The following is a 57,671-nucleotide window of genomic DNA, read 5'->3' as shown; positions in this document are numbered from 1 at the left end:
ACCATTCCAACGCTTGTGTGATGCGATCTTTTTCTGGCTTATGTCCCAATATCTTGCATGCCTCTTCGTAATTTGGTTTAACAAGATCGGGTCGCAGGCAGTTATATTTGTAATAGTCTTTGCTGTCTACTGCTATAATTTTAGGATTTTTCTGCTGCTCCTGATAAAGTAACTGAATCAGCTCATCCGTAATGTTACCTTTATCATAATCTGCTATAAAAATGATATCGATATGTTTGAGCACTCTTTTTACATCAGCGAGATATTGTCTTGAGAGGGTGGGAGTATATTCATAGATCTGGCCGATGTCATAGCGTAAGAGACATTGGTTTTCTCGGCGCAATCGAGTCTTGGTAAGGGTCTGGCAGTTAGCATTAAAAAGTATGTTGCTCGTATCAATTCCCTGTAACCGCAAATCCCGGGCAATCGTCTGGGCACTGTGATCGTCGCCCAGCATGGTAATGACAGAGACTTTGGCCCCCATATTGCAAAGATTGGTAATGGCATTTCCGGCTCCGCCAAGGCAGTACTGTACAGACTTTACGTCGAGGACAGGAACCGCAACATCGGGCGCTAGCCTACTACACTCACCGTCTAGATAAATATCCAACATGCAATCTCCTAAAACAAGAACGCTGGGGTTGTTAAATCCTTTTGCGACCAACTTATTTAATGTAATTTCATTCATAATATTCTTTTTCTAATGTGACAACCTGATTTAATTCATAAAAATCGTCGATAATGAAATCGGGTCTAAATTTCGGATCTGAAATTCGGTCCTTTTCGCGTTCCTCATGACTACGATCCACTAAAATAGTTTTACAGCCAGCGGCTCTGCCGGCTCCCATATCATTTAGAATGTCGCCGATCATCCACGATTTTTTTAAGTCGATATGGAGCTCCTCCGCTGCTTGAAATAACATTCCCGGTAAAGGCTTGCGACAACTACATTGAAACTCGTTCGCTATATCGCCATGTGGACAGTAATAAATGCCGTCCAGGTGGATACGCTCAGCCATGAGCTGTTTTCGAAGTTCAGAAAAAGCAATCGCCAAATCTTCTTCCGTAAAATAGCGACGCGCAATACCCGATTGGTTGCTGGCGACAATTAGCTTATATCCTCGCTTTTGTAAAAGGCGTAAGGGATTGAATATATCCGGGTAGCATGCAACCTTTTTGGGGTCCACATTGTAAGGCACATCTTTGATGAGCGTTCCATCCTTATCTAAAAATATTGCTTTTTCCATGGCCTACGCGATCAGTTTTTTTTGCACTAGGATACGCTTATTTCCGTCTGCTTGGGCGACCATTTGCTGTTCTACAAGTGCACAGAGCTGGTGGATTATATGGAGCTGTACTTCCTGAATGCGGGCTGTATTGTCAGATGGCACTATCAGGTTGTACTCACCGTACTGCGCCGCCTCGCCGCCGTCATGGCCCAATAGATTTGCACAGAAAATGCCTAATTTACTAGCTTCTTTTAGGGCATTGATAATATTTGCTGAATTTCCACTAGTACTGAGACATATCAGCATATCGCCAGATTGTCCAAGGGCCTGTACTTGCCTCGAAAATACCGTTTCGTAGCCAAAGTCGTTGGCCCAAGCGGTCATGACCGAAACGTCAGTATTGAGCGATATCACAGGATATCCGGGCCGATGGGGTATTTCAAAGCGGCCCACCAATTCAGCAGCAAAGTGCTGGCTCTCAGCAGCACTGCCGCCATTGCCACAGATCATGATTTTCCTGTTACTACGGAGTACTGAAACCATTTTAGATGACAGTCTAGCGATCCCGCCAGCCATAACTTCTGCTGCCTTCTCAAAGGTTCGTGAAGAGCCAATGAAACTCTGTTTTATCTGATTAATTGCTTCTTTTTCGCTTGTCTTTGGTAGGCATTGTTCATAAAGTCTGGCTATACTTTCAGTAATCGTTTTCCAGGTAAAAGATTTGACGTGGCGAAGTGCGTTGACAGAAAATTTTAGGCGTTTGCGGTCATTGCTTACTAATTCGATAATAGCCGAAGATAATTGTTGCGGCTGTTGTGGTGGTACCAGTATACCGTTTTCCTCATGGCGAACAGTGAACGATATTCCTCCGACATCGGCACCAATTACTGGTGTGCCACATGCCATCGATTCCAATGGTGTAATTCCGAAAGGCTCATACCAAGGCGTCGTAATAAATAATTCACTTGCAGCATAGAAGTATTTCAGCTTATCGCGATCTTTTTGTCCCGTAAAAATGACTTTATCTTCTATATTGAGTTCGGTACAAAGATGTTGCAAATATTCATATTCTTTGCGGTCATCGACCGAATCAAAGTTGCCGCCTACAACTAAAAGCCTAAGTTCAGGTAATGCATGTTGCGCGTGTGAGAAAGCCTCAATTACGTTGTCAATTCCTTTGCGTCTCACCATTCGGCCGAGCTGTAAAATATAAGTGAAGGAAGGGTCTAGGCCCAATTTATCCTTCGCTTCGGTACGGTCGATAGGATGAAAATCAGAAGGATTATAACCACAGGGGATAATCTCTATCTTGTCCTGCGGCGCCTGATAATGCTGAATAAGATCTTTTAGGTCGTTTGGACATTCTGCTATAATACGCTCTGCAGCCCAAATAATATCTTTTTCGATTTTTTCACGTACTTTCGGAAACTTATCTGAACAGCCCTGGTGCATCCTACGCACTGCGCCTAAGGCGTGGAAGGTAATAACAAAAGGGATTTTTAACTGCTTTTTTACCTCCATGGCCACTAGGCCAGAAAGCCAGAAATGAGCATGGACCAAATGATAATTCAATTGATTTTCCGTGATAAAATCGATCATATTCGTGCTGAACTCTTCCATATGACCATAGAGCTCTTCTTTGGGCAACTCTTTTATTGGCCCTGCTAGGATATGAACAACGCGGATATTGGGCTTCCAGTAGACGATCTGTTCTTGATACTGATTTTCTGCTCTCGTATAAATATCGATCTGGTAACCCATTAGAGCAAGTTGCGTGGCTACTTCAGCCACATACACATTTTGGCCACCACTATCTTTGCCGCCCAATGTTGCAAGCGGCGAGGCATGATCACTAATAAAAGCTAGTTGTTTTTTCATTATAAAATGTATTAGTTAATTTTTTTATTGATTAAGTATTCCCATTGTTGCGTAAAGCGGGTGATATCAAAAAGCTCCCGGGCTTTATGCTGTGCATGCGCACTTAATTGTTGCGCATGAATCGGATCGCATAGCAACCTATTCATCTCGATAATTAGCTCATCGACATCTAGTCCGATATAGCCGGTTTTTCCATTTTCGATAACAGTTGATAGTTCCGTCGTTGCTAATCCAATTATCGGGAGGCCAACCATCATTGCCTCGCAAATTGCTAAGCCAAGGCTCGTGTAACGTATTGGACTAAAAAAGAATCGATAGTCTTTAATGAAATCGGGCAATTGTGGATGCAGCACTTCGCGCTTGCCGTATGGCGCGTTATCCATACCGATGATATCAAGTGGTACCTGCTTCTGTACACGCTCAAAGATATCGCTGCCAAGCATACGTCCGCGGGAAGGAAGATTATTGATGACAACAATGCCTTTTTTTAGGCTACCATTATAGGTAACGCCGTGGGTATCTACTCCATGGCTGATTACACGAACATCTGGAATGTTTGTTTTCCACATTAGATTGTTAAAATGCGTAACATGGACCAATGTGACCGCTGGATTCGTTACAGGGTGGATTTCATCACAGGGATGATGCCATGGCGGGTCATGTTCGATATAAATCTTGGGCAATAGTTGCTGTAATTCTGACAAGATCATGTATTGATCTTCCAGGTAATTTTCATCACATTGAAATAAGATAAGATCGAACTCAAGATGACGTACTTCATTAGCAGGTACTTCGATGACATTTTCACCAAAAGGAAATGTGTCGCCTCTTCCAACGTATCGGGGTCCTCTTTCGGGCGTGTAAGGAATATACAGAGTATAATCTCCTTGTGACAAATAATATAAATAGGAGCCATGAATATGCCAGGTCAGGATACGGGGTTTTTGTGCCATAATTTTTTTTATTTAACATTCCCTCGTATGTCCATGTCGGTAACTGCCATAGATGGAGGTTATGCATTCTAAACCTTTGTTCGATGAACGGTTGCAAGAACAACTTGGTTTAATGGACTAATACCCAATTATATGTATGAAGTACTATATTCTTTGTATTAGTCCTATAAAGCTTATTTCATTGACAGATGATTATTGCGTCAGAAGAAAATGATATGGATTTTATCATTTAGTACTCCAGGAAATTGACAGGGGTCATCGGATCCCTGGTTAATCACTTCACTTTTCATCAACAGCTAAAGTAGATTGTAAACGTGATGCATCAATAAAATAAGTTGGTTTTATAGAGTTATTTATACGGTGCGTACTAGTACTGCTAGTGGCTGATTTTTACCCAAAATTTGCTGACGGACAACCTTTCCGTTTTTTGTACTGTTCAATCTTCGAATAGTTCGAAACTTAAACTCATTAGATATGAAAAAAATTAGTGTATTGATATTGGCAGTCCTCGGTCTTTGGGGATGTGGCAATAGTAGCAACAAAGGAAATGACGCAAATGGGAGCTATGACTCTTCCACGCATGTGGACGATGGGCAGTCAGGCGCGATGGCCAATGACTCTTTAGGCCGAGACAGTACAGATTCTTTACAGAGACAACCTTCGCCGGCTAAACCTGACTAAAGAATAAAGTTGTTAAAATAAAAAAAGAGAATGGTAAAAAGTATAAATTCAATCATTTGTTCAATGCTGAGGCTAAGCTGGATACTCCAACTTAGCCTCTTTTGTTCCCTTGTTTCTGGTCAAAAGATCGATTCACTGCCCGCAGCAGTCGATTCGGTAGGCGTGCGTGACTCACTGCCAGATAATCCGCTGGCCACCGCACGAACGTATCTTGAACAATGGCGCAGCCAAGTCGATCATTATTACACAGCATTTGACAGTGTAAAACGTGAGGTGGCCTGGCAGCGTAGAGAGGATAGAGGAGGGGTAACAGGTGTCCAAGGCTATATCCGGGAGGTTAAGCCTGCTGTACTGTTGTTACGTGGCAAAGTAGATGTGCTAAGGAAGCAAACGGTGCCACAAGACTCAACTGCATCCTCCTGGAGCGCTGTCCAGGATAGTGTAGCGACCCTGCAACGAGATATTGAGTCACTGTTATTGGATATGGATGATCTAAGCACCAAAGCACAACAACAGCAAAAACTTGTTCAGGCGCCACAAACTGCAGCATCCTGGAGTTATTGGAAAAGCATCATACAAAAGAATCTGGAGCAGGACGGTTTGTCACAACGCTATTATGATAGTGCGTGGGACGGTCGTTTCCTTCTGCTGATATTGAGCCTTGCTTATTTCTATTGGCTTTATCAAATGCGAAAGCGCGAAATCGGATCGCAAGAACAGCTTCCTTTACATCGAAACAAACCTTGGTGGATCCCTATTCTAAAATTCGCCGTTTTTTTTCTCGTTCTTTTGCCACTCACCTCTTTTCGGGTTCCCGTAATTGTAATCGAATTGAGTTATTTATTGATTTTTGGCTTTTTGTACCTGCTCACTGCCGCACAGTTGTCAGATGCTAAAATAAGGATGATGCAATTTGTTTTCCTTTATTACGTCCTCTTGCTGACCGTAAATCTGGTGGTGGACATAGACTGGATTTCGAGGATCGCTTCGTTAATGGTCGGTGTGATCGGCATCTGGCTTGTTTGGGTGCTTGGGCGGAAAAAAAATGGCAAAGTCCCTTTCGATTCCTTGCGCCCTTTTGCCCGTTGGGGGCTTTTAGTAATCATGACGGCGGCTATACTATTTAATTTGTTCGGCTTCTTAAATTTAGCACGTACCTGCAGTATTGCTACTGGTGTGGGCTTACTCCAGGCTCTGTCGTTGCATGCTTTTCGGGATATGATGGCCCATGATCTGCTTAATTCCTATGAGAATGCTAAAGAAGGACATTTTATAAGCAGATTTGATAAGGAAAAGATGATTACCGCTTTACATCGTGTAATCGGACTTTTTTCTACGATATTGGTCATTATTATTTGGGCCAATACGTTGCATATAACCAGTGAGATCCGTAGACTTTTTGATCGTCTGCTGCACAGTAACCACTCCATAGGAAGCATCACTTACACCTATGGTGACGTGCTCTTAGCCTTTGCTGTTGTCTGGACGGCAAACTGGATCCAGAAGAATTTAAAGGATCTGCTTGATCAACCAGAGGCAAAGATAAATCAGCGGCGCACAGCCTTGCTACCGCTTGTCCGCGTGGTTATCTTTATTGCCGGCTTTTTGATAGGGATCCGTATTCTAGGTCTGGGAGTTGATAAGCTTACTGTTATTGTTGGAGCACTAAGTGTCGGAATCGGTTTAGGTCTTCAAAATATTATAAATAATTTTGTTTCCGGCGTTATTTTGGTGTTCGAACGTCCTTTTAAAGTTGGGGACTATGTGGAACTTGCCGACAAGAAGGGGCAGGTTCTGCAGGTGGGTATCCGTTCCAGCACTTTACTGACTGATCAGGGGGCGCAGGTAATTATTCCCAATGGAGATCTTCTTTCGGGACGTCTGGTCAACTGGACATTTGAGGAATCGGATATTCGCTTGAATCTTCAACTTACCATTGTAACGGGCCGCGATATTGAGGAATGGAAAAAATGGCTGGCGGAGAGTATTGTCGAATTTCAAGAAATTGATCATAGTCTTCCTATAAAGATTCTTACAAAAGATATTACAGCAGAAGCCTATGTTGTATCGATTCAAGTAGGTATACAGCATGTACAACAAATAGAAAATTTTCGAAGCAGCTTTCTTGAAAAGGTAAAAGCTGAAGCAATGCTTCATGATTCTAAAGTTTCTTCCGCCTAGCTCTTCGTCAAATTTCCTATGAAAGAAAATAGTTGAATCTAAAATCCAACCATTCGCAGACGAGCCATGTTATTTGCATAATAATGTAATTCCAATGGTAGTCAATGCTGGAAGATTACCTTAATAAGTGACACAGTAAATTTTAAAACTATGGGCTTAACGAAATACCGAGAAAAACGCGCTCCTGGAGAGACGCCGGAACCATTTGGAGGAAAACCCAACGGGAAGGAGCTCCGCTTTGTCATCCAGAAACACGATGCATCGCATCTCCATTATGATTTCCGTCTGGAGATGGACGGCGTTCTCAAAAGCTGGGCCGTACCAAAAGGTCCGTCCACAGATCCCGAAGTAAAGAGGCTGGCCATGATGGTCGAAGACCATCCTTATGATTACCGTAATTTTGAGGGAATTATTCCAAAAGGTCAGTATGGTGGCGGGACGGTTATCGTCTGGGATGAGGGAACCTATGAGCCAGTCGATGAAGAGGATACGGATATTTCAAAACAGGAGAAGAGTTTACTGCATCAGCTACATTCAGGAAAATTGAAGTTTAGACTGAATGGCAATAAGCTCAAAGGTGAATTTGCGCTTGTGAAGGCTCATGGAAGGGGAGATAACGGTTGGCTTCTTTTTAAGCTGGAAGATAAGTACGCCAATAAAAAGGATATTACATTAAAGGACAAATCGGTTATATCGGGCAAGAGTATTGCACAGATGGAAAAATCACCTGACAAGATATATGGAAAGAATATCATCAAAAAAGATACGACCGTAAAGGATAAAAAGGGTAAGGGTGCTAAGCAGGCCGCTGAAATTATTGAAGATCAGCTGCAGGCAGTGCCCACTGAAACCAAAACAGAAAGTAATGTGGCAGCTCTTCTGAAAAAGGCTCCCAAAAAGGCTTTCTATCAGACTTTGGAGCCTATGCTTGCCACATTGGTTGACAAAGCTTTTGACGATCAGGGCTGGGTCTATGAAGTAAAATGGGACGGCTACCGTGCTGTAGCCTTTAAGAAAGGCAGTAAGCTAGAACTAAAATCAAGAAACGGTAAGAGTTTCAGTGAAAAATTCTACCCGATCTATGATGCCCTAAAAAGTCTGGATGTGGACGCTGTACTGGACGGTGAGATCGTCGTGCTGGGTAAAAACGGTACGGCAAATTTTGGCTCACTTCAGAACTGGCGTAGCGAAGCGGATGGAGATCTTGTCTATTACGTATTTGATATCCTCTGGTATAAAGGAAAAGATCTCAAAGAACTGCCGCTTATAGACCGTAAGGAAATCCTGAAGGAAGTTTTACCACAAAGCAGCAACATCTTGATCAGCGAGCATTTTCATACTTCGGGCATTTCCTTTCTGGAAGAAGCCAGAAAGCTTGGACTGGAGGGTATAATGGCAAAAAGAGCCGACAGTCCATATTATGCAAAGGCCCGTTCAAAGGACTGGCTTAAAATAAAAGCCAACAAAAGACAGGAAGTTGTCATCGGCGGTTATACGCTGAATGATGATTCGAGCAAGCTTTTCAGCAGTATTCTTGTCGGAGTTTATGAGGGGAAAAAATTGATCTACACCGGAAAGGTCGGTACAGGATTCAATGAAAAATTACAGCATGAGATGATGGCCCTTTTTAAACCTTTAGTCATCAAAAAAGCACCATTTGCCGAGGAACCTGACGTCAACAAACCCTCGCGTTTCCGTCCCAATCCGCCGCATGCTTCGGTAACCTGGCTCAAGCCTGAGCTGGTCTGCGAAGTAAGCTTTACGGAAATTACAAGTGACGGTGTGATGCGGCACCCGTCATTTGATGGAATGCGCGAAGATAAATCAGCAAAAAAAGTGATAATGGAGGAGGAAACATCAACGGAATCAGTTGTTGCGGATAAAACCGCTTCGCTCGTCAAAGCTAGAGCAGACAAAGGAAGAAAAACCTTGCTGAACCCAAAAGATAAAATGCAGGTTCGGAAAGTAAACGGCCATGAACTAAAATTTACTAATCTGGATAAGGTGTTCTGGCCAGATGAGGGCTATACGAAGCGGGATCTGATCAATTACTATTATCAAGCTGCGCCCTTTATACTTCCTTATTTAAAAGATAGGCCGCAGAGCATGAACCGTTTTCCAAATGGAATCGAAGGGAAAGGATTTTATTTTAAAGACGTGACCGATACTGCTCCCGACTGGGCGGAAACATATCTTTACCACAGTGATACGGATGAAAAGGACAAACATTACCTGGTTGGAAAAGATGAAGCAACCTTACTTTATATGGCCAACCTGGGCTGCATCGAAATGAACCCCTGGAGCAGCACAGTCAAAAAGCCCGATCATCCAAGTTTCTGCATAATAGATCTTGACCCTGATAAAAATTCATTCGACCAGGTAATCGAAGCTGCCCAGGTAACAAAAAGTATACTTGATGATATGGGGGTGCCGTGCTACTGTAAAACCAGCGGTTCGACAGGTCTACATATTTATATCCCTTTCGGTGGGAAATATGATTACGAGCAGTCCAAGGAATTTGCGCGCGTGGTGGTTACCTTGCTGCACAATGAACTCCCGGATTATACGAGTCTTGAAAGGACAGTAAAAGACCGGAAAGGAAAAATGTACCTTGATTTTTTACAGAACAGACCCCACGCTACAATTGCTGCTGCGTATTCGGTAAGACCGAAACCTGGAGCTACAGTATCGATGCCGCTGCATTGGGATGAGGTGAAGAAGGGGCTTAAGATCAGTGATTTCAATATCCGGAACGCCATCGCAAGGATGAACGAAATGGGAGATATCTTTAAACCGGTACTTGGAAAAGGAATCGATCTGAAAAAAGCAATTGCTAAATTTTCAGAAAAATAGAAAAAGGCAATTCGCACGGGATTGACACATCAAAAAAGAATGAGTTTAGATAGCGGGGTTATGCTGACGAATTGCCTATATCGCTACAGATCAAAGTAAAAGGTTGATCCTTTACCTTTGGCACTTTGCACCTGTATTTCTGAGCCATGCTGGCGAAGTATTTCCGCAACCAGGTACAAGCCGATTCCAAAGCCGGAGATATTGGACGTATTTAAATTATCGACACGGTAGAACGATTTAAAAATATTCTGTTGATGTTTAAGGTCTATACCAATACCTTCATCCCGAACGTATATGCGTGTTGTATCTCCCGATTTATCGGTACCGACGGTGATCTTTCCTCCCGAAGGGGAGTATTTCACGGCATTGCTGACCAGATTGCTGATCACCTGATCGATCTTTGCCCTGTCGGCAAATAGGTACAGATCTGGATCACAGAAGATTTCAACAGGGTGTTTTTTTGAATCGAGATCATCCGTACAGTCCCTTATCAGTCTTTCCAGCTGGAAGTTGGTTTTCTGAAGCTGAAGCTTACCTTCTTCAGCTTGGGCAATACTTAAAAAGTCTGCGATCATCACCATCATCTTTTTAATCTGGGATTCGATCTTTACTGCCATCTGGGCACTTTTCTGCCCAAAGATATCTTCATGGAGCTGCATCATCTGAGCGCTCATCAGCACGGTAGTGAGGGGAGTTTTAAGTTCATGGCTGGCCATGGATATAAATACATTCTTCCGCTTTTCTTCCTGTTTTTTTTCGGTGATGTCCCGGGCAATTTTTGAAACACCGATAATCTCTCCATGCTCATTTTTTATGGGAGATATAGTCAGTGATAAGTCGATCAATTTTCCAGACTTTGTTTGGCGGACAGTCTCAAAATGTTTAATGGAATGTCCGAGGCGCATTTTGCCCAAAATATAATCCTCTTCAGCGTGTCTGTCGGGCGGAATTATTTTTAAGATCGGCTGTCCGATCATTTCATAGGAAGTATAACCGAAAAGAGTGGAAGCGGCATCATTCCAGCTGGTAATTATCCCCTCCAGCGTCTTTCCGATGATCGCATCGTAAGAAGAATTTACGATAGCTGCGAGTTCAGCACTTTTTTCCATGGATTTTTTCTGATCTGTGATATCCATAATAGTTCCTATGATCCTTCTTGATGTCTTTGGCCCACTGAAGTAGGCAAGACCTGTTATCTTAACATATCCAATGGTAAAGGTTTTCGGTTTAATGACCCGGCAGGTAAATTCAAAATGATCTTCGGCCCCGTTTTCACTGAGCCCCTTCATCTGCTGGTAGATGGCAAAACGATCCTCCGGATGAATAATTTCTATCACCGTATTTTTAGACTGGGCGGGGTAAGGCAATTCAAGTATTTGCTGTGCCCTTTCGGATAAATTGACAATTTCTTTCTGAGCGTTCCAGTCCCAGGTTCCCAGTCCCGTGGAAGCAAGGGCAAGGCGCAGACGTTCTTCCTTCTCGCGTAGTATTGCCGTCAGCTTATCTTTTCTTTGTTCAGCACGAACTGCTTCTGTCACGTCTTTTGTAAAGCACATGGAATGAACGAATTCATTATCTTTCATTAGCGCACTGGAATTTATGGTGACATGTTTTATGTCCCCATTTTTGCATTTTAGGGTCGCTGGATAATTTTCAATGCGCTCGTTGTTTAAGAGTTTCCTCAGGATAGAGGAAATTGTGTCCTGATCAGCATGAAATGACGCTATGCTGGTCCCAACATATTCCTTCTCAGTGTAGCCGAGCAAGTCAAGCTCCGCCTGATTGGCCCAGATGATAATGCCATCGCGATTTACCCAATGAAGGGCCAAAGAAGCTCTATCAATAAATTCTGAAAGTTCAGCTATTTTGTTTTTCAGTTCGATATTTTCAGTTGCCAATTGCTCAGCTGTAGTGGGACTGTTCATAGATATCTTAAGTTGATATTGATTCAGACAAAATTACATAATACAAGATACTTAAAGGAAAGTAAAAATACGTAGGGTAATAAGTAAATATTACAATATTTAAAATAGGAATATAAAATTATCCAGTTATGAAAAAATGGCAAGCAAATTGAGTGTAATTCCGCAAAACATACCATTTTTCTACTAAAGATGTATAAAATATTACTTGTCGACGATCACACCTTGGTCAGGAATGGCTTGCGACTAATATTGGAGTCACATAAGCAGTTATCCATTATTGGAGAGGTGGGAGACGGATTTCAGGCGCTGGAATTTCTGGATAAAAATGAATTGCCAGACCTTATACTTACTGATATTAAAATGGAAGAGATGGATGGCATTACAATGATCCATAAAGTGAAGGCCAAGTATCCTGATCTTGACATTGCTGTCTTATCGATGGTTGAGGATAATAGTACTGTTGCTGATGCATTTAGGGCCGGGGCAATTGGCTTTTTATCCAAAAACTCAGATTATGATGAGCTTGTAGCGGGTATAGTACAAATATCTCAAGGTAAAAGATATATTTCTGTGGAAATAGGTCTTTCGCTTCTCGATCATTTTCAATTCAACAAACCTATTAATATCGATAAAGAAGCTATTTATCATCGCTACGATATTTCTGAACGGGAATTAATTATTTTGGAACTGATCTCCCGTGGTTTTACAAACGCTGAAATAGCAGATCAGATATTTCTGAGCAAACGTACGGTTGAAGGCCATCGGCAGCAGCTGATTGATAAAACAAAAACAAAAAATACGGCTGATCTGGTGCGATTCGCCTTTCAGAACAAACTTCTTCAATAAAATGCTTTTATTGATCGAATGAGCAACTGCAAGGAAAACTCACTTCAAGTTCTCAGCAAAGCTGCTTATCTTGAAGCGAGTTTTCCCGGTTGCTCTTTCTTAGGGTTTTAATACTGCTTTAACGCAATCGTCTTCTTTCTCGTTGAAAATCTGATAACCGTGCGCAGCTTCAGCAAGTGGAATGCTGTGGGGCCCGTAATGTTTAAAGTTTGAATTCTCACAGGCGGGAGACGCTTCATGCGTACAGAAAAAACATTTTCCGCAAGCAATCGGAAAGGGGACAACTACACGGTCGCCTTTTTTAGATTTGTGATTTCTGAACCTACTTCCTCCACGATCCCCATAAATTCGTGCCCCATGATCATATTTTCCTTTTGCGGAACTGCACCGCTTAAAATATGTAGATCAGAGCCACATATTTTAAGCGGTGGCGGTCACTCTTAGAATTACATCCCGAGGATCAAGTATACTTGGATCAGGTACATGATCGACCCTGATGTCGCCGGGCTTATGGAATACTGCTGCTTTCATAATTTATATTTTAGCATTTGAATGCATTTAACCAATTATTAATCTGTGTTCTAGGGGAACTCATCCAAAGTAGATTTGGTTCGATAAATAATGGTGCGTAATTGTTCACATCTTGATTAAGGGTATTTCTCTCCTAAGATGAAGTATATGTAACATATCGATGTGCCAAACCTTTATGTTTTTGGTGCTGTTCAGGGTGAAAGGATGATTCATTGAATGCAGGTGATTGCCGGTAATAACTTGGTTTTGTGATTGAAAATTCAAATCAGGTTGTGATGGGCGGATAATAACTGACATTTAAATAGCGAGTTAAAGCGATTATCAAATTTTTTAAATGATCACCATGAAGAACAAAAAGCAAAGTTATTTCTATAGGAACAGCCTTTCCATTGTATTTATTATTTTATTTGTATCAGCACTAGGCGCTCAGGCATTTTTTGGATGGAAAGAAAACAATGAGAATCTGAAAGATCTGGGGGCTCCAGAACTCCTATTTTCTGCATATTTGAGAAGCGGTCATTTTTTCTCATCAACATTTGAAAATTTCCAAAGCGAATTTCTACAAATGGCACTTTATGTAATGCTGACAATTTCTTTGCGGCAAGTGGGGTCTGCAGAATCAAAAGATCCGGAAAAACCCGAAGAAGTTGATCGGCTTCCCGATCCAACCCGAAAAGATGCGCCGGGGCCGGTTAAGAAAGGGGGATGGCGTTTAATTCTTTATCAAAATTCGCTATCGATTGCCTTTGTTGTCCTGTTTCTTGTAAGTTGGGCAGGCCATCTCTACGGTAGTTTTAAAGATGCCAACCTGCAGGAAAGCTTGCAGGGAAAACCCGAAAAAAGTTTATTAGATTTTCTAGCAGAACCCCAGTTCTGGTTTGAAACTTTTCAGAATTGGCAAAGTGAATTTCTTTCGGTCGCTTCGATTGTGATATTAACAATCTTTCTCCGGCAAAAAGGATCTCCAGAATCGAAACCTGTGGATGCCGCTCATACTGAGACAGGTAAATAGATCTAACAAAATGGCCAAAACAAGTTGGTATACAGGTAAACCGTTAAAAAGAATGCCCAGATTTGCTGGATTTGCTCAATTTTTGTATCATTGGGGAGATCATAACCAATGCAGCAGCTTAAGTCTTTTTTATACGCGTATCTCGGCCTTTTTCTTTTCCTTTTTGTAGGTCAATCTCCGGCATGGAGCCAGGTCAATACCTATGCGTTTAAAACCTTAACTTCTGACCAAGGCTTGGTTCATAATCACGTCAACTGTGCCCTTAGGGATAAGAACAATTACCTGTGGTTTGGTACCGAGTCGGGCCTGAGCCGATTTGATGGGGTACAATTCACAAATTTCCGATATTCTGCCAGTAAGCACACAGGCCTGAGTGGAAATGTGATTTCAGCAATCTTCGAAGGACCGGAAGGCAATGTCTGGATCCGGACCAACAACGGGATGAATGTGTATGATCAGCGCTCAGGCATCATCCACCAGCACCTGGATTCTATACTGAACAGCTTGAAGCTGCCCGTCAAAGACGTACACAGCGTAAGGCCGCTGGAAGGGCAGACCTTTGCGCTATTGTATAGCGATCGTATGCTGGTCTTGTACGACGGCCAAACCAAAACGTACCGTACTGTGCCGCAACTGACCAAAAACAGCCGAATTGCGGATGTGATAGGGGGGCAAGGGCAAACGATCTGGGTAATCTACGAAAATGGCCTGCTGGGCCACATCGATACAAAGTCACTGCAACGTATCAAAACCAGCTTATTGCCGATCAGCAATAAACGAGTAAACTATAATCTATTTGCCGACCGGGAGGGGATCTTATGGATCTTTTCAAAGGATATTCCAATCGGTGTATACTGGCTTGACTCAAAAGATGGGGCAATCCGGCATATTCAAAAAGAACTGTCCAATCCCTTTGTAGGCAATATCGTGCAAGACGATAAAGGACTTCTCTGGCTGGGCACAGACCATGGTGGCATCAATGTCTACGATAAGAAAACGAAAAGTGTCGAAATCATCGGCAATGATAAATATGACTTACGAAGTCTGCCTTACAATAGTATAACGTGCTTATATCGGGATAAATCGGGCATTATATGGACGGGAACGTATAAAGGGGGCATCAGTTATTATCATCCCAATCTACTGTTATTCTCTTTAATCAGGAACTACCCGGGGCTTCCCAAATCGCTTCCTTTTGACGATGTCAATAAGTTTGTAGAGGATCGCAAAGGCAATCTCTGGATCGGGACAAACGGCGGTGGATTGCTCTATTACGATATCCGTCAGAAAACCTTTATGCAATATCTGCATGATCCTCACGATCCCAATAGTTTGAGCTCCAATGTGATTGTTTCTTTATTGCTGGATACGGAAGACAGGCTGTGGATCGGAACTTACCGGGGCGGTATGTGTCGATTCGACGGCAAAAGTTTTAAGGTTTTCCACCGTGACTCGGCTCCCGGAAAATTGAACGACGATAGCGTGTGGGAAATCTATGAAGATAGTCAGCATCGGTTTTGGATAGGAACGCTAAGTGCTGGCTTGTACCTGTTCGATAAAAAAACAGAACAGTTTTCGAAAACATATACACCGCAGGGCCAAACCATCAACAGCAATTATATCTCTGTCTTATTTGAGGATTCGAAAAAACGGCTCTGGATCGGCACAGCTACGGGGTTGGCGTTATTGGCTCCCGACGGTAGGATAAGCTATATCAATACATCCAGTTCGCCCATGAAACTCATGAATGATCTGATTTATGATATTAAGGAGGACAAGGCCGGTCGCATCTGGATAGCGACACAAGAGGGACTGCATGTAATCGACGGTACGAAAATAAGCTGTCTCACGCAGCATGATGGGCTCAGCGACGATGCGATCCTGGCACTACTGGTCGATAATCAGGGCGGGATATGGGCTTCAACAAACAAAGGTCTGTCGGCGATTGTCGGCAAGGGGCAGGCAGAAAAGTTTATCATTCGCAATTTTACGCAGGAACTGGGCCTTCAGGGGAATGTATTCAATGAAAATGCCGCTTTAAAAATGCGGGACGGAAGACTTGTTTTTGGTGGGCCAAAAGGGTTCAATTTTATCGACCCTACAAAAATTAGCCACGAAAGTGAACTGATCTTGCCGCTTTTGTCCAACCTCTATTTATTCAACAAACGGGTAGCTGTAGGTGAGGAATTTTCGGGTCGGGTCATTTATGATCAAGCCCTGAATAATCTCAAGGAACTGAGCCTTCCGTACAATCTAAATGCTCTTTCACTGGAGTTCTCTACCTTTGACTACCTACAGCAGCATAATGGACTCTACCAATATCAGCTTGCTGGTTTAAGTGATGAATGGTTTGATTTTGAACCGGGGACCATGCGTGCCAACTTCACCAATCTAGATACCCGCAGCTACAGCTTATATATTCGGCATGCCATCGATTCGAATAGCTGGTCGGAGGGCGTGCTGCTCCTGACAATCGATATACAGCCGCCTTTTTGGCGTTCTGCCTGGGCCTTCCTTTTCTATGCCTGCCTGATCGTGGTCGTCCTGTGGGCTTATTTTTATCTGACAAAACTGCGCGTCAAGACGCGCAATCAACTTTACCTCGCCCAGGAACAGGCGACACAGGCAAAGGAGCTGGATGCTTTAAAAACACGTTTCTTTACCAATATTAGTCATGAATTCAGGACTCCGATCAGCTTGATTCTGACCCCAGCACAGCAGCTGCTGGAGGAAGAACAACATCCAGAAAAAAAAGCTGACCTAAACCTGATCAAGAAGAATGCGGACCGCCTCCTCAAATTGGTTAACCAACTGCTGGACTTTAGGAAATTAGAGAAAAGTGAACTGGAACTGAGCGAGGAATATGGCGATCTTATGGGATTTATCCGCGAACAGCTTGACGCCTTTACTGGAATGGCTCAAAGCAATCAGATCTCCCTGCAGGTCAATATTGCCCAAGACACATACCCGGCGTGGTTCGACAAAAACAAACTGGAAAGTATTATTTTCAATCTGATGTCGAATGCGATCAAATTTAGTCCGATATCCGGCATTGTGACATTCAATGCCGAAATAAATGAACAAGAAGCAGGAAAGGTACTGCTTATTGAAGTTCAAAATCAGGGTACGGCGATTCCAGAAAATCTACAGTCCCGTGTTTTTGAACGTTACATACAGCTGGATGTGCCAAATGGAAAACTGAATCAGGGTACGGGCATCGGGCTCTCCATTGTCAAAGATTATGTCGAATTCCTGGGGGGAAATATCAGGCTGAACAGCAACGCGCAATGGACGACATTTTATGTTCAACTACCTTTAAATAAGGTCGCATCGAGCACTGATCCCGCCGAAAGCAATAAGCAGGATAAACCCGCTATTTTATTGGTCGAAGATGATATTGACTTTCTTTATTACCTGGAGCGGACCTTAAAGTTAACTTATGTAATCTACTCTGCAAAAGGTGTCAATGAGGCTAAATTAATTTTAAGCAAGCAGCAAGTTGATCTTGTTATCACCGATCTCAGCCTGCCCGGAGAGAGCGGGTTGGATTTTTGCCGCTATATAAAAACCCAGTCTAAGCTGGTCCATATCCCTGTGCTGATTGTAACGGCGATAGTCAATCAGAAAATTGAACTGGAAGCCTTGCAGGCGGGTGCTACAGATTATATCAACAAGCCTTTTAATATTGACCTGCTGCGTTCAAAATTAGCGCAGATACTCAATCAGCAGCAGACAATGGTAAAACGGTATAAAAAACAGATCAATGTCAATCTGGCGCAGCCCGATGTCGCATCTGCTGATGAACAGTTTATCCGTGCGCTGGTAAAGGAAATTGAAAAGGATCTCAGTGACTCTTCGCTTTCTGTCGAACTGCTTGCCAAAAGAATGAACATCACCCGCGTAGGCCTTTATAAAAAGGTTCTTGCCATCACGGGTTATTCGCCGATGGAATACATCCGGCATATCCGGCTCAAACGTGCCATGCATTTAGTTCAGAACTCGAAATTGTCGATAGCTGAAATTGCTTATGAAGTGGGATTCGGAAATCCAAAACAGTTCAGCAAATATTTTAAATCTGCATTTGGAAACCTACCGTCTTTTTATCGAAAAAACCTGTAATTCATAGGTTTAAAGCTGATTGTGCCTTCAAATAATTCCTTACATGTTAACAAAGTAACCCCCAAAAGTTAACAAAATATACCCCTTATACAACCGGTTGCATTCTATATTTGATCAGTTCTTTCAATAGAAAGGACGTATAATAACCAAGGGAATATAATAACCAATAAATCTTATTTAAATGCGCAACTTAACGTACGCTTTAAGTGGTCTGATGCTCTTCGCGATCGTGCAGCAGGGATTCAGCCAGACGAATAAAGCTCATTATGAAAAAACACCTACCGGTATTAAGGTTAGTTTCAAAAATTCGGAAACCTCCATTGATCAGGATGTCTATATGGATGTTGTGACCGATAAGATTGTGCGTGTCACCGCTGTTCCTACAGGGGCCGCTTTACCAAGCCAAACAAGTTTAGTCATCGTCGATTCACTGCGTCGACAAGTGAAATCTTTAGCAGTAAGCTCGACCGACTCCACCGTCAATTTAAAAACAGCCAATATGCAGGCTGTCGTTTCTTTGGAGAGTGGCAAAGTAGCGTTTTTTGATCTAAAGGGGCAATCCATCCTTAAAGAAGCAAAGCGAAATTCAAGTTCTTTCTTAGCCGATAGTTATCAGGGAGATGCATTTTATCACCTTAACCAAGACTTTATTGTCAATGCTGAGGAAGGGATCTATGGACTCGGCCAGCATCAGAATGCCGTGATGAACTATAACCGCGGAAAACAGGTTTCGCTGTTGCAGTACAATACAGAAATCGGAATCCCCTTTTTACTGTCCACCAACAACTACGGTATCTTATGGCACAATTATTCGATTACAAAAGCGGGCGATGTGAGACCATTATTGCCCTTAAATGCTTTTAAGCTGCAGTCTAAGGAAGGTGAACCTGGTTGGCTCACAGCAACCTATGTAAATCGAAACAAGGCCAACGAGGTCTATTTATCTCGGCCGGAATCGATTATTGATTATGGCTATCTAACGGATCAGCACAAGTTTCCAAAGGGAGTAAATCTGGCCGACAGTAAGGTTATCTATGAGGGAAATTTCTCGTCGCCCTACACGGGCAGGCATGTGCTGCATTTTAAATATTCGGGTTATATGAAAGTCTGGATTGATGGTGAAGAAGTCGCCGACCGCTGGCGGCAATCCTGGAATGCTGGTACTTTTGAAATAGAAAGGGACCTGCAGAAAGATAAGACGCACCAGATCCGAATGGAATGGATACCGGATGGGGGCGAATCCTATTTTACCTTAAACTGGCAAAGCCCTATTCCCGAAGCGCGTAAAAACCTTTTTTCCTTTAATTCGGAAGCCGGCGATGCCATTGATTATTACTTCGTTCAGGGGGAGTCAATGGATGAGGTCATTGCAGGTTACCGCTACTTATCCGGCAAGGCACCGATTATGCCGCTTTGGAGCTTTGGATTTTGGCAGAGCAGAGAGCGCTACAAGACGCAAGCGGAAATTGAAGAGGTCGCTGCTGAATTTCGCAAACGCAAGATTCCGATCGACAATATTGTGCAGGACTGGTCTTATTGGGCTGAAAATGACTGGGGCAGTCAGAAATTTGATTTAAAGCGTTTTCCAGATCCGCAGGCCATGGTGAAGAGGCTGCATGATCAGCACTTTAAGATCATGATTTCGGCCTGGCCCAAAATCAATGAGGAGTCTTCCGTATACCAAGAATTTAAAGCGAACAAATGGATATATCCCCGCAATATCTATGATGGCAGAAAAGACTGGATCGGAAAAGGTTATACTTCGACCTTTTATGATCCTTTCAACAAAGAAGCTCGCGATGGATTCTGGAAATTGTTGGACAACAACCTTTTCAAAATCGGGATCGATGCCTGGTGGATGGATGCCAGCGAACCTGATATTCACTCCAATATCGATCTGGATGAACGAAAGTCGGTTTTTCAGCCGAGTATAGGATCATCTGTTCGCTATTATAATGCGTTCCCTTTGCAAAATGCCAAGGGCATCTATGAGGGCCAGCGTGAAACGGATCCCAACAAACGGGTATTTATTCTGACGCGATCCTTTTTTGCGGGGCAGCAGCGCTATGCCGCGGCGGCCTGGAGTGGGGATATCGCTTCGAGATGGCATGACATGAAAGATCAGATTGCAGGGGGTATCAATTTCTCGATGTCCGGTACACCGTATTGGACAATGGATGCCGGTGGCTTTTTGGTTGAAAATAGGTTTCACAAACCCAATGCGGCAGATTTGGAGGAGTGGCGGGAGCTTAATAGCCGCTGGTATCAATACGGTACATTCTTGCCTTTGTTCAGGGCGCATGGACAATTCCCATATCGCGAGCCATACAATATTGCACCGGCAGATCATCCGGCCTATAAAAGTATGACTTATGCGATCGGCCTAAGGTATAAATTACTCGCCTACAACTACAGCCTGGCGGCAAAGACTTTTTTTGAAGACTATACGATGATACGTGGGCTTGCTATGGATTTCCCACAGGACAAAGATGGATTCAATAGCAATGACCAATATCTTTGGGGCCCATCCTTGCTCATCAATCCAGTTACAGAAAAAGGAGCGACCTCACGAAAGATACACTTCCCGAAAGGAGCCAGCTGGTATGATCTATACAGTGGCAAGATGATAGCAGGTGGACAGGATATGCTTGTGGCTGCACCCTACGAACGTATCCCTGTCTATGTGCGGGCCGGAGCTATATTACCCATTGGACCTGTCATGCAGTATACGACGGAGAAAAAGCCAGATGTACTGGATCTATATATCTATGCCGGAGCAAATGGTCAGTTTTCACTCTATGAAGATGAAGGGAGCAACTATAATTATGAAAAAGGAAAATACAGCCGTATTGATTTCAGCTACGACAATTCGACACAGACACTGTCTTTGGCCAGCCGTCAGGGGGATTTCGAGGGTATGCTGACCAAAAGAAAGTTTAATATCATTTTTGTCAGCGATAGCAACGCCGTCGGACTGGATGTTTCATCAAAAAAATCAACAGCAGTAACCTATATAGGGAAAGCCTTGCAAATCAAATTAAAACAATAAAAAACCAATTTATAAATCAAGACATATGATAAGCAAACAATTGTTGAGCAGGGGCGTGGCCGTCGTGGTCATGACCAGCGTGACCTCTCTGGTCTGGGCACAATCCTTTACAGGATCGGTTGTTTCGGCTGATTCAGGCTTGCCAATCGTGGGAGCGAGTATTGGCGTAAAGAATCAGAAGATTTCAACAAGCAGTGATGAGTCGGGCAAGTTTTCACTGAAGGCCAGCACAGGTACTATATTGACCATTACTTACGTGGGGTACAAAACGGAAGAAGTTAAAATTACCGGCCCCAATATGGTAATCCGCCTGCAGCCGCAGGCTTCCGATCTCGAAGAAGTGGTGGTCATTGGCTACGGTGTACAAAAGAAAAAATTGAATACAGGAGCCAATTTGAAGGTGGAGGGTGAAGAATTGCAGAAACGCAATCAGTTGAACCCGCTGCAGTCGCTTCAGGGGCAAGCACCTGGTGTGTCCATTACATCAACTTCCGGTCAACCGGGAGCAGATATGAAAGTCGTCGTCCGCGGATTGGGGACAATCGGCAATTCGGGTCCGCTGTACGTTATTGATGGCGTTCCGGGGGGGGATATTTCGGTCTTGAATGCGGCCGATATCCAATCTATCGACGTACTTAAAGACGCGGCTTCGGCTGCCATCTATGGGTCGCAGGCGGCAAATGGAGTGGTCCTGGTCACCACAAAAATGGGCGCAGCAGGCAAGAATGTGCTGTCGTTTGATGGCTATACAGGCATTCAGAACGTTTCGCGTAAAGCGAAATTACTGGATGCAGATCAATACAAGCTGATCATGAATGAGCAATCACTGAATTCGGGAGCCGCGGTGATTGATTTTAACAGCATGGAAGGTTTGGCCAATACCAATTGGATGGATTACATGTTCAAGGATAATGCAAAAACGGATAATTACAATGTTGGCCTGACCGGTGGCAATGAGAAATCCACCTACGCCTTATCAATGAACTATATTGGTCAGGAAGGAATTGTGGGCGGCAAGGACGTTTCCAACTATCAGCGTTATGGTTTCCGGACGAACTCGGAGCATAAGCTCTTTGATAACTTTGTGAAAATAGGGCAGCACCTCAACTTTAACTACATTAAAAATAGAGGCATCAGTGTCGGAAATCAGTACAGCAATACCCTGCGCGGTGCTTTTGCCACTTCGCCCTTGTCGCCGGTGTATTCGGATAATGGCTTGTACGGAAGTCCTTTCAATGATACCTCCAATTCACCTTGGTACAATGGGGATAGCAATCCATATGGGGTGATGATGACCAATTCGAATAATGCCAATGATGGTCAAAAATTACTGGCCGATGTATTTGCGGAGATTGAACCGATCAAAGGCTTAAAGGTCCGTTCACTGCTGGGGTTCAATTATTATGCTTCGGAATACAGAAGTTTTACACCCTTATATCGGTTCTCTATCTACACCTACAACCAGGATCATACAACGACCTCACAGAACATGAGTAAGGGGCATACATTGACCTGGACAAATACAGCTTCCTATGACTTTGATATTCACACGGATCACCGTTTTTCGGCCATGATCGGTATGGAGTCGCTTCGTTACCAGGGAACTTACCTTTCGGGTTCCAACTGGAATCTGCTTTCGCAGTTCAACGATTTTGCACATGCCTATCTGGACAATACTACAGGCCAGGCACACCTGGATGAAAAAGGTAATGTCGTCGAAACACGTACAGTGTCTGGAAAACCGGAGAACATCACCCGCAGGGTCTCGTATTTTGGACGCCTGGGCTACAACTATAAGGAAAAGTACCTATTGAATGCTACATTGCGTGCCGATGGATCTTCTAAATTTTCGCGCAGCAACCGCTGGGGATATTTCCCTTCGGTATCGGCAGGCTGGGTAATTTCTTCGGAAGAGTTTTTTAAAGAGCATTTAGCGGCTGTAAACTTCTTTAAACTCCGTGCGTCATGGGGGCAAGTTGGTAACCAGGATATCGCTGATTTTCAGTATGCGGCCCCCATCAGTACCTCAACAGGCATTACATCGTCCAACCCCGGAGCACATTATGTCTTTGGAACGAGCAACAATAACATTGCCGGGGCTTATCCGAGCCGTTTATCCAATCCGAATCTGACCTGGGAAACTTCCGAGCAGACCAATATCGGATTTGATGCCAAATTTGCGAACAGCCGTTTGGATGTCGTTGCCGACTTTTATGTTAAAAAGACCAAGAACTGGCTGGTTACCGCGCCTGTTTTGGCGACAACCGGAACGTTGCCTCCCTTTATCAATGGCGGTGACGTAAAGAATACAGGTGTGGAGCTGGGACTAAATTGGGCGGATAAGATCAATGAAGTCAAGTATCGTCTTGGGGTAAATGGTGCCTATAACAAAAATAAGGTGGGACAGATACCAACTGAAGATGGAATTATCCATGGACAGACAGCCATGTTATACGATAACTCGGAAGAATTTTACCGTGCCGCAAACGGCCTGCCCATTGGCTACTTCTGGGGGTATAAAACGGACGGTCTATTCCAAAACCAGGCCGAGATCGATGCCTGGAAAACAGCCGGGAAGGGCATCCTTCAGGCGGATGTAAAACCAGGTGATGTGAAATATGTAGACCAGAACAGCGATGGCATTATCAATGCCTCGGATAAGACAAATCTGGGCGTGGGTATGCCTAATTTTACTTATGGATTTAATATTGGACTGGATTACAGAGGATTTGATTTCTCGGTGAATGCTTACGGTTCCCTCGGAAACAAAATTGTGCAGTCTTACCGCAATCATGCCAATAAACAAGCAAACTATACCACAAGAATATTAGATCGATGGACCGGAGAGGGTACTTCCAGTTCGATTCCTCGTGTGACGGAAACCAACGTCAATTGGCAGTTTTCAGACCTTTACATTCAGGATGGAGACTTTCTTCGGATCAGCAATGTGACCTTAGGTTATGATCTGTCGAAGCTGGTCAAATGGAAGTACGCCAATCAGATCCGCTTCTACGTACAGGGACAAAATCTGTTCACCTTCACCAAATATGATGGAATGGATCCTGAGATCGGTTACGGAACCGATGGTTGGGTATCGGGTATCGACCTCGGTTACTATCCAAGGCCAAGAACGGTATTATTTGGCCTAAATGTTAAATTCTAAACACAAGAAATCATGAAAAAAACGAGCTATATCTATCATTCCATGTTATTTGGGTCCTTAATTTTAGGATCGTGTTCATCTAGTTTTTTGGATGTCGAGCCGATGACAAGCGTTTTGGAAAGCAATTTTTATAAAACCGTCGCCGATGCAGACATGGCGCTGGTTGGTTGTTACGATGGTTATCAACGGACGACCTCCAATGGGAGCCAGTCTTTCTATCTGACAGCAGAGGTGGCTGCTGACAATTGTTTTGGCGGAACAGGTACTACAGACGGTCGCTCATTTCAGGCAATAGACCGTTTTGATATTGCGCAGTCCCAATCGGACAACAATATCTTTGACGGCACCTGGTCAGATTATTATGCTGGAATTTTTAGGTGTAATACGCTGTTGGGAAAATTGGACGGCACTGATTTTTCGGGCAATACAACTGCACGGGCACGTATAGAAGGGGAAACGAAATTCCTGCGGGCCACCATGTATTTTGATCTCGTCCGCCTATTCGAAAACATACCTTTGTTAACGAGTCCAACCAATGAGAATATCCCGCAGTCGGACCCCAAAGCGATTTATCAGCTGATTGTTTCCGACCTTAAGTTTGCAGCTTCAAACATTCCTGCAACAGCTTACCCCAAATCAGCTGCGGCAACCAATGATGGCCGGGCAACTCCTTTTGCTGCAAAAGCGCTATTGGCCCGTGTCTATCTATTTTATTCGGGCTATTATGGAAAGGAAGATATTGGTATCTCCAAAGCCGAAGCCCTTGCAGGCTTGGAAGATGTTATCAGCAGCGGCCAGTTTGCGCTGGTAGCTGATTTCAAGAATCTTTGGCCAGCAGCGAGCTATATTCCGAATGCTAGCAACAATACACTTGATATCTCCAAATATGCAGGTAAGGGGAATGCTGAAGTTGTATTTGCACAGAAATTCAACAATACATCGAATTACAACGGTTATGTTGATGGCAATCGCTGGGTGGTCTTTCTGGGCCTACGTGGTAAAAATTGGTCGCCTTATGGCCAGGGATGGGGTGCATGTACGGTAAGCAAAAAATTCTTCAGTGAGTTTGACAACACTGATACGCGCAAGACTGCTTCAATTATTGATATTGATGGCGAGAAGATCACGGGATTTGACCTGAAAGATCAGCGTGAGTATACAGGGTACGCCATAAAAAAATACGCCCCCACAGCATTGCCGGACGGTACCAGCAATACAGGTGGAGATAAGGATATGCAACTATCCCAAGACCAGGATTACTTTGTGATCCGCTACGCTGATGTCTTGTTGATGGCGGCAGAACTTGGTTCCGCAAATGCACAGAAATACTTTGACGAGGTACGGAAAAGAGCGTATAAGGCCAATTTCGTATCGTTGGCAGTTTCAAAAAATAATATTCTGAAGGAAAGAAAATTTGAATTTGCTTTTGAAGGTGTCCGCTATTGGGATGTATTGCGGCAGGGGTTAAATAATGCGGCTTCTACACTGGAAACAACAGAAGATGTGCTCAGCGGTTCGGTACCGGAGAACGTCACCGTGACTAAAGAGCGTTTTCTCACAACGAAAGGATTTATGCAGATTCCAAACAAGCAGATTACTCTATCTAATGGCGTACTGAAACAAAATGCCGGCTGGAACTAGACAAAAGCGTAGTAGAATTTGCTATCCATTGAATTATAACTAGACAAACATGAAAAAGATATTCACATATACCATCTGCTTCTTTGTAGCGATGGTACTCTTTGGAGCCTGTTCTCCGGAGAAATATACACTGGGGGACATCGATGTCACAACGGCACAGTTGGAGAAGGGAAAAGCCTTTACTGTTGAACATGACGCCAATAATCCCAATATTGTGTATTTAACCAGCTTGATGGATACCCGATACACCGCTTTGTGGGAGCATCCGCAGGGACGGAGTCAGGAAAAAAAGGTTATCCTGAAAATGCCCTTCCCGGGCGAGTACACGGTCAAATTTGGTGTAGAGACCCGTGGCGGGATTGTTTACGGTGAACCTGTAACATTTAAAATCGATCAGATGTATGCCGAATTTATCAGTGATGAGACCTGGACCTTATTGACGGGCGGGGCTGGGGAAGAGAAAACCTGGTATCTCGATCTAGATGCAGACGGTATCTCCCGTTACTTTAAAGGTCCGCTGTACTTTTACGGCACCGGTGACTGGTGGGGCAGCATCAACAAAACAGCTGCGCCTCTTAACAGCGATAGCTGGAGCTGGGAACCCGACTGGAAAGGCAATAGTTGGCTGATGCCTGCAGGCGATTATGGGAGTATGACTTTTGACCTGAAAGGTGGAGCAAACATCAATGTGAATCATGCCATGTTGGGCAAAGTACAGAAGGGGACTTTTAATATCGATACCGAAAAGAAAACCATCCGCATGACGGGGGCTTCGCCTTTACATGGAAAACCACAAGATGGGATCGTCGTTGACTGGGGCGATGTCCGTATTATGTCGTTGACCGAGAATACCATGCAATTAGCGGTATTGCGAGATCCGGTGCTTTCGAACGATGGAGCGGCCATGCTGACCTTTAATTTTATCAGCAAGGCCTTCAAGGAGAGTCTGACCGAAGATAGGTCGAATACCCAAATGAACAAATAAATGTATGTTGAAGCAATTATTTGACATAGGTTGTAGCCGAATAATAGGTATACTAATCCTACTATTGATAAATACGGGTTCCTTAATTGGGCAGTCCAGAAAGGTTATTGATTTTAATGGGGGCTGGTGGTTTAAACTGGACAGCAACCAGCAATATAGCAATGGACGAAAAGGAGAAGGCTGGCGACAGCTCGATCTGCCGCATGACTGGAGCATCGAAATGCCATTTCGTTTAAGCAGCCCCGCAGGCAGCGGGGCTGCTTACCTCGATGGTGGCGTAGGCTGGTATCAAAAATCGTTTAAGCTGTCTAGCACCGAGCGGGGCCAGCGGATATTTGTCGCATTTGAAGGTATATACGAAAACAGCGAAGTATGGATCAACGGGCATTTCTTAGGGAAAAGGCCGAATGGTTATATCGGATTCGAATATGAACTGTCCCATGATCTATACTGGGATGGCAGGGACAACCTGCTTTCAGTCAAAGTAAATAATAGGAATCAGCCCAATTCGCGTTTCTATTCTGGTTCGGGGATCTATCGCGATGTTAAATTAATTAGTCGAAATCCAATCAGCATAGCCACCAACAGTACCTTCGTAAGGGCTGGAGAGCTTAGCGAGAAACGTGCGGTAATAGACCTGTCGCTGGCAATTGAGCATAGCCGTAAAGAATCAAAAAGGATGATGCTGCTGACGGAGGTCCTTTCCGCTCAAGGTGCTGTTGTCGCAAGCAAACGTACAACTTTGAACGCTGTCAAAGAAGGTCTACATCCCATCGCTCAGCAGATCGTTCTGGAAAATCCCGTCTTATGGGATATTGGAAGCCCTTATCAATATACAGCAAAAATACAGCTCATTGTGGATGGTCAGGTGCTGGATGAACAGCATACCAAATTTGGCTTACGCCATTTTAGATTCGATCAGCAGCAGGGCTTTATACTGAATGGAAGACAGCTTAAAATCCGAGGGGTCTGTTTACATAGTGACCTCGGCGCGTTAGGCATGGCATTTAATCGGTCTGCGGCATTACGTCAGCTCCGCATGATGAAAGCAATGGGGGTGAATGGGATACGGACATCACACAATCCTGCGGCCCCAGCGTTTTTGGACCTTTGCGACAGCTTGGGTTTTATCGTGATGAGTGAAACATTCGATGTTTGGAAAGGCCATAAAAATCCCTATGACTATCATTTATACTGGGATCAATGGTATAAGCGGGACTTCGCGGATCATATCAAACGGGACCGGAATCATCCGTCGCTGTTTATCTGGTGCCTGGGCAATGAAGCACAGGAGCAATGGCATTCCAAAGCTGACGGTACAGCCATTCCGATATCACTGGCCGCAATCGTCGATAGCCTGGACGGTACACGTCCGACCACCATTGCCAATAATGAGCTTTCTGAATCCAATCCTGTACTGATGAGTGGGGCGGTAGATTTAGTGGGCTATAACTACAATCATAAAAAATGGGCAAGCTTCCCACAGGATCATCCCGGAAAGAAGTTTATTGTAACAGAAAGTACCTCGGCATTGGAAAGCCGCGGGAAATATGATTTGGTTCCTTACGATTCCATTCGTATGTGGCCCGAAAGATGGGATATTCCTTTTGATGGGGGCAACGAGGACAGGAGCATATCGGCTTACGACAATGTATTCACGCCTTGGGGATCAAACCATCAGACGAGCTTACGGTTAATGGAAAAATACAGCCATATTGCAGGCATGTATGTGTGGACGGGTTTTGATTATCTCGGCGAACCCACACCATACACTTGGCCGGCGCGAAGTTCGTACTTTGGTATTGTTGATCTAGCCGGATTTCCGAAGGACGTCTACTATCTGTATCAAAGTGTATGGACAGAAAAACCAGTCTTACATGTATTGCCTCACTGGAACTGGAAAAAAGGTGAGCGGGTAGACGTCGTGGTGTATTTTAACCGGGCCGACCGAGTGGAGCTTTATCTGAACGGCAGAAAAATAGGGGAACAGTCGAAAGATCCAGACCGGTACGATCTTGTATTTAAAGGCGTGGAATTTGAACCGGGCAAGATAGAGGCAATTTCATATCAGGGAACGGAGAAGGTGCTGAGTAAAACAATCCATACGGCATCTAAAGCGCACCGCATACAATTGTCATCAGAAAATGCCACTTTCAATACAGGAAACAGAGAACTTTGCTTTGTACATGCTTATGTGGTCGACGAGTTTGGTACGATCGTTCCTGATGCAGACGATAAAATCGAATTTGAGGTGGAGGGAAAGGGTGCAAAAATTGTGGCGACAGACAATGGCAATACGACCGATCTGACCGGTTTTCAATCGGCGTCACGCAAAGCATTTCACGGTAAAGCCTTGGCGATCATCAAAAGTGAAAATAAAGGGCCAATTGTCGTTAGAGCAAAAAGTAAGGGACTTATTTCAGGAAAGGTTCAAATTGAGGCTAAGTAGGGGGCCTTTAACCGGATTGGATGGCAAATGAGATGAAAACCTTCTTGTCCTCATGAACCGCTTTCTCCTGGATTTTTTACGTGATGCTGTTTTTGGTGTTGCCTTTCACTGGAAACAAAAAAAAAGCTTTCTGATTTCTCAGAAAGCTTTTTTGTCTTGGCGGAAGAGGCGGGATTCGAACCCGCGGTACCGTTTCCAGTACGACAGTTTAGCAAACTGTTCCTTTCGGCCACTCAGGCACCCTTCCTCGTTTTGACATTGCAAACATAAGGCAATTATTTGATTCTGCAAAGTCTAAATAATAAAAAAAATGCAAAAAAAATGTAACGTTGCAATAAGCGTTTGAAATTCAATTTGTTGTTTGACAATTAAAATTACATTGTTTTTTTGCTCAAATCATAATCAACCCGAACATGGTAGATACTTTTGAGCATAGCTTTAAAAATAACCGCAGATTCGGTGATATCTTTGAGTGTAATATTGCTATTATTGAACTGACCGCGCATCAATTTGTGCTCAATAATCTTGTCGACAAGATTATTGATAGACTCCTCAGACGGTTCCTTCAGTGCACGTGATGCGGCTTCCACTGAGTCGGCCATCATGAGTACGGCTGTTTCCTTGGAAAAAGGAATTGGACCGGGGTAGGTAAATAAAGATTCGTCAACCAGTTTGTCGGGATTGTTCTTGACAAAAACGTTATAAAAGTAGTCAACACGGGTCGTTCCATGGTGCGTGCGGATAAAATCAAGGATAACATCGGGCAACTGATGTTTTTTGGCAATATCGACTCCTTTGATGACATGTGATATAATAATCTGCGCACTTTGTTCCGGAGACAGCTCATCGTGCGGATTTTTTTCTGTCCGCTGGTTCTCAATGAAAAATTGCGGGTTTGTCAGTTTTCCGATATCGTGGTATAAGGCTCCGGCGCGGACCAACAGCGGATTCCCGCCGATTTTGTAGATAGCGGCTTCCGCTAGATTAGCCACTTGTAAAGAGTGCTGAAATGTTCCCGGCGCTTTAAAAGAGAGCTCCCGTAATAATTTGGAGTTACTATTGGTAAGCTCCATGAGCGTTAGGTCAGATACAATACCAAATAACTTTTCGAATGCATAGATCATCGGATAAGCCAATAAGGTAATCATCACACTTACGAAAAAAGGAAGAAGGTCAGACCAGTAGATGGTGTCTATAGATCCGTTTCTCGTGACGACCAAGCCAATGTAAGCAATCCAGTAGGTACCGAGGATAATAGCAGACGAAATGAACAGCTGTTCCCGTTTGACCAATGTTTTAATGCTATAGATCGCAACAATTCCAGCCATAAACTGCAAGAAGACAAACTCAAAACTATTCGGTACAAAGAGCCCCGCAAGCAACACCATCAACAGGTGAATATTGAGTGCTACCCGCGTATCAAAAAGAATACGGATTATAATGGGGACGGCACAAAATGGGATATAATAGAGATTAGGTATTTTAATTTTAATGGCCCAGGACAGGACAGCGAGCATCCCAATGATCACAATCATGATAATGACCAGCAACCTATTGTTAAAATAGATATCCTTGCGGAAAAGAAAAAGGAATACCATCAAAATAGAAAGGGCAAGCGAGATAATCAGAAATTGTCCAAGCGTCACATAGTTTTGATTTCCACTGATCTTGCCTTCATCTTCATATACCTTACGAAGCGACTCGAGTTTTTGATAAGTCTCATTGGATATGATTTTCTCTTTTTCAGCGATCAGTTCTCCTTTTTGGACCACACCGCGCGTAGCCGATATGTTTGCAATGGCATTTTGTTCTAAAGCTTCTGTTTGTTGATCGTTATAAATGTAGTTGATGGTAATGTAATTTTTTAAAATTTCCTCCAGCCAACTCTTTTGTTTTATTTTGGTCAATTTGGGCATGATCTCATCCATATACCCATAGGAGCTTTCGATGGTATAACAGTCGGCTGTGTTTTTTTGGGTGGCAACTTTATCCTGGATCAGTGTGAAGTTGTAATGCTTAGAAGCGGGAGATTTGTCATTGCTGCGGTTTTGAAAGCGGTTGTTCAATGATAGAATTCCTTTGCCATAGAGGTGGTTTAAGATGGCGTTACCGGCATTTCTATAATCCGCAATATTCTCATGTGTAGTATCCAGCTTGCTGCTTTGCCATTTTTCGGCGAGGTCGGTATTGAACTGATCAATTTGCTCTTTGCTCGTTGTCGTATTGGCATTGTAAATCGGTTGAATCGTGTTTAAGATACTTTTCTTATCCGCATTTAATTCCTCCTGCGTTTTTAGGATGGCAAAATTATAAGGTGATATCAGATTCTCATGATTCCATACTTTTCCTTTTTGGAATTCATAGCGAAACCGAGGCTGTTTGGGAAGGAATATACAGATCAGAATGATGGTGATAAGTATTAATCCAATTTTTCGGACGAGGTTCTCCGTTGTATTTAATTCTCTTTTGTATTTTATTTTTAATCTTCCCACTGTGAGCTATATTTTTGATATAATGTTAATATACAAATGTAGTTATAATTTATTTTTTGCAGCTTCTGCCAATTGTCGTTTGTAGGTATTAAAACGGGTAAAGGCTATGATGAACAAAAAATACTTGTTATCTTTGCGAAAAAAATACTACATGTCAACAAAATCACATCTAATTGCTCCATCCGTTCTTGCGGCAGACTTTGCGAAATTATACGATGATATTATCATGGTAAACAATAGTGAGGCAGATTGGTTTCATATTGATATTATGGACGGTGTTTTCGTTCCCAATATCTCTTTTGGATTTCCAGTTATGCAGGCTATTGCAAAACATGCTACTAAACCTTTGGATGTACATTTGATGATTGTTGATCCAGACCGTTATCTGCAGGTATGTAAAGACTCTGGTGCAGAGATTATTACTGTGCATTATGAGGCCTGTACACATTTGCATCGTACACTGGCTGCGATTAAGGAATTGGGCTGTAAAGCTGGTGTTGCCTTGAATCCACATACGCCAGTAGCACTTTTGAAAGATGTTCTGGCGGATTTAGACTTGGTCTGTATCATGTCTGTTAATCCGGGATTCGGTGGTCAGAAATTTATTCCGAATACCTATGCCAAAGTGCAGGAACTAAGAGCTATGGCGCAGGGTGTGAATGATGGTCTGTTGATTGAAATCGATGGGGGAGTAACGACTGCGAATGCAGCACAGTTATTGAAAGCCGGAGCAGATGTGCTGGTGGCAGGTTCATTTGTCTTCAACGCGACAGATCCGCTAGAAACTGTGAAAGCATTAAAAGACATTGATATAACTGTAGAAAGTATATAAGACGAAAAGGTGATTTAATAATATAAATCACCTTTTTTTATGACAGAAATAGAGGCGGCATAGCGGATTTCAAAAAAAGATGGCAGGATTGCATAAGTACTGTTTAGAACAATTCCAAATTGATTTAAATAAATGGAATGCATGCGTTTAAAGCTGGATTTTCACTATTTTTGTAATTAGTCATGCAAGTTGATTTACGACAAATAGATCAGCTTCAAAACATAAAGTGGAAGGGCTAATTTGTGATTTGTCAGGGAGACCCGATGGATGGTGCATTAGCTGAATTATATAACAGACATGGTGGTTTAGAAAGACAATGTGTTTCTATGCTGCCCATAAAATAGAAAGATAGATATCTATGAGTATTTACAACGATTACGTACAAGAGGTTGTAGAACGAGAAGGCCAAGGATTACATCCTAAGCCTATTGACGGAGCAGAATTACTAAGTGAAGTAATTGCTCAGATTAAAGATTTAAACAATGAAAATAGAGCTGAATCTTTAAGATTGTTTATTTACAACACGTTGCCGGGTACTACGCCTGCAGCGGGTGTTAAAGCACAATTCCTGAAGGAAATTGTTCTGGGTGAATCAGTTGTTGCTGAAATTACACCTGATTTCGCTTTTGAATTGTTGTCACATATGAAGGGTGGTCCTTCAATCAAGGTTTTATTGGACCTGGCTTTGGGTACAGACCTAGCTATTGCAAAACAGGCAGCTGAGGTTCTTAAAACACAAGTTTTCTTATATGACGCGGATACCGCTCGTTTGAAAGAAGCTTTTGAACAAGGCAATGAGGTTGCAAAAGATATTTTAGAAAGCTACGCAAAAGCAGAGTTTTTCACAAAACTGCCTGAGGTTGCTGAGGAAATTCAGGTGATTACTTTTATCGCTGGTGAAGGTGATATCTCGACAGATTTATTGTCGCCAGGTAACCAGGCTCACTCGCGTTCAGATCGTGAATTACATGGAAAATGTATGATCACACCTGAAGCACAGCAACAGATCGTTGAGTTACAGGCGCAACACCCTGGTAAAAGTGTCATGTTAATTGCTGAGAAAGGTACAATGGGGGTAGGCTCATCTCGTATGTCAGGTGTAAACAACGTAGCACTTTGGACAGGTAAACAAGCGAGTCCTTATGTTCCATTTGTCAATATAGCACCTATTGTAGGTGGTACGAATGGTATCTCACCAATTTTCTTGACTACAGTAGATGTAACCGGAGGTATCGGTATAGATCTTAAAAACTGGGTGAAGAAAGTGGATGAAAATGGTAACGTAATCCGTAATGAGAAAAATGAGCCGATTCTTGAAGAAGCTTATTCTGTCGCTACAGGTACTGTTTTAACGATCAATACAAAGACTAAAAAATTATATAATGGCGAGCAGGAGCTAATCGATATATCGAAAGCTTTGACTCCTCAAAAAATGGAATTTATTAAAGCAGGTGGTTCTTATGCTATTGTCTTTGGTAAAAAAATCCAAACTTTTGCAGCGGAAACTTTAGGTATTCAAGCGCCTGCGGTATTTGCTCCTTCAAAAGAAATTACAATTGAAGGTCAAGGTCTAACTGCGGTGGAGAAAATCTTCAATAAAAATGCAGTTGGTGTAACACCAGGTAAGGTATTACATGCTGGTTCTGACGTTCGTGTTAAGGTGAATATTGTTGGGTCGCAAGATACAACAGGTTTGATGACTGCGCAGGAGTTAGAAGCAATGGCTGCTACGGTAATTTCACCTACAGTAGATGGCGCTTATCAATCAGGTTGTCATACAGCATCGGTATGGGATAAAAAAGCACAAGCGAATATTCCAAAACTGATGAAATTTATGAATGACTTTGGATTGATCACAGCACGTGACCCTCAAGGTGTATATCATTCAATGACAGACGTTATTCATAAGGTATTAAATGATATTACCATTGATGAGTGGGCGATCATCATCGGAGGTGATTCACATACCCGTATGTCTAAAGGTGTGGCTTTTGGTGCAGACTCTGGTACGGTGGCGCTAGCTTTAGCGACAGGTGAAGCTTCTATGCCAATCCCTGAATCGGTAAAAGTTACATTTAAAGGCAGTATGAAAGAACACATGGATTTCCGTGATGTGGTTCATGCTACACAAGCACAGATGCTGCAGCAATTTGCTGGCGAGAACGTTTTCCAAGGCAGAATTATTGAAGTTCATATCGGAACGCTTTTAGCCGATCAGGCATTTACTTTTACTGACTGGACTGCAGAAATGAAAGCGAAAGCTTCTATTTGTATTTCGCAGGATAATACGTTGATCGAATCATTGGAGATCGCTAAAAACCGTATTCAGATTATGATCGATAAAGGCATGGAAAACAAAAACAATGTTTTACAGGGCTTAATTGACAAGGCGAATAAACGTATTGAGGAAATTAAATCTGGTGCTAAGCCTGCTTTAACTCCAGATACCAATGCAAAATATTATGCAGAAGTTGTTATTGATCTGGATATCATCGAAGAACCGATGATTGCTGATCCAGATGTGAATAATGCGGACGTTTCCAAACGTTATACACACGATACGATTCGCGACCTTTCTTATTACGGTGGAAACAAAAAGGTAGATTTAGGTTTCGTTGGTTCTTGTATGGTTCACAAAGACGATTTGAAAATCGTGTCGAAAATGTTGAAAAACATTGAACAGCAAAAAGGTGTCGTTACGTTTGAAGCCCCTTTGGTCGTTGCTGCTCCAACTTACAATATCATCGATGAGTTGAAAGCGGAAGGCGATTGGGAATTCTTACAAAAATACTCTGGGTTTGAATTTAGCGATGCTTTACCAAAAAGTACGGCACGTACTGAATACGAGAATATTATGTATTTGGAACGTCCAGGTTGTAACCTTTGTATGGGTAACCAGGAAAAAGCGGCTAAAGGTGACACGGTAATGGCCACTTCAACCCGTTTATTCCAAGGACGTGTTGTTGAAGACAGAGATGGTAAAAAAGGAGAGTCCTTATTAGCATCAACACCGGTTGTTGTTCTTTCAGCGATCTTGGGCCGCATTCCTAATATTGAAGAATATAAAGCTGCTGTTGAAGGCATTAACTTAACAAAGTTTGCGCCTATTCCAACAAAATAATTAGTGATTAGGAGTTAAAAACTTAATTAAACAACATAAATTAGAGAGATATGGCTTTTGATATAGATATGATTAAAAAGGTTTATAGCCAATATGACGAGCGCATAGCTGCTGCTCGTCAAGTGGTTAACAAACCTTTAACTTTATCTGAGAAAATTTTGTATGCCCACCTTTGGGATGGCAATGCTACTGAAGATTACAAACGTGGCGTTTCTTACGTCGACTTTGCTCCAGATCGCGTTGCTATGCAGGATGCAACTGCACAGATGGCATTATTGCAATTTATGCAAGCTGGGCGTCCAAAGGTGGCAGTTCCTTCTACTGTACACTGTGATCACCTGATTCAGGCGAAAGAAGGGGCTGACAAAGATTTAGCGCGAGCTAAAAACGAAAGCTCTGAAGTATTTAACTTTTTGAGTTCTGTGTCCAATAAGTATGGTATCGGTTTCTGGAAACCTGGAGCAGGTATTATTCACCAGGTTGTTTTGGAAAACTATGCTTTTCCAGGCGGTATGATGATCGGTACAGACTCGCATACGGTGAATGCCGGTGGTTTAGGTATGGTTGCGATCGGTGTGGGTGGTGCTGATGCTTGTGATGTTATGGCGGGTTTGCCTTGGGAGCTTAAGTTTCCTAAGCTGATCGGTGTAAAATTAACAGGTAAGCTCAGCGGATGGGCCGCTGCAAAAGATGTGATCTTGAAAGTTGCAGGTATCCTGACTGTGAAAGGTGGAACAGGTGCTATCGTTGAGTATTTTGGCGAAGGTGCGGAGTCTCTATCTTGTACAGGAAAAGGAACAATCTGTAACATGGGCGCTGAAATTGGTGCGACAACTTCAACTTTCGGTTATGACGAATCAATGGAGCGTTATTTACGTGCTACAGGTCGTGCCGAAGTGGCGGATGCTGCAAATGTAATTAAAGAACATCTGACAGCGGATGCGGAAGTTTATGCTAATCCTGAGCAGTATTTCGATCAGTTAATAGAAATCAATCTATCTGAGCTGGAACCTTCTCTAAATGGTCCTTTTACGCCAGATTTGTATACACCAGTTTCACGCATGCGCGAAGAAGCTGAAAAGAATGGCTGGCCTTTGCAAGTAGAATGGGGATTGATCGGTTCGTGTACAAACTCTTCTTATGAAGATTTATCACGTGCGGCCTCTATTGCAAGACAGGCTGTGGATAAAGGACTAATCACAAAAGCTGAATTCGGAATTAACCCAGGCTCGGAACAAGTACGTTTTACGGCTGATCGTGATGGTTTGCTGAAAACTTTTGAAGACCTCAATGCGACGATTTTTACGAATGCATGTGGTCCTTGTATCGGTATGTGGGATCGTGTAGGTGCCGATAAACAAGAGAAAAATACGATCGTCCATTCATTCAACCGTAACTTTGCGAAACGCGCTGATGGTAACCCGAACACATATGCATTTGTTGCATCGCCAGAATTGGTTGCTGCGATTGCGATTTCTGGTAATTTGGGCTTTAATCCAGTGACTGATACGTTAACCAATAATAAAGGTGAGCAAGTGAAGCTGGATCCACCTGTGGGTGACGAATTGCCAACAAAGGGATTTGCGGTAGATGATCCAGGGTATCAGGCACCAGCGGCTGACGGTAGTTCCGTCGTGGTTGATGTGGCACCAACATCAGACCGTCTTCAATTGTTGGAGCCCTTTACTCCTTGGGAAGGTACTGATTTAAAAGGTTTGAAATTATTGATTAAAGCGAAAGGTAAATGTACTACTGACCATATTTCTATGGCTGGTCCTTGGTTGAAATACCGTGGTCACTTGGATAATATTTCAAACAACATGTTGATCGGTGCCGTGAATTTCTTCAATGAGAAAACAGATAACGTCAAAAACCAATTGACAGGTGAGTACGGTCCTGTTCCTGCAACGCAACGGGATTACAAAGCACACGGTGTGGGTTCAATCGTAGTCGGTGATGAAAACTACGGTGAAGGTTCTTCCCGTGAGCATGCGGCAATGGAACCTCGTCATTTGGGTGTTCGTGCTGTTTTGGTGAAGTCGTTTGCACGTATTCACGAAACAAACCTTAAAAAACAAGGAATGTTGGGATTGACGTTTGCGAACAAAGACGATTATAACAAGATTCAGGAGAATGATACCATTGATATTATTGGTCTAACAGAATTTGCTCCAGGTAAACCATTAACGCTTGTGTTACATCATGCTGATGGTACAACGGAGGAGATTTTGGCGAATCATACGTACAATGCGCAACAAATCGAGTGGTTCAAAGCTGGTGGAGCTTTGAATATCATCCGCAAAAATCAAGGATAATAATTCTTTAGAAATAAAATGAAAAAGCTGCTTTCCATTCCAGGGAAGCAGCTTTTTTTCTAAAATGTCTGATGTTATTGGACAGAAAGAATTTTCAGTTCGCTTTAAATTACTGTCCGTACCTGAGAAGTTATGAAGATTTGTATTCTGAATGGAATGCCATTTCTTTGATCTTCGTCATATTTTACCAATTTTCACTTATTTTATTTGCTTATAAAATAGAATGCCGGTACTTTTGCCCAACGTTTTTAGCACCGATATGAGAAAAATATTTTTAACGATTGGAGCGCTTGCATTAAGTGTTTCTGCCTTATTTGCCCAAGAAAATCCTGAGATAGGAAAAAGCATTTTCAAACCGAAAAATTTGAGAACAGAAAGTAACAAAGGCAAATTCTTCTTCTTTTGGGGGTACAACTTCTCTTCTTACGCGAAATCAGATATTCATTTTAAAGGTCCCAATTATGACTTTATACTGCACGATGTAAAAGCGGGTGACAGGCCAACTAAATTTGGTTCAACTTATTTTGATCCAAGCCGGTTGACTATTCCACAATTTAATCTCCACTTTGGTTATTATATCAAGGATAACTATTCAATTTCATTGGGATGGGACCATATGAAATATGTGGTTGATATTCCACAGCAAATAAAGATTTCAGGTTTCATTGGGGAAGAGATTTCTAATCCAGGTATTCCGACAGGGAATCGCGCGGGGCAATATAACGGTGAATTGATCACTGTGGACTCTGCTATGCTAACATTTGAGCATACAGATGGTTATAACTTTGCCTCAGTAGGTCTGGAGCGTTATGATGACATCATCAATAATCGTAAAGGTCAACAGGTGCTGACAATGGAATCTGGTGTGGATGTAGGTTTATTGATTCCTCGTTCCGACGTGCATCTTTTTGGCGAAGGGGCCAACCACTTTTGGAACATTGCGGGATATGGTGCTTCGGCAAAGGTTGGTTTGCACTACCGTTTTTATAAAGGACTCTACCTTCAGGGGAATTTTAAAACGGGCTGGACTGATTTAACCAATATTCGCACAACAGGAAGAAGAGGGGTAGACAAAGCATCCCAACAGATCTGGTTTTTTGAGAACTATTGGGCTTTAGGCTTTAGATTCTAAACATATACATGAAACAAAAAAGGCTACTTTCAAAGTAGCCTTTTTTGTCTGTCCTTTTTTATATCCTCTTTGATCTCCTTGGATCAGATAAGCTAAATCTCGCTCAGTTTGAAAATGTCCTTTACCCGGATACCTTTTTCAGTACGTTGAAGTGTACAGCATTCATGTATGGGATCGTGCTCGAAAAATAGGATGTATTCATTATCGACGATCTCATTCCAATAGCTATTGCGTTCCTCCATGGTCACGAGGGGCCTGACATCATAGCCCATAACATAAGGAATAGGAATATGCCCCACTGATGGCAATAAATCTGCCATATAGAGGATTGTTTTTCCTTTATACTGTATCTGCGGCAACATCATCGCTTCTGTATGTCCATGTGCATAACGGATAGCGATATTGTTGCCAAAAGGATTTTGGTGATCCTCGACAAATTTTAATTGTCCGCTCTCTTGTATCGGTAAAATGTTCTCTTTTAGAAAAGAAGCTTTTTCGCGCGGGTTAGGGTCGGTAGCCCAAGACCAATGGTCACTATTGCTCCAAAAATGAGCATTTTTAAAGGCCGGAACGAGTTGCTCACCTTCGCGGACGATAGCGCCACCACAATGGTCGAAATGCAGGTGTGTAAGGATGACATCAGTGATATCGTTTCTGGCAAATCCAATATTTTTTAATGATTTATCCAGCGTTGCATCTCCATGAAGATAATAATAGCTGAAGAATTTTTCATTTTGTTTGTCTCCCAGTCCTGTATCAACCAGCATTAATCGCTTGCTGTCCTCGATGAGGAGCAGGCGGTTTCCCCAGGTACACATATTGTTTGAATCGGCAGGGTTTGTTTTGTTCCAGATACTCTTGGGAACAACACCAAACATTGCGCCGCCGTCGAGTTTAAAAAATCCAGTTTCTATAGCATGTAATTTCATTCGCAGATTATATGTCTTTTAATGGTTATATGGAATATCCAGTTTATTTAAGCACAAGCATTCCATTCTCGGATTGCGTATAAAGTCGCTATGTGCTCCTCCTTGTCTTTGCTGCAACCGTAATTACTTCATCGCTCCATTTTTTATTGATGTTAGCCCGTCTGCTTGGACATTGTTGTCTCTTTCAACGATCACTGGTTGGTGAACGTTACACGGTCTGTTTTTTACCTTATTAATATTTGTAAAGGTTGGAACAATTTACGAAAAATATGTGATATTTTTTGATAAGGATAAATTGAGGTGCTAAAAAAATATGCTAAAAAATTAAATTTTTTTTATCTCTATAAGTTATTGTTAATGAGTGTTTTGTTTTTGTGTTTTTTGTACAATAAGCTTGATTTTTAGGTGATTAAGTTTTGTTTTTAGCGAAAAATGCCTTTAAATTTGGGCACATTTTAAAACAAACAAAAAATATGAAAAAGGGTAACATTGGAAACGCGCCTGATTTGAAATATTTGAAAATTGATAGTACAAAAAATGTATTTTATCAATTGCCTGTTTCTGAATTGGTCGAACATGCCTTAGTAAATCATGAAGGTCGACTTTCTGATACGGGAGCACTCGCTGCTGATACTGGAAAATTTACTGGAAGATCCCCAAAAGATCGGTTTCTGGTCGAAGATTCTTTAACAAAAGATAGCGTCTGGTGGGGAGAAATCAATCAGCGGATGTCTCCAGCTAATTTTGAAGTTCTATTTTCGAAAGTTGCGGCACACTTAAGTGATAAAATCATCTATGTAAGGGATTGTGCTGCAGGGGCTGATCCAGCTTATCAAATAGATTTACGTGTTGTTACGGAAACAGCTTATCAAAGTATATTTGCCAATAATCTGTTTCTACGGCCCGAACCAAATCCGGATGGGCAGCCAGCTTGGTCGATTTTAGCCGCTCCGACACTGCTTATCGAAGAACCGCAACAATATGGCATTATCAACGAAAATTTTGTCGCGATTGATTTTACAAAAAAGATAGTACTAATTGCAGGGACTGGTTATACAGGAGAGATTAAAAAGAGCATTTTTTCCATATTAAACTTTATTTTGCCATTCCAGCATAATGTTCTTTCTATGCACTGCTCGGCGAATACTTCGAAAGAAGGGGAAACAGCTTTGTTTTTTGGGCTTTCGGGTACAGGTAAAACCACCTTGTCAGCTGATAGAAATAGAAAGTTGATCGGTGATGACGAGCATGGATGGAGCGAAAAAGGAATATTCAATTTCGAAGGTGGCTGCTATGCCAAATGTGTAGGTTTGTCGGAAGACAAAGAGCCTGAAATCTTTCACGCGATTCGATTTGGGGCTCTGCTAGAAAATGTTGTTTTGGATGAATTTGATCGACCTGACTACAACGATATTAGCAAGACGGAGAATACCCGCGTATCCTATCCAATAGATTTCATGGAAAATGCCGAAATGAGTGGAATTGGCCGTGAACCCGAAAATATTTTTTTCCTGACAGCAGATGCGTTTGGAGTTCTTCCTCCCATTTCATTGTTGACAATCGATCAGGCGGTATATCATTTTGTCAGTGGTTATACAGCAAAGGTTGCCGGTACGGAGGTAGGGGTAAAGGAGCCTACAGCCGCATTTTCAACCTGTTTTGGACAGGCATTTTTGCCGCTTCATCCGGCAAAGTATGCTACCTTGCTACGTTCAAAGCTAGAGAAAAATCGTAATATCAAAGTTTGGTTAGTGAATACAGGCTGGATTGCTGGTCCTTATGGAATTGGCAGACGTATTAAGCTAAATTATACGCGATCCTTAATTCGTGCAGCCATGGATGGTTCATTGCTGGAATCTCACTTCAATAAACACGAAATTTTTGGACTGGAATATCCTACGAGCTGTGGAGAGCATGTTCCAGCACAAATTTTAGATGCGCGCGGCTTATGGAACAATGACGAGGCTTATGATATGCAGGCGCAACGATTGGCGAAGCTGTTTATTTCGAATTTTGAAAAGTTCAATAACGAAATGCCATCCTCAGTGCTTGCTGCAGGGCCTAAAATAGAATCCACGGTTCTGGTTTCTTAATTCGCTCTTACACAAAACAAACAGGAGGAAATACTTTTCCTCCTGTTTGTTTATAATTAATACCTTAGCTAATCGATAGATTTTCAATCGTGTTTTGTGACGAAAGATTCTATTTTCTCCTGCTCACTTCCAACGAGCGCATTGATAATCAGTTTGAAGGACGCTAGGCGAGCCTTTTTCTTGTTATCTTTCGTAATCTCTAGCCAAGGCGATTTTTTGCTGCTTGTCTTTTTAAATAAATCCTCAATATAGCCTGTATAAACATCCCATTTCTCCTGCGCCTGCTGGTCGAGGACGCCAATTTTCCATTGTTTTAGGATATCCTCTTTCCGCTCATTTAATCTTTGGGCCTGCTCTTCTTTGCTGATGTTGAGGAATAATTTGATAAGGATGATGCCGTCGTCGATTAACTGCTTTTCAAATTCAGGTACCTGACTCATAAACAACTGGTGCTGTTCCTTAGAGCAAAATCCAAATACAGGCTCAACAACAGCTCTGTTATACCAGCTACGGTCAAAAATCACAATTTCCCCAGCATTGGGGAGCTGTTTAATATATCGTTGAAAATACCATTGTCCGGCTTCCTCTTCGGTTGGTTTAGGCAATGCAACAACGCGTACCTTTTTAGGATTTAGGTATTGGGTTACACGGCCAATTGTACCACCTTTACCCGCAGCGTCCCTACCTTCAAAAATAATAAGAACCCGTTTTCCTTTTTCAATGATTTCATATTGAAGCTTTAAGAGCTTGACCTGTAGCTCGTAAAGCTCCTTTTCATAATCGTAAACATCATTGAATTTTTTTATTTCCAGAATGCCATGCTGTTCCAGGTAGTTTAAAACATCTTTGTTTTCGTAGATCTTCTGAAGTTCATTTAAATCGTATTCTGCCATATGATATTTATTTATAGGTTCGCTTTCCTAAAGTTACTTATTGAATTGTTAAAAAATGTCAAATCTCCTATAAATTCTTACGGACTTTGTAATAATAAACGCCTGGCTTACGTTTAATATTCAGAACAGCAAAAGAGGCTGTTTGCATAAATTAGACTTTTCATAAATTTAGGTTAATAATTGGTTAGGTTAGCTCGGAGTTCCCCACTTCGAGCTTTTTTGTGTGTATAGGAATGAGGTATCTCTGAGAACAGCACGAAAATGATGGTTCTGCCCCTTTGAAATGAGTTAGATCGATAACTTCTTCTAAATGTTAAAAAATGTTAAATGGGTGCTATTGTTATAATTAATTCAAAAAAGTGGCGTTTTCATTACAAATACTTTTCATAAAATAGGTTAATATATGGCTAACGAAAGCTCAGAGTTCCCCACTCTGGGCTTTCTATTTTTCAGCTTCCTTTTTCTACATGCAGGCTGTTTTTTTGACTTGAGTCGATATTTAGCATTTTGATCCGCCGCATATTTACACTAGAAATTAGCTAAGCAAAAACTGATGCGTGTATTGCAACAGAAAATAAACTTATGGCAATTCGCTGCTTGGTTTAGCAAAGAATCTGATTAAGGCGGGAGAAATTTAAATTGATCTGCATAAATAAGACGGACTGGGTGTGCATCCCTTGAGTCCGTCTTATTTTATCGTGTATGTTGTTGCACACTATGCAACTTCTCTTAGATCTACTGCAACTACACGGGATACACCTTGTTCAACCATGGTTACTCCATAGATGATATCTGTACTTGCTATTGTTTTTTTATTGTGTGAGACCACGATAAATTGTGAATTCTTGGAGAAATCCCGGATAATATTATTGAATTTATCAATATTGGTATCATCCAAAGGTGCATCCACCTCATCGAATATACAAAATGGTGCGGGTTTGGAAAGATAAAGTGAGAATAACAAGGCTGTTGAAGTTAGGGTCTTTTCACCGCCCGAAAGCTGATTGATAGACAACGGTCTTTTCCCTTTCGGCCTTGCAATAATGTCGATATCTGAATCCAACGGATTGCTCGGGTCTGTGAGCACAAGGTCGCAGCTGTCTTCTTCGTTAAATAGCGAACGGAATACTTTAACGAAGTTGTTCCTTACGGCGTCGAATGTAAACATAAACTGAACTTGAGCAGTATCGTCAATTTCTTTAATTGTTGCCATCAATGAGCCTTTTGCTTCGATTAAATCAGCTTTCTCTTTGTTAATAAAATCATAGCGTTCGTTCATCTCGTCGAAAGCCTCTTTTGCCATCAGATTTATTGTTCCAAATTCATCAAGCTGTTTCTTGAGTTTACTGCATTTCGTAGCCAACGTCGCTTGATCTTCTGTGATCTCAGGCACATCTTCACGGTCAATAAGGTCCTTCAGCTCAATGTTGAATTCAACAGAAAGACGTTCTTTTAAGGCATTGAGATCGATCTGAAGGCCCGTTTTTTTATCTTTAATCTCTGAAACAAGAAAGTCACTCTGTTCTTTTGAACGACGCTGCTGTGTGAGGGCATTTTCGAGATTATTGATTTTCTGCTTATCTGCATAGTAGCTATCTTCCAGTTCTTTGAGACCATCTTCCAAGGCAATCTTCTGCTCATACATAGCAATAAGATCCTGATCTTCCTCATCTTCAAATGGAATTGTTGTTCTTAACGCTTCCTGTACCTCAACTAATTCTGCACTGTTTCGCTCAACACGGATTTCGTGATCATCTTTCTGCGTCTCTCTAAATTCGAGATCTTTTGTGATATTGGAAACTTTGTTTAACTGTTGGTGGTAAGCGATATTCTCTTGATTGTATGCGGTCGATTTTTCGTTAAGTATTTCAGATATTTCATGGAACTGATCTTGTAAAGTCGATAATTCGACGATACTCTGTTCTTTTTCTAGGCGCAGTTCCTGAAGCTGTGGCTCGGCAATCTTTAAATCTGATTCTATACCTTCAATTTTCTCCTGAATATCTTTTTTACGCGCCTGGGAATTATTGATGAAGGCTTGATATTGCTCTTGCTTTGTTTTGACGGTAATTAATTCATTATTCAGTCTATTGAGCTGAAAACGCAACTCATCGATTAACTCTTTCTGTGAATTGCCGCGTAGCGTATCCAGGCGAGCTGTTTCGGCCGTTATTTTATCTTCAAGTTTTGCTATTTCCTGATTTAAGGTTTTGATCTCTTGGGATAGTACCTCTAGGTTCTTTGCTCTTCCGATACGTTTACCTTCAAATAATCCCACAGAACCACCCGAAAGACCCAAATGATGTTTCGAGTAACGTCCATTTTTTTGCAGAATCACCTGTCCCACGGCAGGTAGTTTTTCATCCAGTTCCTTTTCATTTTCATGTTTAAGGATGAAGACCTGCTGGAGCAGCATCGTACATAAAGCCTTGTATTTTTCGTCTACGGTAATCACATCCAACGCAGACATCAAATTGTCATTCGGTGCAGGGGCAGCGCTTGGCGAATCCACTAGGGCATCTAAAACAAAGAAATTGGCTCTTCCTTTTGCTGCATCGCTCAATAGTTGAATCGCCTGAACAGCATCTTGTTGTGTTTCGACAACATAGTGGTTCATAATAGGCTCTAGATAGTTCTCAATTGCCACGCGGTAATCTTCTTGACAAAACAGAACATCAGATAGGAGCGGGGGCTGCTTTTTCCATCCTGCATTTTTCTTGAGGAACCGAATGGAATCGGGGAAACCTTCTAAATTATCAACAAGGGATTTCGTGAGGTTGTATTCGTTTTGTTTGGCATCTACCAGACGAAGATCTTTGGCAAGCTGGGCCTTAAATTCCTCTAGGTTAGCCTGGCACTGGCTAATCTGTCCTTGGAGCTCTTCTTCTAGCTGATTTGCCGAATCGTATTGCAGCTGCTGTGCTTCCACACGACCTTCCAATTCCATAACAGCAGAATTGAACTGCTGTAATTCGGCTTCTTTTGCTTCTGTATCTACACTATTGCGAACAGATTCTTGCAGGAGGGCTTCTTTCTGAATGGTGAATACGGCAAGGTCTTTTTCTAATTTGTAGATTTTCGCCTGTAATTCAGCATTGCTTTTATTAAAAATATCAAGTTTTCCCTTCGCAGACTGCTGCTGTCCTCTGAGTTCGTCGACTTCGGATTTATCCGATTCAAGATTCGATTTTAACGAATCAAGTTTATTTTGCTCATCAAACAATTCCTCATTCAGTCGTTTGATGGTGTAGAGTACGTGATTAAGCTGTTGTTTATCGCTGTTAATATCCAGGTTCAGCCGGTTTTCTTTATCTTGAAGATTTTTTACTTTTTCGTTTTTGATCTTCTTTTCCGATTCATAACCGCGGATTTTGTTTATAAATTCCTGTGTTGTTTTTTGCTGTACCGAAAGGTTCTTTTCCTGTTCCAAATTTGTTTGCCGGAGTGTTTGGAGTTCAGTTTCAGCGTTCAGGATATTTTGCTGTGCATTGACAGCATCTTTCTGAACCTTGGATTCCTGCGTTTGAAGTCTTTCTAATTCGGTAGAGAAATCTGAAATTTTATAATAAGCCAAATCTATACTGCTCTGACGATATTCTGCTTTAAGTGAGGTGTATTTTTCGGCTTTTTTAGCTTGATTTTCTAATGATTTGAGGTTCTTTGTGATTTCGTAAAGCAAGTCATCTACACGGCTGAGATCGGCCTCGGTATCTCGCAGCTTTGCTAAAGTTTGTTTTTTACGAACTTTATACTTTGAGATTCCCGATGCTTCTTCAAAGAGGTTGCGACGTGAATTATCTTTATTGTTGATGATTTCATCAATCATTTTCAATTCGATGATCGAATAACTGTCTGCACCAACTCCGGTATCTAGGAACAGATCCGTAATATCTTTTAAACGACATTTGACATCATTCAATCGATATTCACTATCGCCATTGCGAAAAAGCTTACGGGTGACGGTCACTGTCGAGAATTCCGTCGGCAAAATATTATTGTTGTTGTTGAAGGTCAGCGAAACCTCCGCAAGGTTTGCCGGCTTTCTGTTTTTCGTTCCATTGAAGATAATATTTTCCATTTTATCGGAGCGAAGCATCTTTGTGCTCTGTTCTCCCAGTACCCAACGTATGGCGTCAACCACATTGGACTTCCCACATCCATTGGGGCCGACAATCGCTGTGACACCATCATTGAAGTTGATCGTGATCTTGTCTCCGAAACTCTTAAATCCTTTAATTTCTAGTTTGGTTAACTGCATTTATACCAAATTTGTTTGTCGTTATAAGCTTGCGAAAATAGTAAAATTAAACAATAATTTTTTCTTTCTTTATTCACATTTTCCTGTTTCAGGATCACATGAAGGCCCTTCTTCACCTCTACGTTCGAGAGGAGTAGGTTGACTGGCCAAGCATTCATTTATAGTGTTGTGAAAGACTTCCATGGGCTGTGCTCCGGGGATAGCATATTTTCTGTCAAATACAAAGAAAGGAACACCTCGGAGTCCTAAGTTGACTCCCTCTTGGATATCCTGCGCAACATCATAAGCAAATTCATCTGATTCCAGTATGTTTTTTACCTCCTGAGCCGAGAGATTCGCTTGCGTTGCAATCGTGCTGAGAACCTCGTTGTTATTTACATCGAGACCATCGGTAAAATGAGCTTTTAATAAAGCTTTCTTGATTTGAGTACCTTTTTGCTGTACCTGGGCGTAATGGATCAGACGATGTGCTTTTTTTGTATTTACAACGATTGCTTTCTCAAAATTCAGGTCGATTCCCAGCTCTTTTCCCTGGGCACTGAGCTGTGAAGTCATCGCAATGACATCGTCCAAGCTCATGCCTTTCGTTTGAACGAGGTAATCGTAGGTTGGCATTGCCGAAGCATCTTCGGGATAATCGGGGTTAAGCTGATACGATTTCCAGATAATTTCAGCGGTAGGCTTACTTGTGGATTCCTGAAGTGCCATTTCAAGCTTTGTCAGACCAATATAACAAAATGGACAAATGATGTCCGACCAAATTTCTATTTTCATATTTCTTTTTTTACTGCGTATATTGTAATCAAAAATACATATAATAACGATGATTATCTGTTTGCATTGTATCTTAGATGTAAACAAGTGTCTCATGTACTTGTATAACTATGTTGGAGAAATCTTTTTTGAATCGTAAAGTCACTCTTGTCCTAGGCGGAGGTGGTGCAAGAGGTCTTGTTCATATTGGTATTATTCGACGGCTTGAAGAGCTTGGCTTTGAAATCGATGAGGTGGTAGGTTGTTCAATAGGAGCACTTGTCGGTGGTATTTATGCACAGGGAAAGATGGACGTTCTGGAAGATTGGATGCAACGCCTGACGAAGAAATCGGTCTTTAATATGATGGATTTTAGTTGGAAGGGACTGGGGATGATGAAGGGAATCAAGGTGTTTAACGCCTTAAAATCTGTGATTCCTGATGCGAATATAGAGACTTTCCCAATTTTATTTAAAGCCGTTGCAACAGATCTAAATTACGAAAAGGAGGTTGTGCTGGATTTTGGAAGTATGTATGATGCGATTCGGGCTTCGATTGCCATTCCCGCTGTGTTTACAGCTGTGGAAGAAGATAACCATGTCTATGTTGATGGCGGGGTACTGAATCCATTGCCCATAAATCATGTCACCAAAAAAGAGAACCTGATCATAGCGGTTAATCTGGAATCTAAACCGGATAAACAATATTCTGTTATCAAAAAGTTGGATACAAAGACTTCGAATTCGTTAGATATTCTGCAAGCCTCATACTATGTGATGCGCAGGAAAATGAGCCGCCTGATTGTTGATTTATACCATCCCGATGTGGTGGTGGATATCCCTTATAATATCTGTAACCTTTGGGATTATCACCGCTCTGAATTTTTGGTTCAAAAGGGTCGAGAATATATTGACAAAGCATTAAAAAACAAAACCAAAACAAAGTAGTTGCGAGCTATCAGCGAACTGCTTTGCTTTGACTTGGTTTCTCCCGACATTGAGATGCTCTGGAACTTATTTATTTATTTATTTTAAGTGAAACAAGCAATCTGTTCGTTAAAACAGATTGGGGTAGTCGCTTATAATTCCATCAACCTTTACGGCCTTCAGCTGCTCTATCTCGTCTTTTGTATTGACTGTCCACGGAATAACCTTGATTTCCGCTTTATGACACTGCGTTATAAAATCGCGCGTAGCTATCTTATAGTGTGGACTTATAATAAAAGGTGTAAAACCTAAATCTGTAATTGTTTGCCCCACACTTTTAGTATAGTTTGCATCAATAAGATAGGAAACTTTGATTTGAGGATACGCTTTGTGTAGATATTTTATAGCTCTACTGTCGAAAGATTGGATGACGGTTCGTGAAGCAATTTTCTTATCGGTGATTACCTGCACCATAAGGTCCACAAATTCTTCTACCCTTGGATGGAAAATACCATCTTTATCTTCCTTACTCTTCACCTCGATATTATAAAACATCGGGGCTTTCCTTTTTACACTTGCGTAGGCTTCAGTACTATCAATAAGGTCTGATAGTTTTGCTATACGTGTAACCTGTTTTTTCTGTTCAGGAAACTCTTTATAAAATTTCGATCCGATATCGTATTTAATCAGATCTTTATAAAGCATATCATAAATTCTCAGCGGTTTATCTTTGTCAGAAATTTCGGCGCCATTGGGTTTCAATACAAATTTTGGGTTAAGATAATCGTCGTGAAAGACAACAACCTTACGGTCTTTGGTAATGTGGCAATCCATTTCCAGTGTGGTCACCTTTGTGAGATCTATTGCATTTTTCATGGCCGCGATAGACTCTTCAGGATATAGGCCGCGACCACCGCGATGTGCTTCCAGACTAAGTTTAGGGAAATTGTCTGAATTTGACTTTGCTGAATCTTTCATAACTGAACAAGATACAAATGGTAATAACGTGCCCCAAAAGGCAATTCTGAGAAGACTTCTTTTCATTATTAAAATATTTAAACAAAATAGGGGAGTTTTAATATATTGCCCTTTTGAATAGGCGAATATACATATATATATTTTACTTCTAAGCCGAGCTCGTTTGAAGAAAAACTTTAAATGGTTATTACCGCCAAAATGTTTGCTAAGAAATTTACCAACGTACGATTTTTGAATGGGCACTCATTTTTATTCTAGCGTGAAGGTGGTCTGACGAAATGGTACATCTTCGTATCAAGTTATCACTAGTCTCAATTTTTAATCAATTTTTAGACAGTGATCATTCAGTTATTCTTCAATCCGAACTGAGCAAGCACTGAACGATCACTGAACAAGCACTGTATAAAACAGGAAGTTGATTCCTATTTGATCTCCGTTCGTTGCTCCTATGTGCTGAACTCAACTCCGTTATTCGGTCCTTTGTCAATAGATAAATTTCTTAATTAACGACATGAAATCTATTTTTTTTGTCTTTTTTGCAAGAAATTATTGTCATTCCTTTCAGAATTCCCTTTATTTGCACAAATCTCAAATTAGATGGCGAAAAATTTATTGATAGTTGAGTCTCCAGCGAAAGCGAAAACGATAGAAGGATATTTAGGAAAGGATTTTTTGGTCAAGTCAAGTTATGGACATATTCGCGACTTGGTGAAAACCGATGATGCAATTGATACCGAAAAGAATTTCGAACAAAAGTATGAAGTTCCCTCCGATAAAAAGGCGGTTGTCAGTGAACTGAAGAAATTGGCTAAAGCTGCAGAAACCGTTTGGTTAGCGTCCGATGAGGACCGCGAAGGAGAGGCTATTTCATGGCACTTATTTGAGACTTTGGGATTAAAAGATGAAAGCACAAAAAGAATTGTGTTTCACGAGATTACAAAGCCTGCTATTCTAAAGGCTATTGACAATCCGCGTAAAATAGATTATAACCTCGTGAACGCCCAACAGGCGCGAAGGGTATTGGATCGATTGGTCGGTTTTGAATTATCGCCGGTTCTATGGAAAAAGGTGAAACCTTCCTTATCTGCTGGGCGAGTGCAATCTGTTGCAGTTCGTTTGATTGTAGATCGCGAGCGTGAAATCAATAAATTTGAACCCGAAGCGGCTTTTAAGATCGTTGCTTTTTTCCATACGGGAAAAGTTAAAGATAGTTTCAAGGCTGAGCTTCCGCAGCGTTTTGCAACAGAAGCAGAGGCGACCAAATTTTTGGAAGATTGTAAAGCAGCGCTGTTTTCTGTAAAAAACCTGGAAACAAAACCTGCAAAACGTTCACCAGCGGCACCATTTACAACATCAACATTACAGCAGGAAGCAAGTAGAAAACTTGGGTTTTCGGTTGCCCGCACCATGCAGGTTGCTCAAAGACTGTATGAATCCGGACGAATCACTTATATGCGTACCGATTCTGTTAACTTGAGTGATACGGCAATTGAAGCTGCTGAAAAGGAAATCAAATCGGCTTATGGTAACCAGTACCATAAGGTCAGAAAATATAAAACAAAAACATCGGGTGCACAAGAGGCGCACGAAGCTATTCGTCCTACTTATTTCTCTGAGCACACCATTGACGGTGATGCATCCGAAAAAAGATTATACGAGCTTATTTGGAAAAGAGCAATTGCGTCCCAAATGAGTGAGGCGGAATTTGAACGTACATTGGCAAAGATCGACATCTCCACCCGCACCGAAGATTTGAATGCTTCGGGAGAGGTTATGAAGTTTGATGGATTCTTGAAAGTTTACATGGAATCCTTGGATGACGATCAAGACAATGCGATGGACGAAGATAGTGACAATGCTATTCTTCCGCCATTAGCCGTTGGTATGCCATTGACTTTGAAAAATATGTCGGCAACGGAGCGTTTTACTCGACCTCCGGCACGTTATACGGAAGCGGCTTTGGTGAAAAAATTGGAGGAACTGGGAATTGGCCGACCTTCAACCTACGCACCTACAATTTCAACGATTCAAAACCGCGGTTATGTTATAAAGGAAGAGCGTGAAGGTAAATCGCGCGATTACCGTGTGCTGACATTAAAGGATGCGGAATTAACAGCGGTAACAAAAACCGAAATCACTGGTGCCGAGAAAGGAAAAATGTTTCCAACGGATATCGGTGTTGTGGTGAATGATTTTTTGGTTGAACATTTCAACGGTATTGTGGATTTTCATTTTACCGCTAACGTGGAAAAAGAGTTTGATGATATCGCACATGGATTGACCGAATGGACAAAAATGCTGCACGATTTCTATGGCCCATTTCATTCTGAAGTTGAAGATACTTTGGTAAATGCTGATCGCGCAAATAACGAGCGTGAGCTTGGTGTTGATCCGGTTTCCGGTAAGCCAGTTTCGGTGCGTATTGGTAAGTTCGGTCCGCTGGTACAGATTGGTTCCCCTGACGACGAGGAAAAACCACGTTTCGCCTCTTTGCGGAAGGGACAGATGATCGAAACCATTACTTTTGAAGATGCCATGGAACTGTTCAAATTACCGAAAAAAGTCGGTTTATTTGAAGACAAGGAAATGACGGTTGCTGTGGGACGATTTGGACCTTATATCCGTCACAATTCAGCCTTTTATTCGTTACCAAAAGGTATCGATCCTTTGGATGTAACAGAAGAAGAGGCCATACAGATTATCAAAGACAAACGTCAAAAAGATATCGAGAAAGTTATTCGGGTTTTTGATGAAAATCCGGATGCTCAGATCGAGCAGGGACGCTGGGGACCATTTATTCGTTTTGGCAAGCAAAATCTGAAAATTCCTAAAGGAATAGAGATTGAAAAAATCACCTATGCCGATGTGCTGCAATGGGCTGAAGCGGATGCACCGAAAGGGAAAGGGAACAAAGCAAAATCGACAGAAAAGAAGGCTGCCGTAAAAAAGACTACAGCGAAGAAAGCTCCTGCTAAGAAAACTACAAAGTCTAAATAAGCATGAAAGCAGATTTGCCTGAAAATATTGTCAAGGACATTATGATCGCCGTTGTTTTGGAAGGTGAGACCGTGGAGATGAAAAATTGGACTGTCTATGTTATCAACGACAAGAATATTGCCATTCAGAATGTGCTGATAAGCTCAAAAGGTTATGGCGAAAAGGATGGTCGACAAGTAACAACAACGACTTTGCGTCATTTTATAGGAAATATAGAAGCTAAATCTTTTGATCGCGTTGAAGCGATCGATGAACAAGTATTCGGGCTGACAAATGAATATTGGTTGAGTTTTTATATTGATAATATTATTTACGATAAAAAATATATCTTTTTACCCGAAAGCATTGTAGATGGTAACCTGACTAAGGTTCCTTTGGTCAATCGTCCAGGTGTAGTCATAGGAGGAAACGAATAATGAGTGGACATCACAATTTTATTATCGCCATAGATGGTTTTTCTTCCTGCGGTAAGAGTACACTGGCAAAAGCTTTGGCAAAAAAGCTGAAGTTTGCTTTTATTGATAGCGGAGCTATGTATCGGGCAGTCACACTCTATTTTATCCGACATGAAATAGCGCTGGATGATCAAGAAGCAATCGAAAATGCACTGAAAGATATCCATATTGATTTTATCCCAAACGCAATAAAAACGGAGATCCATCTCAATGATGAGGATATCTCGGAAGAGATCCGTCAAATGTATATTTCGGATAAGGTCAGTGATGTGAGCGCAATCAGAGCAGTTCGGCTTGCGATGGTTGCCCAGCAGCAAAAATTGGGCAGCAGACGGAATATTATTATGGATGGCCGCGATATCGGTACTACTGTGTTTCCAGATGCTGATCTGAAGATTTTTATGACGGCAGATCCCAAAGTACGTGCTGCGAGGCGTTATCTGGAGCTGACGGAAAAAGGAGAGGACGTGACTTTAGAAGAAGTCGTCGAAAATCTAGCTACACGTGACCGTATCGACAGTACGCGTGCGGAAAGTCCATTGCGACAAGCTGAAGATGCGATTGTTTTGGACAATTCAAACCTGACACCTGAACAACAGCTTCACTTTGTTGAAGAAGAGTATTTAAAAGCTAAGGCTGCAAAAGCCCTATCTTAAAACAAAAAAAGAAGGCCGATTATGTAATCGGCCTTCTTTTTTCTAGCTATTTTACGCTATTGATCTGCTGTTGTTCCAATAATTTTCCAACATTGTTTTTCTCTCCGAATTCTGCCGTCTGCTCTTGAAAAGATTCCAGAAGAGCTTTGATAGCATCTGAATTATCTGCTGTACGTTGATAGATATCAGGAATTGTTTTTTCAATATTCTTATCGCCGAGTTCAATGTTATCAACTTCGATTTTGCCTATTTTTTCCAAAACAGCTTGTTGACTATTTCTGACATCTTCTAATTCTCTTGCTATTTTTTCCATCAATTGGAATTTCTTCAATTTATCCATATGAAATCTCTTTGGTTACTACAATAAGAACAAGATGCTTCAAAAGTTTGTTTTGTTTTTTTTAAAATAGCAAATAGAATAGGAGTTTATGGGAAGGAATTATGAAAAAAGAAAAAGGCGGAACATGTATGTACCGCCTTCCGTAAGTGCTTTAGTCTTGTTATTAATTTGTACGTCCCGGATACACTTGGAGTGCTTTTTCCAAGCAAACTAAGGCGTTTTTAAGATCATCCTGATTCAATACATAGGCCAGGCGTACTTCATTTATTCCGGCGCCCTCCGTGCTATAAAAGCCAGTAGCTGGAGCCATCATGACCGTTTCATTGTTATAAGAAAATTCTTCCAGCATCCATTGGCAGAATTTGTCGGCATTGTCAATCGGTAATTTAGCTACGACGTAAAAAGCACCACCCGGGTTAGGAGAGTAAACTCCTTCAATGGCGTTAAGTCCTTTTACGAGGGTATCTCTTCTTGCTGTATATTCTTTGGATACCGCTTCAAAATAACTGTCTGGTGTATCAACAGCAGCTTCACCCGCAATTTGACCTTCCAACGAAGGGCTTAAGCGCGCTTGTGCAAATTTAAGTGCAGTCTGATACAGCTCTTTATTTTTGGTAATGATACATCCAATACGCGCACCGCAAGCCGAGTAACGTTTAGATACCGTATCAAAAATAACGACATTATTTTCAAGTCCTTCTAAATGCATTGGGGAAATAAATTCTCTACCGTCATAGCAGAATTCGCGATAAGCTTCATCCGAGAAAAGGTAAAGATCATATTTTAAGCAAAGTTCACGAAGTGCTTCTAGTTCTGCTCTGGAATAGAGGTAACCGGTAGGGTTATTTGGATTACAGATACATATCGCTTTTGTTTTGGGAGTGATTACTTTTTCAAATTCAGCGATAGAAGGCAATGCAAATCCACTTTCAATATAGGACATGATTGGCTTGATAACAACATCTGAAGAGCAGGCAAAGCCGTTGTAATTCGCATAAAATGGTTCAGGGATGATGATCTCTTCCCCTTCATTTAAACAGGCTTGCATGGCGATTGTAATCGCTTCCGAACCGCCATTCGTTACTAATATATCTGTTGGCTCAATATTATAATTTAGTTTGTTATAATATTCCGCTAATTTGTTCCGATAAGAGGCTGTACCTTCAGATGGCGTATAAGCCCATACTTTGAACTGTATATTTTTCAAAGCATTAAGCATAATTTCAGGTGTTTGTATGTCAGGTTGTCCGATATTGAGGTGGTATATCTTTTTACCTTCTTTTTTTGCTTGATCAGCATATGGCGTCAACTTCCTAATAGGTGACGCAGGCATATTCAGCCCTTTTTCTGATATTACTGGCATTATAGTTTTTTTAAAATTAGTAGTGCAAAGCTAACCAAAATAAAACGAAAAAAGCCACATGATCATGTGGCTTTTTTCGTTTTATTTACACAATTGTTTATTCTACAATACCCTTAATATAGAGTGTTTTTACCGGAGTCTTGGTGTTTGATTGGACGGTGAAGCTTTTCGTGAAAGGGGCTTTCGCTGCCGCATTATAAGTCACTTTAATTGTGCCGCTTTCTCCTGGTTTAATTGGCGTCTTTGTGAATTCTGCTACAGAGCAGCCACAGGTAGGCACAACGTTTGAAATGATAATCGGCTCACTGCCGGTATTTGAAAACTTAAAATTATACGAAACGGGTGTACCGGCAGGAATTTTGCCAAAATCATGTGTCTCTTTTTCAAATTTAAACTCTCCTTGTCCGGCCTGCATAGATGAAAAACCGATAAAGGAAATGATTACTGCTAAGATTGCTATATACTTTTTCATGCTTCTAATATATTACTTTACGATTAAAACAGTACAACTGATATGCCAAATGTAATATTTATTACCAATTTATTTTACATCTAACAACTTTATTACAGTTATATTATACCTTCTTTTAGCAGATCTTGTATGTGGATTATACCATCATAATGCCCTTTGTCGGATACTAATAGCTGTGTAATATTATTTTCTCGCATGATATGCAATGCATTTGCTGCGAGCTCATGCTTGTCGATAATTTTGGGTGATCTGCCCATAATATCAGCCGCCGTGATCGCTGTTAAATCAGTGTGCTTCTCTAGCATACGACGGATATCACCGTCGGTGATGATGCCAAGTATGTGGTCACCATCCAACACGGCGACAGCTCCCAGTCTAAACTGTGTTATGGTGATGATGATATCACTTACTGTGGCTTGTGGTTGGACACTAGGTTTGCCGTTCTGATCGGATAAATCGCCGACCCGCAAATATAATTTTTTTCCTAACGCTCCACCAGGATGATATTTTGCAAAATCTTGGTCTGTAAAATCACGACATTCTTGTAATACAACGGCCAAAGCATCGCCCATCGCTAATTGAGCGGTTGTGCTCGAGGTGGGAGCGAGATTGTTGGGACAAGCTTCTTTCTCAACCGTGGTATTCAAGATATAATCCGCATTTTTGGCTAGATAGGATTCGGTGTTTCCGACCAAAGCCACCAATACATTCTTTGTTTGCTTTAAGAAAGGGACAAGGATTTTAATCTCAGGTGTGTTGCCACTTTTGGAGATAGCAATAATTAAATCATTTTGCTGGATAATGCCTAAATCTCCATGAATAGCATCGGCTGCGTGCATGAAGATCGATGGTGTACCGGTCGAATTTAGCGTTGCAACTATCTTTTGTGCAATAATGGCGCTTTTGCCAATTCCAGTTACGATCACCCTACCTTGCAAATTTAAAATACGATCGACAACGGTAACAAAATCATCGTCAATATATTGGGCTAAAGCAGCTACTGCCTTAGCTTCTTCTTGAATAGCCTGAATAGCTATATTTTTTATTTCGTAGTTGTTTTTCACAAAAAATACTCTTACTTTTATGTATTAGAATAGATTGCAAAAATAGATTATTTTTCAAGATTATTTCTTCATTTATCTATCTTATTTTTGCCCAAGGCGCAATGGAA

36 protein-coding genes, 1 tRNA gene and 1 pseudogene (2 of these 38 cut by a window edge) are annotated in these 57,671 nt (G+C 41.8%); 21 read left to right on the top strand and 17 right to left on the bottom strand.

Annotation, left to right across the window (positions count from 1 at the left end):
* The 4 genes in view from B3C94_RS22930 to B3C94_RS22915 are tightly spaced (at most 11 nt apart) and all read right to left on the bottom strand, a layout consistent with a single transcriptional unit that may run on beyond the window.
* On the bottom strand, positions 1-688 hold the beginning of the coding sequence (locus B3C94_RS22930; RefSeq protein WP_293908172.1) for a PfkB family carbohydrate kinase. 806 nt of this gene lie to the left of the window's left edge; the window shows 688 of its 1,494 coding nt (coding positions 1-688); its start codon is at positions 686-688; its stop codon lies beyond the left edge, outside the window.
* Positions 681-1,247 carry a D-glycero-alpha-D-manno-heptose-1,7-bisphosphate 7-phosphatase gene (locus tag B3C94_RS22925; RefSeq protein ID WP_293908170.1) on the bottom strand — a complete coding sequence of 189 codons (567 nt, stop codon included), beginning with the start codon at positions 1,245-1,247 and terminating at the stop codon, positions 681-683. Before B3C94_RS22925 ends, B3C94_RS22930 begins: the two co-directional genes overlap by 8 nt.
* 3 nt (positions 1,248-1,250) lie before the next feature.
* The gene (locus B3C94_RS22920) at positions 1,251-3,107 is read right to left on the bottom strand and encodes a glycosyltransferase (protein WP_293908168.1); all 1,857 of its coding nucleotides are present in this window, start codon (positions 3,105-3,107) and stop codon (positions 1,251-1,253) included.
* Positions 3,108-3,118: 11 nt separating this feature from the next.
* Positions 3,119-4,060 carry a glycosyltransferase gene (locus B3C94_RS22915; protein WP_293908166.1) on the bottom strand — a complete coding sequence of 314 codons (942 nt, stop codon included), beginning with the start codon at positions 4,058-4,060 and terminating at the stop codon, positions 3,119-3,121.
* Positions 4,061-4,534: 474 nt separating this feature from the next.
* Between B3C94_RS22915 and B3C94_RS22910 the strand changes: the two genes are divergently transcribed.
* The 3 genes from B3C94_RS22910 to ligD all read left to right on the top strand — a co-directional run bounded on the left by B3C94_RS22910 (position 4,535) and on the right by ligD (position 9,775).
* Complete coding sequence (locus B3C94_RS22910; protein ID WP_293908163.1) at positions 4,535-4,741, top strand: hypothetical protein; 207 nt, start codon at positions 4,535-4,537, stop codon at positions 4,739-4,741.
* A gap of 63 nt (positions 4,742-4,804) precedes the next feature.
* Entirely contained in the window at positions 4,805-6,922 is a 2,118-nt protein-coding gene (locus tag B3C94_RS22905; RefSeq protein WP_293908161.1) for a mechanosensitive ion channel family protein, read from the top strand.
* Positions 6,923-7,072: 150 nt separating this feature from the next.
* A complete protein-coding gene (gene ligD / locus B3C94_RS22900; protein ID WP_293908158.1) occupies positions 7,073-9,775 on the top strand; it encodes a DNA ligase D in 2,703 nt (900 codons plus the stop codon).
* Between the two features lie 83 nt (positions 9,776-9,858).
* Here ligD and B3C94_RS22895 read toward each other — a convergent pair whose 3' ends face one another.
* Complete coding sequence (locus B3C94_RS22895; protein ID WP_293908156.1) at positions 9,859-11,700, bottom strand: PAS domain-containing sensor histidine kinase; 1,842 nt, start codon at positions 11,698-11,700, stop codon at positions 9,859-9,861.
* 189 nt (positions 11,701-11,889) lie between these two features.
* Here B3C94_RS22895 and B3C94_RS22890 point away from each other — a divergent pair, with 189 nt between their 5' ends.
* Positions 11,890-12,546 (top strand): response regulator, encoded by a 657-nt coding sequence (locus B3C94_RS22890; protein WP_293908154.1) that lies wholly within the window; start codon positions 11,890-11,892, stop codon positions 12,544-12,546.
* A gap of 207 nt (positions 12,547-12,753) precedes the next feature.
* Here the strand turns inward: B3C94_RS22890 and B3C94_RS23490 are convergent.
* A pseudogene (locus B3C94_RS23490) lies at positions 12,754-13,077 on the bottom strand (alcohol dehydrogenase catalytic domain-containing protein); the annotation flags it as partial.
* Between the two features lie 343 nt (positions 13,078-13,420).
* Between B3C94_RS23490 and B3C94_RS22875 the strand changes: the two are divergent.
* The 7 genes from B3C94_RS22875 (at position 13,421) to B3C94_RS22845 (ending at position 29,495) form a co-directional block, all read left to right on the top strand.
* Positions 13,421-14,089, top strand: coding sequence for a DUF6766 family protein (locus B3C94_RS22875; RefSeq protein ID WP_293908150.1), 669 nt, complete (start codon positions 13,421-13,423; stop codon positions 14,087-14,089).
* Positions 14,090-14,197: 108 nt separating this feature from the next.
* Complete coding sequence (locus B3C94_RS22870; RefSeq protein ID WP_293908148.1) at positions 14,198-18,208, top strand: hybrid sensor histidine kinase/response regulator transcription factor; 4,011 nt, start codon at positions 14,198-14,200, stop codon at positions 18,206-18,208.
* 181 nt (positions 18,209-18,389) lie between these two features.
* A complete protein-coding gene (locus B3C94_RS22865) occupies positions 18,390-21,257 on the top strand; it encodes a TIM-barrel domain-containing protein (protein WP_293908146.1) in 2,868 nt (955 codons plus the stop codon).
* Between the two features lie 25 nt (positions 21,258-21,282).
* Positions 21,283-24,420, top strand: a complete 3,138-nt coding sequence (locus B3C94_RS22860) for a SusC/RagA family TonB-linked outer membrane protein (RefSeq protein ID WP_293908144.1) — start codon at positions 21,283-21,285, stop codon at positions 24,418-24,420.
* 12 nt (positions 24,421-24,432) lie between these two features.
* On the top strand, positions 24,433-26,061 hold the full coding sequence (locus tag B3C94_RS22855) for a RagB/SusD family nutrient uptake outer membrane protein (protein ID WP_293908142.1): 1,629 nt from the start codon (positions 24,433-24,435) through the stop codon (positions 26,059-26,061).
* Positions 26,062-26,110: 49 nt separating this feature from the next.
* The gene (locus B3C94_RS22850; protein ID WP_293908139.1) at positions 26,111-27,046 is read left to right on the top strand and encodes a hypothetical protein; all 936 of its coding nucleotides are present in this window, start codon (positions 26,111-26,113) and stop codon (positions 27,044-27,046) included.
* Positions 27,047-27,050: 4 nt separating this feature from the next.
* Entirely contained in the window at positions 27,051-29,495 is a 2,445-nt protein-coding gene (locus tag B3C94_RS22845) for a glycoside hydrolase family 2 TIM barrel-domain containing protein (protein WP_293908136.1), read from the top strand.
* 157 nt (positions 29,496-29,652) lie between these two features.
* On the opposite strand, the gene B3C94_RS22840 is transcribed toward B3C94_RS22845, so the two are convergent.
* Together B3C94_RS22840 and B3C94_RS22835 are read right to left on the bottom strand one after the other, a co-directional pair.
* Positions 29,653-29,742 (bottom strand) — tRNA-Ser (locus tag B3C94_RS22840).
* Positions 29,743-29,869: 127 nt separating this feature from the next.
* Positions 29,870-31,987 (bottom strand): HD family phosphohydrolase, encoded by a 2,118-nt coding sequence (locus tag B3C94_RS22835; protein ID WP_293908134.1) that lies wholly within the window; start codon positions 31,985-31,987, stop codon positions 29,870-29,872.
* 151 nt (positions 31,988-32,138) lie between these two features.
* Between B3C94_RS22835 and rpe the strand changes: the two genes are divergently transcribed.
* The 4 genes from rpe to B3C94_RS22815 all read left to right on the top strand — a co-directional run bounded on the left by rpe (position 32,139) and on the right by B3C94_RS22815 (position 39,387).
* Positions 32,139-32,819, top strand: coding sequence for a ribulose-phosphate 3-epimerase (rpe, locus tag B3C94_RS22830; protein ID WP_293908132.1), 681 nt, complete (start codon positions 32,139-32,141; stop codon positions 32,817-32,819).
* A 358-nt stretch (positions 32,820-33,177) separates the two neighbouring features.
* Positions 33,178-35,940 (top strand): bifunctional aconitate hydratase 2/2-methylisocitrate dehydratase, encoded by a 2,763-nt coding sequence (locus tag B3C94_RS22825; RefSeq protein WP_293908130.1) that lies wholly within the window; start codon positions 33,178-33,180, stop codon positions 35,938-35,940.
* 50 nt (positions 35,941-35,990) lie between these two features.
* On the top strand, positions 35,991-38,255 hold the full coding sequence (locus B3C94_RS22820; RefSeq protein ID WP_293908128.1) for an aconitate hydratase: 2,265 nt from the start codon (positions 35,991-35,993) through the stop codon (positions 38,253-38,255).
* 259 nt (positions 38,256-38,514) lie between these two features.
* On the top strand, positions 38,515-39,387 hold the full coding sequence (locus B3C94_RS22815) for a hypothetical protein (protein ID WP_293908126.1): 873 nt from the start codon (positions 38,515-38,517) through the stop codon (positions 39,385-39,387).
* A 92-nt stretch (positions 39,388-39,479) separates the two neighbouring features.
* Here B3C94_RS22815 and B3C94_RS22810 read toward each other — a convergent pair whose 3' ends face one another.
* Entirely contained in the window at positions 39,480-40,316 is an 837-nt protein-coding gene (locus tag B3C94_RS22810; RefSeq protein ID WP_293908124.1) for an MBL fold metallo-hydrolase, read from the bottom strand.
* A 473-nt stretch (positions 40,317-40,789) separates the two neighbouring features.
* Between B3C94_RS22810 and pckA the strand changes: the two genes are divergently transcribed.
* The gene (pckA, locus tag B3C94_RS22805) at positions 40,790-42,409 is read left to right on the top strand and encodes a phosphoenolpyruvate carboxykinase (ATP) (RefSeq protein ID WP_293908122.1); all 1,620 of its coding nucleotides are present in this window, start codon (positions 40,790-40,792) and stop codon (positions 42,407-42,409) included.
* A gap of 83 nt (positions 42,410-42,492) precedes the next feature.
* Here the strand turns inward: pckA and ppk2 are convergent, their stop codons facing one another.
* The 3 genes from ppk2 to B3C94_RS22790 all read right to left on the bottom strand — a co-directional run bounded on the left by ppk2 (position 42,493) and on the right by B3C94_RS22790 (position 48,334).
* Complete coding sequence (ppk2, locus tag B3C94_RS22800; RefSeq protein ID WP_293908120.1) at positions 42,493-43,302, bottom strand: polyphosphate kinase 2; 810 nt, start codon at positions 43,300-43,302, stop codon at positions 42,493-42,495.
* 715 nt (positions 43,303-44,017) lie between these two features.
* On the bottom strand, positions 44,018-47,560 hold the full coding sequence (gene smc / locus B3C94_RS22795) for a chromosome segregation protein SMC (protein WP_293908118.1): 3,543 nt from the start codon (positions 47,558-47,560) through the stop codon (positions 44,018-44,020).
* Positions 47,561-47,629: 69 nt separating this feature from the next.
* Positions 47,630-48,334 (bottom strand): DsbA family oxidoreductase, encoded by a 705-nt coding sequence (locus B3C94_RS22790; protein ID WP_293908116.1) that lies wholly within the window; start codon positions 48,332-48,334, stop codon positions 47,630-47,632.
* Positions 48,335-48,444: 110 nt separating this feature from the next.
* On the opposite strand from B3C94_RS22790, the gene B3C94_RS22785 reads away from it, so the two are divergent.
* Entirely contained in the window at positions 48,445-49,260 is an 816-nt protein-coding gene (locus B3C94_RS22785) for a patatin-like phospholipase family protein (protein WP_293908114.1), read from the top strand.
* A gap of 108 nt (positions 49,261-49,368) precedes the next feature.
* Here B3C94_RS22785 and B3C94_RS22780 read toward each other — a convergent pair whose 3' ends face one another.
* Positions 49,369-50,283: a glycerophosphodiester phosphodiesterase family protein gene (locus B3C94_RS22780; protein ID WP_293908112.1), complete on the bottom strand. Its 915-nt coding sequence runs from the start codon at positions 50,281-50,283 to the stop codon at positions 49,369-49,371.
* A 531-nt stretch (positions 50,284-50,814) separates the two neighbouring features.
* Here B3C94_RS22780 and topA point away from each other — a divergent pair.
* Genes topA through cmk form a run of 3 tightly spaced genes read left to right on the top strand, consistent with a single transcriptional unit; the run spans position 50,815 to position 54,325 of the window.
* Entirely contained in the window at positions 50,815-53,214 is a 2,400-nt protein-coding gene (gene topA / locus B3C94_RS22775) for a type I DNA topoisomerase (RefSeq protein WP_293908110.1), read from the top strand.
* A 2-nt stretch (positions 53,215-53,216) separates the two neighbouring features.
* Entirely contained in the window at positions 53,217-53,630 is a 414-nt protein-coding gene (locus B3C94_RS22770) for a hypothetical protein (protein WP_293908108.1), read from the top strand.
* Positions 53,630-54,325, top strand: a complete 696-nt coding sequence (gene cmk, locus B3C94_RS22765) for a (d)CMP kinase (RefSeq protein ID WP_293908106.1) — start codon at positions 53,630-53,632, stop codon at positions 54,323-54,325. Before B3C94_RS22770 ends, cmk begins: the two co-directional genes overlap by 1 nt.
* A 46-nt stretch (positions 54,326-54,371) precedes the next feature.
* Here the strand turns inward: cmk and B3C94_RS22760 are convergent, their stop codons facing one another.
* The 4 genes from B3C94_RS22760 to B3C94_RS22745 form a co-directional block, all read right to left on the bottom strand.
* On the bottom strand, positions 54,372-54,665 hold the full coding sequence (locus B3C94_RS22760; RefSeq protein ID WP_075992843.1) for a hypothetical protein: 294 nt from the start codon (positions 54,663-54,665) through the stop codon (positions 54,372-54,374).
* Between the two features lie 163 nt (positions 54,666-54,828).
* The gene (locus B3C94_RS22755; protein ID WP_293908102.1) at positions 54,829-56,028 is read right to left on the bottom strand and encodes a pyridoxal phosphate-dependent aminotransferase; all 1,200 of its coding nucleotides are present in this window, start codon (positions 56,026-56,028) and stop codon (positions 54,829-54,831) included.
* Positions 56,029-56,125: 97 nt separating this feature from the next.
* Entirely contained in the window at positions 56,126-56,500 is a 375-nt protein-coding gene (locus tag B3C94_RS22750; protein ID WP_293908100.1) for a DUF1573 domain-containing protein, read from the bottom strand.
* A 98-nt stretch (positions 56,501-56,598) separates the two neighbouring features.
* On the bottom strand, positions 56,599-57,564 hold the full coding sequence (locus B3C94_RS22745) for a KpsF/GutQ family sugar-phosphate isomerase (RefSeq protein ID WP_293908098.1): 966 nt from the start codon (positions 57,562-57,564) through the stop codon (positions 56,599-56,601).
* Positions 57,565-57,665: 101 nt separating this feature from the next.
* Here B3C94_RS22745 and recQ point away from each other — a divergent pair, with 101 nt between their 5' ends.
* Positions 57,666-57,671, top strand: partial view of a DNA helicase RecQ gene (recQ, locus tag B3C94_RS22740; protein ID WP_293908096.1) — the 5' portion only. It continues 2,184 nt past the right edge of the window; 6 of the gene's 2,190 nt are visible here — the first part of the coding sequence; the start codon lies at positions 57,666-57,668; its stop codon lies beyond the right edge, outside the window.

It is taken from the genome of Sphingobacterium sp. UBA5670, from assembly GCF_002420705.1.
Lineage (GTDB): Bacteria > Bacteroidota > Bacteroidia > Sphingobacteriales > Sphingobacteriaceae > Sphingobacterium.
Note: the sequence above shows the minus strand (reverse complement) of the source record. Positions and strands in the feature narration are given on the sequence as shown.

Coding starts and splice junctions, on each gene's coding strand:
- B3C94_RS22875 (WP_293908150.1), top strand. CDS start 13,421: ATGAAGAACAAAAAGCAAAGTTATTTCTATAGGAACAGCCTTTCCATT.
- B3C94_RS22865 (WP_293908146.1), top strand. CDS start 18,390: ATGCGCAACTTAACGTACGCTTTAAGTGGTCTGATGCTCTTCGCGATC.
- B3C94_RS22905 (WP_293908161.1), top strand. CDS start 4,805: ATGCTGAGGCTAAGCTGGATACTCCAACTTAGCCTCTTTTGTTCCCTT.
- B3C94_RS22825 (WP_293908130.1), top strand. CDS start 33,178: ATGAGTATTTACAACGATTACGTACAAGAGGTTGTAGAACGAGAAGGC.
- B3C94_RS22815 (WP_293908126.1), top strand. CDS start 38,515: ATGAGAAAAATATTTTTAACGATTGGAGCGCTTGCATTAAGTGTTTCT.
- B3C94_RS22850 (WP_293908139.1), top strand. CDS start 26,111: ATGAAAAAGATATTCACATATACCATCTGCTTCTTTGTAGCGATGGTA.
- B3C94_RS22760 (WP_075992843.1), bottom strand. CDS start 54,665: ATGGATAAATTGAAGAAATTCCAATTGATGGAAAAAATAGCAAGAGAA.
- B3C94_RS22910 (WP_293908163.1), top strand. CDS start 4,535: ATGAAAAAAATTAGTGTATTGATATTGGCAGTCCTCGGTCTTTGGGGA.
- B3C94_RS22785 (WP_293908114.1), top strand. CDS start 48,445: ATGTTGGAGAAATCTTTTTTGAATCGTAAAGTCACTCTTGTCCTAGGC.
- B3C94_RS22920 (WP_293908168.1), bottom strand. CDS start 3,107: ATGAAAAAACAACTAGCTTTTATTAGTGATCATGCCTCGCCGCTTGCA.
- B3C94_RS22780 (WP_293908112.1), bottom strand. CDS start 50,283: ATGAAAAGAAGTCTTCTCAGAATTGCCTTTTGGGGCACGTTATTACCA.
- B3C94_RS22845 (WP_293908136.1), top strand. CDS start 27,051: ATGTTGAAGCAATTATTTGACATAGGTTGTAGCCGAATAATAGGTATA.
- smc (WP_293908118.1), bottom strand. CDS start 47,560: ATGCAGTTAACCAAACTAGAAATTAAAGGATTTAAGAGTTTCGGAGAC.
- B3C94_RS22755 (WP_293908102.1), bottom strand. CDS start 56,028: ATGCCAGTAATATCAGAAAAAGGGCTGAATATGCCTGCGTCACCTATT.
- B3C94_RS22820 (WP_293908128.1), top strand. CDS start 35,991: ATGGCTTTTGATATAGATATGATTAAAAAGGTTTATAGCCAATATGAC.
- B3C94_RS22790 (WP_293908116.1), bottom strand. CDS start 48,334: ATGAAAATAGAAATTTGGTCGGACATCATTTGTCCATTTTGTTATATT.
- B3C94_RS22870 (WP_293908148.1), top strand. CDS start 14,198: ATGCAGCAGCTTAAGTCTTTTTTATACGCGTATCTCGGCCTTTTTCTT.
- cmk (WP_293908106.1), top strand. CDS start 53,630: ATGAGTGGACATCACAATTTTATTATCGCCATAGATGGTTTTTCTTCC.
- rpe (WP_293908132.1), top strand. CDS start 32,139: ATGTCAACAAAATCACATCTAATTGCTCCATCCGTTCTTGCGGCAGAC.
- B3C94_RS22770 (WP_293908108.1), top strand. CDS start 53,217: ATGAAAGCAGATTTGCCTGAAAATATTGTCAAGGACATTATGATCGCC.
- topA (WP_293908110.1), top strand. CDS start 50,815: ATGGCGAAAAATTTATTGATAGTTGAGTCTCCAGCGAAAGCGAAAACG.
- B3C94_RS22855 (WP_293908142.1), top strand. CDS start 24,433: ATGAAAAAAACGAGCTATATCTATCATTCCATGTTATTTGGGTCCTTA.
- B3C94_RS22860 (WP_293908144.1), top strand. CDS start 21,283: ATGATAAGCAAACAATTGTTGAGCAGGGGCGTGGCCGTCGTGGTCATG.
- B3C94_RS22750 (WP_293908100.1), bottom strand. CDS start 56,500: ATGAAAAAGTATATAGCAATCTTAGCAGTAATCATTTCCTTTATCGGT.
- B3C94_RS22810 (WP_293908124.1), bottom strand. CDS start 40,316: ATGAAATTACATGCTATAGAAACTGGATTTTTTAAACTCGACGGCGGC.
- ppk2 (WP_293908120.1), bottom strand. CDS start 43,302: ATGGCAGAATACGATTTAAATGAACTTCAGAAGATCTACGAAAACAAA.
- ligD (WP_293908158.1), top strand. CDS start 7,073: ATGGGCTTAACGAAATACCGAGAAAAACGCGCTCCTGGAGAGACGCCG.
- pckA (WP_293908122.1), top strand. CDS start 40,790: ATGAAAAAGGGTAACATTGGAAACGCGCCTGATTTGAAATATTTGAAA.
- B3C94_RS22895 (WP_293908156.1), bottom strand. CDS start 11,700: ATGAACAGTCCCACTACAGCTGAGCAATTGGCAACTGAAAATATCGAA.
- B3C94_RS22925 (WP_293908170.1), bottom strand. CDS start 1,247: ATGGAAAAAGCAATATTTTTAGATAAGGATGGAACGCTCATCAAAGAT.
- B3C94_RS22890 (WP_293908154.1), top strand. CDS start 11,890: ATGTATAAAATATTACTTGTCGACGATCACACCTTGGTCAGGAATGGC.
- B3C94_RS22915 (WP_293908166.1), bottom strand. CDS start 4,060: ATGGCACAAAAACCCCGTATCCTGACCTGGCATATTCATGGCTCCTAT.